Here is a 56,383-nt window from a genome sequence, read left to right on the forward strand (position 1 = left end):
GACCCCACCTTCACCGGCCGGGTGGTCCCCACGTTCCGCGCGGACGCCGTGTTCGACCCGTCGGGGTCGGACTGGAGGCACGTGGTCGCGTCGATCGGTGAGGCCGCCGGCATCGACACGGGAACCCACGACGGGCTGTTGGCGGCTCTGCGCGCACGTCGCCAGTACTTCGTCCAGCACGGTGCCACCGCCACGGACACCGGGGTCCTCGACGCCGGGTCCACGCCGCTGTCGGCCTCGGAGCGCTCGCGGATCCACACGGCCGCGATGCAGGGTCCGTCCGCTGTGACCGCGTCGGAGGCCGTCGCGTACCGGCACGACATGCTCTACCGGTGGGCCGAGATGAGCGTCGAGGACGGTCTCGTCATGCAGCTCCACCCCGGTGTGCTGCGGAACCACCACGCCCCCACGCTCGAGCGCTTCGGGCCGGACACCGGGCACGACCTGCCCGCGGTCGGGTCCTTCACCGAACCGCTGCGGCCGCTGCTCGAGTCGTTCGGGACCGCGCCGGGGTTCCACCTCGTGCTCTTCACCGTCGACGAGACCGTGTTCTCCCGCGAGATCGGCCCGCTCGCTGGCTTCTACCCCGCCGTGTACGCCGGCGCTCCCTGGTGGTTCATCGACACCCCCGCGGCGATCGGCCGGTACCGGGCGGCCATCACCGACTCGGCGTCGTTCACGAAGACCTCGGGGTTCATCGACGACACCCGGGCGTACTGCTCGATCCCGGCGCGGCACGACATGGCTCGTCGAGCGGACGCGGCCTACCTGGCGTCGCTCGTGGTGACGCACGAGCTGTCCGAGGAGGACGCGGTACGGACGGCGCGTCGGATCGTGTCGGACATCCCGAGGGCGACGTTCAAGCTCTGAGGCGCTTGCGCACGAGCACGCGGGGGAAACCGTTCAGGACGGACGTCGTGTCCGCCGCGTGCTCGAACCCGGCGTGCTCGAACAGTGCGCGGGTCCCGACGTACGCCATCGTCAGGTCGACCCGCTCGCCGCGGTTGTCGACGGGGTACCCCTCCACCGTGCGGGCGCCGTGCTCGCGGGCGAAGTCGACCGCGCCCGCCAGGAGCGCGTGCGAGATGCCCTCGCCCCGGTGGCCCGGCCGCACCCGGATGCACCAGACGCTCCACACGCTCCGGTCGCCCGGGTCGTCGAGGTGCGGGATCTTCCGGTTCCGCGCGAACGTGGTGTCCGGACGGGGGTGCACCGCGGCCCACCCGACGACCTCGTCGCCGTCGTACGCCAGGACCCCGGGCGGCAGGTCCTCGTCGAGGAGCACCCGGACGCGATCTCCACGGGCCGTGCCGCTGAGGGCCTGGTTCTCCTTCGCCGGGATCCGGTAGCTCAGGCACCAGCACACGTTCGCGTCCGGACGCTTCGGACCGACCATGGTGCGGACGTCGTCGAAGGACGTCGCGGGACGCACCTCGATCGTCATGCCACGAGCATGGCACCCGATCGTCGGAGGAGTTCGAGCGATCGGCCGATCTCCTGTTCGGCGGTCGCGCTGTCCGGCGACCAGTTGCACTCGAGTGAGACCGGACCGCGGTAGCCGCCGTCGTGCACGGCCGCGAGGAAGTCGCGCCAGACGTCGTCGCCGCCCTCGGCACCGAGCGGGCGACGGTCGCGATCGCTGACGTGCACGTGGCCGATGCGGGCGCCGTGCTCCCGGAGGACGTCGAGCGACTCCCCCTCGTTCCGGATGTGGAACAGGTCGGCGACGACGTCCACCCCGTCGACGGCCGCGTCGTCCAGGAACCGGACGGTCTCGGCGACGGAGTGCAGGACGTTCGTCTCCGAGCGGCTCAGCGGCTCGAGCACGATGCGGAGGTCGTTCGCCGCGGCGGTGTCCCGGGCCGTGCGGAGCACCTCGGCGAAGCTGCGGTGCGCCTCGGCCGCGGGCATGCCGTCGGGTGCCGTGCGGGCGGTGCCCGAGCCGAACACGATCTTCGCGCCCGGGTCGGCGACGGAGTGGACGATCGGGAGGACGGCCTCGAAGTAGTCCCGGACCGCGTCGGGATCGGCGGTCAGCAGCGGGAGGTCACCGGGGACGAGGATCGCGAAGGACGGGAAGCGGTCGCCGGCGTAGCCGTCGTCGAGCACCCAGCCGCCGCCGTGGTCGTGGCCGCCGCCGTGGTCGTTCGGCCGGATCGCCAGGTTGCCGGCGATCGTCGGCTCCACGTGGTCGGCGCCCGCGCGACGGACGGCCTCGGTCAGTGCTGCTCCGGCGACGACGCCGAATCCGGTGAACGACATGGGGTCCATGCAACTCGGGGTGCGGCGGTCCGGCAGTCGTTGCCGTCCGTTGCCACGGGTCCGGTCAGTGCCGTTCGGCGTCGAGGAGGTCGTCGAGCTGCACGGTCTTCGAAGTCACGGTGGCAGCGGAGCGGGCGGTCACGGGCGCCAGCCCGGGGTCACGAGGCCGGTCTCGTAGGCGAAGACGACGAGCTGGGCACGGTCGCGGGCGCCGAGCTTGATCATCGCCCGGGAGACGTGGGTCTTCGTGGTCATCGGGCTCACGAAGAGGTGCTGGGCGATCTCGGCGTTCGTCATGCCGACGGCGACGAGCTGCATGACCTGACGCTCGCGGTCGGTCAGGACGCCCAGCTCCGGCGCGAGGGACGACGGCTTCGCGTGGGTGGCGTACGCCTCGACCAGGGAACGGGTCGCCCGGGGCGAGAGCAGGGACTCCCCCGCGACGACGGTCCGGATCGCCCGGAGGAGTTCGGCCGGTTCGGTGTCCTTCACGAGGAATCCGGCAGCCCCACCGCGGATCGCCTCGAACACGTAGTCGTCTTCCTCGAACGTGGTGAGGATGACCACGTGCACGCCCCCGAGTTCGGGGTCGGCCGAGATCCGTTGCGTCGCCGCGAGCCCGTCGGTGCCCGGCATCCGGATGTCCATGAGGACGACGTCGGGGCGTTCCCGCCGTGCGACGTCCACCGCGGCGTCGCCGTCACCCGCCTCGCCGACGACGGTCATGCCGGGTTCGGCGTCGACGAGTGCGCGGAGCCCGGCGCGGACGAGCACCTGGTCGTCGACGAGGAGCACGCGGATCGGGTCCGGGGCGATGCTGTCCGTGGTCATCGGGCGTCCTCGGGGTCGGTGCCGACCACCGGGAGGCGTGCTGCCACCCGCCAGCCGCCGTCGGTCGTCGGTCCGGCGGACAGGGTGCCGTCGACGGCGTTCGCACGTTCGCGCATCCCGATGATCCCGTTGCCGGTCGGGGCGAGCGGCTCGGTGGAGCCGACGTCGGCCACCCGCGGCTGGGACGGGCGGTCGGCGACGACGAGGTCCACGACGTCCGGGCCGATCGAGATCGTCACGTCGGCTCGGTGTCCGGGGGCGTGCTTCATGACGTTGGTCACCGACTCTTGCACGATGCGGAACGCGTTCCGGTCCGTGATGCCGTGCACGGCCGAACGGTCGCCGTCGACGGCCAGGGTGACGTCGACGCCTGCGGCACGCGCTCGTTCCACCAGGTCGGCGACGCGGTCGAGACCGGCGGTCGGGGCGCGCTCGGACCCCTCACGGTCGGGCGCTCCGTCGACCGAGCGGAGCACGCCGAGGATCGTGCGGAGTTCGACGAGGGCCTCGCGGCTGGAGTCGCGGATGTTCGCGAGGGAGTCCCGCGTCTGGTCCGGGAGGTCGGCGCCGAGGTGGAGGGCGACCCCTGCCTGGAGGTTGATGAGGGACATGCTGTGGGCGACCGAGTCGTGGAGCTCGCGGGCGATCCGCACCCGCTCGTCGGCGGCACGGCGCCGGTCGGCCTCGGCGCGCTGACGACGGCGTTCCGCGACCCGTTCGAGCCGGACCCGGACGAGTTCGGACACGGCGATGGTCACGGTGGCCCAGGCGATGCAGAGCAGCACGGCGCTGAGGTCGAGCACGGACGAGCGGCCGAGGACGGCATCGGCGGTCGGGAGCACGACGACGGCGAGCCCCGCTGAGGCGACGACCCACCAACGGTGTCCGCGGAGCCACGCGTTGGCGAGCGCCATCGTCAGCGCGGCGACGAACGGCCCGCGCGGACTCACGACGAGGGCGTACCCGATCGTGGTCGCGAGGGTCAGGAGCAGCACCGACCGTGGCCACCGCCAGCGCCACGGGAGCACCACGACGCCGGCCACGAGGAACCCGATTGCGAGCGGGCCGAGGTGCACCGGGTCGACCGCACCGGTGAACGCGTGCCGTGCCCAGGGTGGGCCGGCCGAGCCCGTCCCGACACCGGGTCCGACCAGCACGCGCGATGCGAGCAGCGTCCCGACGATCTGCAGGAACGCCACCGGCAGGACCCGACCGACCCGGGCGAAGCGACGGCGCCCGGCCCAGCGGGTGCCGTCGCTCGCCGGGTCGGCGAGGGTCGGGGTGGTGTCCATGGCTCGAGCCTAGGGTCGGCTCCCGCCCGCGGCATCGGGCGTGCGCACGACCTGTGGACTACTCCCGCGGGAGTAGTCGGGTGTGGAGGAGGACGTGCACTACGACTGCGGGAGCAGGCGGAAGTGGGGCTGCGCGACGGACGCGCGCCGCGCCTCCTGGACCGAGTCTTGGACGGTCGTGACAGCGACGCCGAACCGACCACAGGAGGTCACCATGCTCACCACCATCGCCGCCACCGCGCCCTACTGGCACGGCGTCGGGTTCCCGTTCCCCGTCTTCCCCGCGTTCTTCTTCGTCGCGTTCCTCGTCGTGTTCCTCGTGTTCGGCGTGCTCCGACGCGGCAGCTGGCGGGCGCGGTCGGACGCCCGCTCGGTGCTCGCCGACCGGTTCGCCCGCGGCGACATCGACGCCGAGGAGTACCGGTCGCGGCTGTCCGAGCTCAGCCGGAAGTGACCGAGAGCGCGGAGAGGATCGCCGTCACCGTCTCGTCGACCGAGCCCTCGATCGACACGGTGACGGCGGCCTCGTCCGGCTGCGGTCGCTCGAGCGTCGCGAACTGCGAGTCGAGCAAGGAGCTCGGCATGTACTCGTGGTGACGGTGCGCCTGGCGGTCGGCGATCAGGTCGTGCGAGCCGTCGAGGAAGGCGATCACGAGGGTCGGCGCCGAGGCGCGGAGACGGTCGCGGTAGACACGCTTGAGCGCCGAGTTCGCCATCACGCAGCGGTGGCCGGAGTCCTCGACCTCGGCGATCCGCGCGGCGCAGGCGTCCAGCCAGGGCCAGCGGTCCTCGTCCGTGAGCGGGATCCCCTGCCGCATCTTCTCCTTGTTCGCGGCGGGGTGCAGGTCGTCCGCGTCCACGAAGACCGTGGGCTGCCCCTCGGCGGCGAGGGCGTCGGCGAGGGCCTGCCCGATCGTCGACTTGCCGGAACCGGAGACCCCCATCACGAGCAGGGGCGGGAGGACAGCGCGCTCGGTCATTCCTCCACCGTATTGGGCCGGTGAACAGTCGTCCCCAGTTGCCGTAACACCCGGGCGGTCCCAGGCTGCGGACCGTAGGTTGGTGCCGAACGTCAGGACGAAGGAGACCTCGTGGCAGAGAACAACGGACAGGCGAACATCGGCGTGGTCGGTCTGGCGGTGATGGGTTCGAACCTCGCTCGGAACCTCGCCTCGCGGGAGGGCAACACCGTCGCGGTCTACAACCGCACGTACGCCCGCACCGAGGAACTGCTGAACGAGCACGCGGACGCCGGCTTCATCGCGTCCGAGTCGATCGACGACTTCGTGGCCTCGCTGTCCAAGCCGCGCACGGCCATCATCATGGTGCAGGCGGGCAAGGGCACCGACGCGGTCATCGAGCAGCTCGCGGAACGGTTCGAGGACGGCGACATCATCGTCGACGGCGGCAACGCCAACTTCCACGACACCATCCGCCGCGAGCACGACCTGCGCGACAAGGGTCTCAACTTCGTCGGGACCGGCATCTCCGGCGGTGAAGAGGGTGCCCTGAAGGGGCCGTCGATCATGCCCGGCGGTTCGAAGGAGGCATGGGAGACCCTCGGACCGATCCTCAAGTCGATCGCCGCCGTCGCCGAGGGAGAGCCCTGCGTCACCCACATCGGGACCGACGGTGCCGGCCACTTCGTGAAGATGGTGCACAACGGCATCGAGTACGCCGACATGCAGCTCATCGCCGAGTCGTACGACCTGCTCCGCCGCGTCGGCGGACTGTCCGTCGAAGACCTGGTGAAGGTGTTCGACGAGTGGAACGGCGGCGACCTCGAGTCCTACCTGATCGAGATCACCGTCGAGGTCCTCAAGCAGCAGGACGCCGACACGGGCAAGGCCCTTGTCGACGTCATCCGCGACGAGGCCGGGTCGAAGGGCACCGGCGTCTGGACCGTGCAGAACGCGGTCGGTCTCGGCATCCCCGTCTCCGGCATCGGCGAAGCGGTGTTCGCCCGCGCGGTGTCGTCCAAGCCGGTCCAGCGCGCTGCGGTGCAGAAGGCCTTCCCGGACCGTCCCGCCATCGCCGAGGTCCCGGACGGGTTCGAGGACGACGTCCGCGCGGCGCTCTACGCGTCGAAGGTCGTCGCGTACGCGCAGGGCTTCGACCTCATCATCGCCGGGGCCAAGGAGTACGGCTGGGACATCAACCTCGGCAACATCGCGAAGATCTGGCGTGGCGGCTGCATCATCCGCGCGCAGTTCCTCAACCGCATCGTCGAGGCGTACGACAAGAACCCCTCGCTCGAGTCGCTGCTGGTGGACCCGTACTTCGCGAACGCCGTGCAGGAGGGCGAGGCCGCGTGGCGTCGCATCGTCGGCATCGCGGCGGCATCGGGGATCCCGGCGCCGGGGTTCTCGTCCGCGCTGTCGTACTTCGACTCGCTCGCCTCCGACCGCCTGCCCGCCGCGCTCATCCAGGGGCAGCGGGACTTCTTCGGCGCGCACACCTACCAGCGCATCGACAAGGACGGCACCTTCCACACGCTCTGGTCGGACGACGACCGGCGTGAGGTCGAACAGGAACCGTCGACCCACTAGGCAGCGGCGACGACCGCACCACGAGAGGGCCTCGCCGATCGGCGGGGCCCTCCGTGTTCCCCGCGCTACGCGACGATTCGTTCGCGCGCGAGGTCGGCCACGAGCCGCTCCATCCGCGGGCCCCGGCCCAGCACCCGCCGCGAGCCCGGCGCCGCACGGACGAAGAACGTCGCCACCGCTGTCGTGTCGTCGGGCCGGACGTAGTGCATGGCGATCGCCCACGACCGGCCGTCGCCGTGCACGTCCTCGAGGCCGACGTGCACCATCCGGCTCCACCGGATCACGAGCAGCCGGGTCGCACGACGTTCCTCGAGTTCCCACAGCGAGGCCTCGGTCGCACCGAAGGCCCACGTCACCCGGTGCCCGAGCGCGACGTCCGGCCGGACGGACTCCACCGATGCCCGGAGCTCCGGGGTCGGTGCCGCCGGCACGAGCCACACCGTCGGGTCGATCCGGCGGATCGCGAGCGCCAGGGCTTCGTCCTCGTGCCGCCGTCGGAGCGACCAGCCCCGCAGCACGGCACCGGCGATCACGAGGAGACCGACACCGATCACGGCGACCTCGGCGATGCCGAAGAAGGTCAGGTCCGCGTCGGGCGTGGTGGACACCACGATGATGCGTGCCGTGAGCAGGGCCGCCCACACGCCGACGATGATCCAGCGCAGCACCAGGAGACGTCGTGCCTGCGACATCGGGTGGCGGTCCCGTCGCCGGGCGCGACCGAAGCGCGGGACACGGTCGGGACGCCTCAGCACCCCTCGATCCTCGCATGCTCCACCCGCGACCGGCTGGCCGGCACCGGTGAACGCCCGACGAACCAGCGGACCCGCTCGTGCGGGGTACGGGTCGTCCACGGGTGCGGACACCGCCGGCTCTGTCCACCGCATGCACGACTGTCAGCACACACGCGGCACGGTCGACCTACGCTCGGCCCGTGACCACTGACCTCGCGCCCGCCCCCGTGGCGGTCTCGCGCCCCCGCCTGCTCGCGGCCGCGACGGGCATCGTCGCCGCGCTCGCGTTCTTCGCCGCCGCGGAACTCGGTGCCCTCGTCCTCGGTGGTGCCGGCAGCCCCCTCGTCGCGGTCGGTTCGGCGGTCATCGACCTCGCACCCCCGGGCGCGAAGGACCTCATGGTCACGCTTTTCGGCACCGGCGACAAGGTCGCGCTGTTCGTGCTCATGGTGGTCATCGTCGCCGTGGTCAGCGCCGGGGCGGGCATCCTCGAACGCGCCCGCCCGCCGTTCGGGGCCCTGGTCTTCGCCGTGGGCGGTGTCCTCTCGCTCCTGGCCGTCACCACCCGTTCCGGCAGCGGCACGCTGGACGGGGCTCCGTCCGTGCTCGGGGTCGCCGCGGCCGTCATCGTGCTCCGGCTGCTCACCGCCAGGCTCCGCCGGTGGGAGTCGGCAGCCGCCGTGCCCTCCGCCGCACCGCGACCCGCCTCTGCGGAACGTCGCGCCTTCCTGGTCTGGGGTGTGACGGCGGCGGCCGTCGCGGTCGTGGTGGGCGGCGCCTCCCGTCTGGGCACCGCCGCCGCGCAGGCGACCGCTGCCGCACGCCGGGCCGTCCGGCTGCCGGCCCCGGCGACCACCGCCCCCGCGGTCCCGGCCGGGGCGTCGCTCGACGTCGAGGGCATCACGCCCTACGTCACCCCGAACAGCGACTTCTACCGGATCGACACCGCGCTGCGGGTGCCGTCGGTCGACACCGCCGACTGGAAGCTCCGCATCCACGGAGCCGTCGACCACGAGGTCGAGCTCACGTGGGACGACCTGCTCGCCCTCCCGCTCGAGGAACACCACGCGACGCTGAGCTGCGTCTCGAACGAGGTGGGCGGGGACCTCATCGGCACCGCGCTCTGGCTCGGCTACCCGATCCGGAAGCTGCTCGAGCGCGCCGGGCCCCACGCGAGTGCCGACATGGTGCTGTCCCGCAGCATCGACGGGTTCACGGCGGGCACGCCCCTCGACGTCCTGCAGGACGCCGGGACGGCCGCGCTGCTCGCCGTGGGGATGAACGGCGAGCCGCTGCCGCCGGAGCACGGGTTCCCGGTGCGCATGGTGGTCCCGGGGCTCTTCGGCTACGTGTCCGCGACGAAGTGGGTCACCGAGCTCGAGGTCACGCGGTTCGCGGACGCCCAGGGCTACTGGACGCCGCGCGGCTGGTCGGAACGCGGTCCGGTCAAGCTGGAGTCGCGCATCGACACCCCGCGCGCGGGCGCGACGGTCGACGCCGGTTCGACGGTGGCGATCGCCGGGGTCGCGTGGCAGCCGCACACCGGGGTGAAGGGCGTGCAGGTCCGGGTCGGGGACGGCGCGTGGGAAGAGGCGACCCTCGCGGACTCCGTCTCGGCCGACACGTGGCGGCAGTGGGTCTACCGGTGGACGCCGACGAAGGGGTCGCACCGCATCCAGGTCCGCGCAGTGAGCGCCGACGGTGAAGTGCAGACGAGCGTCGAGCGGCCCCCGGCTCCGAACGGGGCGTCGGGATGGCACACGGTCGAGGTCCGCGCGGCCTGAGACGGTGTGGACCGTCCGTCGTCACGGACAGGAGGCGCGGCGCGCCTCGACGACGCGGGTCACCTCGACGACGCGGGTCACCTCGACGACGCGGGTCACCTCGACGACGCGGATCGTCTCAGGCGGGACGCGTCGCCACGACACAGGTCCCGTCGACCTCGTCGTCGGACTCGACGGTCACCGCGAGGCCCGCAGCCTCGAAGACGGCCGCCGACGTCGGCGCCTGCGCAGCCGACACCTCGATCACGACCGCACCCCCGGGTCGGAGCCACTCCCCCGCCCCCGACGCGATCCGCCGGTGCAGGTCGAGCCCGTCCGCCCCGCCGTCGAGCGCGACACGGTGCTCGTGGTCGCGGGCCTCCGACGGCATCATCGGGATGGACCCCGTCGGCACGTAGGGCGCGTTCACGGCGATGACGTCGACGAGCCCGCGGAACCGGTCGGGCAGCGGCGCGAAGAGGTCCCCGGCGACGACGATGCCGCGGTCGCCGATGTTCTCCGCAGCGACGTCGACCGCCGCCGGGTCGATGTCCGCCGCGACGAGGTCGAGGGCACCGACGCGACCGAGCAGGGCGACCGAGATCGCCCCGGCACCGCAGCAGAGGTCCACGACACGGTCGTAGCGGTGCAACCGGCATGCGGCCTGCTCCACGACGACGGTGGTGCGGGCCCGGGGCACGAAGACGCCCGGCGTCACGCGGAGGCGGTGCCCGTCGAACGCCGCCCAGCCGAGCACGTACTCGAGCGGTTCGCCGCCGAGCCGCCGCTGCACGAGCGCCCGCAGGCGAACAGCGTCCCCGTCGCCGGCCTCGAGCAGGAGGTCCGCCTCGTCCTCGGCGAAGACGCTGCCCGCGGCCCGGAGCCGGGCCGCGAGCGCGTCGCGCACGGGTGCGGTCAAGCGGCGCCGTCGAACATCGAGGTGACCGACCCGTCGTCGAAGACCTCGTGGATGGCGCGGGCGATGAGCGGTGCGATCGGCAGGACCTCGAGGCGGTCCCAGCGCTTGTCCTCCGGCAGCGGCAGGGTGTCGGTGACGACGACCCGGTCGATGAACTCGCTCTGGAGCAGCTCCGTCGCGGGGTCGGAGAACACCGCGTGCGTCGCCGCGACGACCACGCCGGTGGCACCGGCGGCCTTGAGCGCCTCTGCTGCCTTGGCGATGGTGCGGCCGGTGTCGATCAGGTCGTCGACGAGCAGGCACACACGACCCGAGACGTCACCGACGATCTCGTGGACGGACACCTGGTTCGGCACGAGCGGGTCGCGGCGCTTGTGGATGATCGCGAGCGGCGCGCCGAGCTTCTCCGACCAGATGTCGGCGACGCGCACGCGGCCCATGTCCGGCGAGACGACCGTCAGCGTCGACGGGTCGAGGGTCTGCTGGAAGCGCTCGAGCAGGACCGGCATGGCGAACAGGTGGTCGACCGGGCCGTCGAAGAAGCCCTGGATCTGTGCGGCGTGCAGGTCGACGCTCATGATGCGGTGCGCACCAGCGGCCTTGAACAGGTCGGCGACGAGTCGCGCCGAGATCGGCTCGCGACCACGGCCCTTCTTGTCCTGCCGCGCGTACGGGTAGAACGGCGCGACGACGGTGATGCGCTTCGCCGACGCGCGCTTCAGGGCGTCGACCATGATGAGCTGCTCCATGAGCCACTCGTTGATCGGCGCGGTGTGGGACTGGATGACGAACGCGTCACAGCCGCGGACCGACTCGTCGAAGCGGGCGTAGAGCTCCCCGTTCGCGAAGGTCCGTGCATCGGTCGGGACGAGGTCCACGCCGAGTTCCTCGGCGATCTCGGCCGAGAGCGCCGGGTGTGCTCGCCCTGAGACGAGGACGAGTCGTTTCTGGCCGGTCGTTTTGATTCCGGACAAGTGCGGTGCTCACTCCCTGACCCCGCGGGGCCGTGTTGATCGGCCCGAGAGCCGTCAGATCTGTTCGCCGTTCGCGCGCCGAGCGGCCTCGGCAGCCGGCGAACCGGGTCGGTGTTCCTCGACCCATCCGTCGGTGTTGCGCTGTGGGGCGTAGCTGATCGCCAGCGACCCGGCAGGGACGTCCTTGCGGACGGTCGTACCCGCGCCGGTGTACGCTCCGTCACCAATCCTAACCGGGGCGACGAACACGTTGTGCGACCCTGTACGGACGTTCGAGCCGACCTCGGTCCGGTGCTTGTGCACCCCGTCGTAGTTCGCCGTGATCGTGTTCGCGCCGATGTTCGAGTCCTCGCCCACCTCGGCGTCGCCGATGTACGACAGGTGCGGCACCTTGCTGCCCCGGCCGATCGTCGCGTTCTTCGTCTCGACGAAGGTGCCGATCTTGCCCCCGTCGCCGAGGATCGTGCCCGGTCGCAGGTAGGCGAACGGTCCGACGGAGGCGCCGTCACCGATCACCGCGAGGGTCGCGTCGACGCGGTTCACCACGGCGTCGACGCCGACCTCGGTGTCCCGCAGGGTGGTGTCCGGCCCGACGACCGCGCCCGAGGCGATCGCGGTGGCGCCGATGAGCTGGGTGCCCGGGAGGACCTCGGCGTCGGGTTCGATCGAGACGTCGAGGTCGATCCACGTCGTCGCCGGGTCCTGCACCGTGACGCCGGCGAGCTGGTGCCGACGGACGATGCGCGCGTTCAGCACCCGCGCGGCGTCGGAGAGTTGCGCCCGGTCGTTGATGCCGGCGACCAGCCACGGGTCGGTCAGCGTGACGACGTCGATGCGCGCGCCCCGCGCTCCGATGAGTGCCGGCGCGTCGGTGATGTACTTCTCGCCCTGCGCGTTCGCCGTGGTGAGCGACGGCAGGACCGCACGGAGGTGCGTGACGTCGAAGGCGTAGATGCCCGCGTTGGCCTCGGTGATCGTCAGCTGCTCGGCGGTCGCGTCCTTGTGCTCGACGACCCCGACGAACGCCCCGTCGGCGTCGCGGACGATGCGGCCGAGGCCGGTCGGGTCCGGTGCGATCGCGCTCACGAAGGTGGCGCCGTTGCCGCCGCCGACGTGGGCGTCCACGAGTGCTCGGAGCGACGCCGCGTCGAGCAGCGGCACGTCGCCGGACAGCACGACGACGGCGCCGTCGAAGTCCGCCGGCAGCGCCTCGACCGCGACCTCGACCGCACGGCCGGTGCCGGGGACGTCGTCCTGGTCGACCACGATGGCGTCGGGGGCACGCTCGGTGACCTCGGCCGCGACGAGCTCCCGTTCGTGCCGCACGACGACGGCGACGTGCTCGGGCTCGAGGGACGACGCCGTCCGGAGCACGTGCGCGATGAGCGGCAGCCCGGCGAGGCGGTGCAGGACCTTCGGGGTGGACGACTTCATGCGCGTGCCCTGCCCGGCGGCGAGGACGACGACGGCGATGCGCTGGTCGGTCATGGCTCCATCCTGGCGCACGCTCGCTGCGGAGTCCGGCGGAACCGCGCCAGGGGCGCAACCGTGCGCGGAACCGCAGCCTGCAGGCGGGCCGGCACCGCGCCTCCTGGCACCGCCCGACGGGAGGCGTCAGCCGAGGTCCGCCGCGTCACCCGTGCCACACTTCGACACGCCGCTCATGGTGGTCTTGGTCGTCGCCGCGCCGAACTGGATGCGCTCGACGGCGCCGCCGCCGCCGTTCACCAGGTACCGCTTCGCACCCGACGTCATCTCGTCCGTCGAGTACTCCACCTTCAGTCCGTCCGCCACCCAGGCCGTGCCCACCGCCTTCGTCACGGCCTCCGGGTCGTCGACGCCCGCACCGGTCCGGACGATGTTGTAGAGCGCGCCCGCCGAGCCGTCGGCGAGCACGCAGTCCTGCGCGTACTCGTCGGACTGGTCCGCGTCCCAGTCGACCCCCGAACGGCGCATCGTCTCCTCGACGGAGTCTGCCGCCTGTCGGCGCTGGTGCTCTGCGGTCGGTGCAGCCTGCACGGTGTCCTCCTTGGTCGGGGTGCCCGCCGCGCAGCCCGCGAGCAGGATCGCGGCGAGCAGCACCGTCCCGATCACCGTCGGTCGCCTGGAGGAGATCGGCGTCGAACGCCGCCCCCACACGCTCACCCGAGCTCCGATGCCACGACGACCGCAGGGGCGCGCACGGACGCCCGCACCTCAGCCGAGGTCCGCTGCGTCACCCGTCCCGCAGCGGGAGACCGCGGCGAGCGAGCTTCGAACGGTCGCCGCCCCGAACTGGATGCGCTCGACGGCACCACCCGCCCCGTTGACGACGAACTGCCGGCTGCCGTCGTTGAGCGACGACTCCGAGTACTTGACGGTCAACCCGTCCGCAGCCCACGACCGGCCGACGGTCCGCACCGCAGCCTCGGGGTCGGGAACTCCCGCGCCGATGCGGGCGAGGTTGTAGAGCGCTCCGGACGTGCCGTCACCGAGGAGGCACTCCTGGGCGTACTCGTTCGCCTGCGAGTCGTCCCACGTGACGCCCGACGTCCGCATGGTCGCGTCGACGTAGGCGGCGGCGAGATCACGCTGGTGCTGGACGGTCGGTGTGCTCGGTGTGGTCTCCACGGAGGTGCCTCCTGTCGGCGGACCCGAACACGCGGCGAGCGCCAGTGTCAGGGCGAGGGTCAGGGCGAGTGCGGGCCCGGCTGCCGTGCCTCGGGGGCGTCCGATCACAGTGTCGGTCCCATCAGGTTGTCGAAGTAGTCCTGCTGCAGGGCGCTCACCCCGGCGTCGTCCGCGGGAGTGAGGTCCTTGCCTCCCACGAACGTAGCCTGCGCGACGTTGTCGAGCGACTCGGTCCCGAGGTTGAAGTACCCCTGGCTGCCGCCGTAGCCGATCGGGTCGTGTGTGGTCACGCCGGCACCCTCGCCGGGGTCCCCACCGTTCGTCCCGAAGGTCGTCGCGCCGAACGAGGCGTCCATCGGGTCCTGGCGACCGCTGCCTGCTCGGCCGACCCAGGCCCACTGGTCTCGCGGGTCGTCCGTGAACGGGATACCGGGGCTCCCCTGGCCGGCGTAGACGTGGTCGGCCGCGATACCAGACGCACCTCCGACGTCCTGCTCGATGCCTGCCGAGGCGACGCTGACGAAGGAATCGACGTGCACACCGTGATCGTGGAGCGCCTCCGATGCCACCGTGGTCCCGTAGGAGTGCCCGACCACGTTGAGTGTCGGCGAATCGGGACGCGCCGCCCCGAAGCCGAGGAGGTCGGCACTGAGCCGGTCCGCCCCGGCCCGGGCCGCGTCGCCGTGCAGGACACCCATCGTGGTGAGGCCGCTCGGTACCGGCGGCGCCTCGTAGTTCATCCACGCGACGACCGCGTGCTCGGCGCCGGTCGCGTTCTTGCCCTCCTGCGCCGTCCAGAGGTTCTGGGCCGCGGTGGTCCACCCGGTCGTGTCCTTGGTCGTCGTGCCCATCCCCGGCACCATGTACGAGACGTTCGTGGCCGTGTCGAGGTCGCCGACCGCCACCGCAGCGAGCGGCGGCTGGTGGTCGGTGGCGAGGGTGAGCAGCGCGCGACCGGGCTTCGCCGTCGACGCCAGGGTCTTCTCGATGTTCCGGTACGCGTCGAGGTTCGCCTGCGCCGCCTCGATCGACTGGTCCGCCGCCTGCGACGCCGGCCACCCGAGCCCCACGCGCCGCTTCTTCGCGTCCGCGAGGTCCTGCTCGGCCTGGGCCACGGCCGACACGAGCGTCATCCGGTTCGCCCGGTCCCGCGCCCAGGCCGGCAGCCCCGCGAGGTTGCCGACGACCGCGGGCAGCGATGCGATGAGCGCGTCCTGGGCGGCGGTGTGCTCGGCGCCGGTCGTGTCGTTCCCACCGCCCAGGGTCTTCCAGAGCGCGGCGACCTCGTCGGGCGACATGTCGGCGATGCGGTCGGCGAGGTTGCGGTCGAGCATCAGGAGCGCGCCGAGTTCGGTCGGCGACAGGCCCGCGAGCATCGACGCGAGGTCCTCGTCGGACGCGCCGACACCACGTCCCTCGATGCTGCCGAGGCGTCCGAGCGTCTCGGGGCCGGTGATCACCCGGAGCAGCGCCTGGTCGGCCGTCGTGCGGTCCTGCACGAGCTGCTCCCACTGGGCGTCGAGCGCCGCGGATCGGTCGCCGGCGTCGGCGATCGCCCGCTCCGCGTTCGCGAGGCTCGTGGCGTCCGCCTCGGTCGCGCCGTCGGCCTTCGCAGCGGAGCGGAGGGTCGGCAGCGTGAGCTGCTGTCCGGCGAGCTCGGCCGCGACGGTCCCGCGCTGCAGGCGGATCGCGTCCGCGTCGTCCTTGATGCGCTGGACGTCCTTCGCGTACTGGTCGAAGGCGTCCCCGGCGGCGTCGAAGAGCGCCACGAGGCCGGACGCGCTCGGCCGCATCTCGTCGAGCAGCGCCGCGAAGCGGGTCTGCGCGTCGCCCTTCCACGTCGGCGACGCGGTGACGTCGGACGCCGAGGCGATCTTCGCCAGGGCGTCCTGCACGGCGTCGGCCCGGTCGTGCCAGTGCTTCCCCAGGGCGGTGATGCCGGCGGGGTCGCCGACGTCCGGCTCCTCGCCGCTCACTTGCCGTCCGCCTGCTTCGCGAGGGCGGCTTCCTGCGCGTCGACCTGCGCACCGAGGTCGTGCGGGAAGGTCGCGGCCTGCTCGAGGGCCGCGTCGACGGCGTCGATCATGCCCTGGTGGGCGAGCGACAGGCCGGCGGTGCGGCTGACCACCTCGGTCACGCCGAGGCAACCGGTGTCGAGGCCCGTGAACCGGGCGGTGTCCGCACCGAGTGCGGTCCGGGCGTCGGTCAGCGCGGTCGCGACCGCCGCGAGCGTCTCCGACTCGATCCGCAGTTCTGCGGCCCCCATGTGTTCCCCCCGTCGTTCCCCCGTGGACGTCGGAGACGATAGCACCACGGTCTCCGACACGCTCGGACTCAGCGCCCGTCCACCGGCTCCCGCCGCACGAACGCCATGAGCACCAGCCCCGCCACCAGCACCACGACGACCCCGAGGATCCCGTACCGCGTCGATCCGCCGACCGTCACCGCCACCCCGAAGAGCGCCGGCGCGAGGAACGACGCCGCGCGCCCGGTCGTGGCGTACAGGCCGAAGAGCTCGCCCTCGCGGCCGGGCGTCGCCAACCGCGCCAGGTACGCCCGCGAGGACGACTGGACCGGCCCGACGAACAGCGCCAGCGTCAGGCCGAGGACCCAGAAGCCCGCGGTGACGTTCCCCACCGCGAACACGCCGATCCCGCACACCGCGAGCCCGACGAGCGACACCGTGATGATCGCGCGTGAACCGAACCGGTCGTCGAGCCTGCCGGACAGGAACGTGGCGATGCCCGCGACGATGTTGGCCGCGATGGCGAAGAGGATCACCTGCGACGGGCTGAAGCCGAACACCTGCGCGGCGACGATCCCGCCGAAGGTGAACACGGCGCCGACGCCGTCGCGGAACACCGCGCTCGCCAGCAGGAACGCGAGGACGTTCCGGCGCTCGCGCCAGAGCCGGGCGATGTCCCGCCCGAGGTCCCGGTACGCCCCGAGCAGGGTGCCGGCGCGCGAACGGTCCGGCGCGGCCTCGGGGACGGTGACGAACAGCGGGATCGAGCTCACGGCGAGCCACACGGCGGCGATGCCGATCGCGACGCGGACGTCCCACTGCCCGGAGGCCACGGTCGCGGGCAGCTGCAGGAGCCCCGCGACGTCGCCTCCGCCGAAGTCCTGGATGCAGAGCACGAGCAGGACGACGAGCAGCACGATGCCGCCGAAGTACCCGGCCGCCCAGCCGATCGCCGAGACGCGTCCGGTCTGCTCCCCCGACGCGACCTGTCCGAGCATCGCGTTGTAGCCGACGCTCGCGATCTCGTAGGCGACGGTCCCGATGCCGAGCAGGGCCGCCCCGAGCAGCAGGTACGGCTGACTCGGCGCGACGAACACCATGCCGCCGATCGAGAGCGCGATGCCGATCGTGGCGATGAGCACCGACCGGCGTCGGTGCCCGGACGTGTCCGCCAGGCGTCCGACCGCCGGGGCCACGAGCGCGACGACGATGCCGGCGATCGTCAGTGCCGTCGAGACGACGGCCGCGTTGTGCGCGAGCTCCCGCTCGACGAGCGCCTTCCCGGCGGCGGACGTGTCGGCGACGAGCGCCGGGTCGACGAACGCGCGGCTCGCCAGGTACGTGCTGAAGACGAAGGTCGTCACGACCGCGTTGAACGCCGCGGATCCCCAGTCCCACAGGGCCCAGGACACGAGGGCACGGCGGTCGGTGCGCTGCGGCACGGCAGCCGCGGGTGAAGCCGTCATGCGCGAACCGTAGCGCGTCCGGGTGTCGCGGCGGTGGCCCCAGTGGGGGCGTCCCGACGCGGGTCGCGTGCCTTGGTGGCGACTCCGGGACGGACGGGAGGGACGGTGCGGGCCCGACCCGTCCCTCCCGTCCGCCGTCCGGTCACGTCGCGGACGGCACGCCGCCCGGGTAGACGACCGACTTGAGCGACTCGGGGTCGGTGTCGCTCTCGAGGGCCTCGCGGACGTCGTCGAGGCCGAAGCGGCCCGTGACGAGCGAGTCCAGGTCCACCTGCCCCGACGCGACGAGCTCGATCGCGACCGGCCACGTGCCGGTGTACCGGAAGATGCCGGTGACGGTGACCTCGAGGTTCTGGATGTGCTCGACCGGCAGCGTCATCTCGGAGTTGCCGAGCCCGACGAGGACGGCGGCCCCGGCCGGTCCCACGGCCTTGATGCCGTCGGAGACGGCCCGCGGTGCACCACTGGCGTCGATGAAGGCGTCGAACGGCGGCAGGTCGGACGCCACGGAGACCACGGTGGGGTCGACGGTCTCGGTCGCGCCGAAGGAGAGCGCACGCTCGCGGCGCTCCGGCACGAGGTCGCTGATGACGATCCGCGAGGCACCGAACGCCCGCGCGGCCTGCGCGCAGATGATGCCGATCGGACCGGCCCCGGCGATGAGCACGCTCGACCCGGGGACGATCCCGGCCTTGCGGACCGCGGCGATGCCGACGGAAAGGGGTTCGAGCAGGGCTCCGGCCTCGAACGACACCGAGTCGGGCAGCGTGTGCGCGAACTCGGACTCGATCGTGACGAACTCGGCGAACGCCCCGTCCACCGGGGGCGTCGCGTAGAAGCGCATGTGCGGGCAGAGGTTGTACCGCCCGGCGAGGCACTGAGCGCAGCGGTGGCACGGTCGCTGCGGCTCGATCGCCACGCGCTCCCCGACGCGGGACGGGTCGACGCCCTCGCCGACCGCGGTGATCGTGCCGGAGAGCTCGTGGCCGAGCACGAGGGGCTCCTCGACGACGAAGTCCCCGATCCGGCCGTGGCGGTAGTAGTGCACGTCGGAGCCGCACACGCCGACCGCGGCGACCCGGACGAGGACGTCGCCGGGGTCGACCGCGGGGACGGGGCGGTCCTCGACGGTGAGGTCCTGGGTGCCGAGCAGCACGCTGACGCGCTGGGTGGAGGTCATGCGGATCTCGCTTCCTCGGCCGCGTCGTCGCGGCCGGACGGATGGGTGGTCGTGGGGGTGGGTGTGGCGGTGGTCGGCACCGCGTCGGTGATCCGGTCCGGGTCGCGCAGCAGGGCGCCGAACGCGATCTCGGCGGCCCCGTGCACGAGCACGTCGGACCCGAGCGCGGCCGGCACGATGCGGAGCCGGTCGGCGGTCCCGGTCATCGACTGCGCTCGGACGTCGTCGAGGATCCGGTCGCCGACGTGGTCGAGCAGCACGCCGAGGAAGCCGCCGAGCACGACGACCGACGGGTTCACGGTGTGGATCGCGTTGCGGAGGGCCGTGGCGAGGGCGGTCACCTGGCGGTCCACGACCCGTTCGACCTCGGGTCGGCCCTCGGCGAGCGCCGCGGCGAGGGCGACCAGGTCGTCCGGAACGGTCCCGGCCGCGGTCGCCAGGGCGTCACGGGAGGCCTCGGTCTCGAGGCAGCCGACGGCACCGCAGTGGCACCGGATGCCGTTCGCCGCGACGAAGGTGTGTCCGAGCTCGCCCGCGTACCCGTCGGCACCGCTCAGCGGTCGGCCGGCCGTGATGACCCCGCCGCCGATGCCGCTCGCGCCGCCGTTGAGGTACACGAGGTCGTCGACGCCCCGGCCGCTGCCGGCGAGCCGTTCCGCCCAGGCACCGACGTTGGCGTCGTTCGCGGCCCGAACCGGCAGCCCGGTCCGTTCGGCGAGGGGCCCGGCGAAGGGCGCGTCGTGCCAGCCGAGGTGCGGTGCGTACTGGACGGTCCCGTCCTCCACCCGGACCGTCCCGGGCACGGCGACCCCGATCCCGACGAGCCGGAGCGTCGCGGTGCCGGCCGACCCCGGACGGATCCGGTCGAGCAGCCCTGCGACGGTCTCGACGGCTTCGCCGGGCGTGGGCGGACGGTGCTGCGGCTCGACGAGGCGGCTCCGCACCGTGCCGTCGAGCCCGACGAGGGCGACCGAGACGGCGTCGACCTCGACCGTGACCGCGGCGGCCACGACGTCCGGCGCGGCCCGGACGACCGGACTCGGCCGCCCGACGCCGGTCCCCGGTGCACCGGCGGCGGGGAGGTCCTCGTGCAGGAGGCCGCGGTCGACGAGTTCGCCGACGAGCGCGAGGGTCGTCGAGCGGTTCAGGCCGGTGCGCCGGGTGATCTCGGCGCGGGTGATCGGGCCCTCCTCGTGGACGAGCCGGAGGACGCGCGCCGCGTTGCCCGGCGCGGGCGCAGGCGCAGGCGTCGCGGCGGTCGTGCTCGTCATCGGTCCCTCGTCGTGGTCGGTGGGCGGGTGGTGGCGGCGCGCTACCGCGACCGCGAGAACGCCGCGTCGAACGCGGCCTCGGGCGGCGCGATCGTGCCCAGCTTCCGGACGAACGCCAGTGCCTCCGGCCCGCCGACGAGCCGGTCCATGCCGGCGTCCTCCCACTCGACGCTCGTCGGTCCGGTGTAGCCGATGTGGTTCAGCACGCGGAACACCCGCTCCCACGGCACGTCCCCGTGCCCGGCGGTGACGAAGTCCCACCCGCGCCGGGGGTCGCCCCACGGCAGGTGCGACGACAGTCGTCCGTTGCGCCCGTCGAGCTGCTTCACCGACTCCTTGCAGTGCACGTGGTACACCCGGTCGGCGAAGTCGAGCAGGAACGCGGCGGGGTCGAGGTCCTGCCAGACGAAGTGCGACGGGTCGAAGTTGAACCCGAACGCGGGGCGGTCGGCGAACACCTCGAGCGTCCGCTTCGCCGTCCAGTAGTCGTAGGCGATCTCGGAGGGGTGCACCTCGAGCGCGAAGCGGACGCCGACCTCCTCGAACACGTCGAGGATCGGCGACCACCGGTCGTGGAAGTCCTGGTACCCGGCGTCGATCATCGACGCGGGCACGGGTGGGAAGCCCGCGACGGTCTTCCAGATCGAGGATCCGGAGAACCCGGTGACGGTGTCGACGCCGAGCGCCGCGGCGGCACGCGCGGTCCACTGCAGTTCCTCGGCGGCACGCTGCCGGACGCCCTCGGGGTCGCCGTCGCCCCACACGTGCGGCGCGAGGATGTCCTCGTGCCGCTGGTCGATCGGGTCGTCGCACACGGCCTGGCCGGTGAGGTGGTTCGCGATCGTCCAGACCTGCAGCCCGTTGCGCTCCAGGATCGCCGTGCGGTCCGCGACGTACGCGGGGTCCGTCGCGGCGCGGCGGACGTCGAGGTGGTCGCCCCAGCAGGCGATCTCGAGGCCGTCGTACCCCCAGTCGCCGGCGAGACGTGCGACCTCCTCGAAGGGCAGGTCGGCCCACTGGCCGGTGAAGAGGGTGACCGGCCTGGAGGCGCGGGTCGTCCCCGCCTCGTCGGTTCCGTCCGTCGTCGTCATCGTCGTCGTCCTTCCTCGCTGCGTGTGCTGGTCACCATGATCCCGGGGTCGCGCCGGCGGGGACCGTCTCCGGCCGGTCGACGCGGGACGCCACCGTGACGACGGTGTGCTCCCGCGAGGCGGTCTGGACGGCCTCCATGACCTCGAGCACGTGGAACGCGAGGTCCCCCGACGCCCGGTGCGGTCGGTCGGTCGCGATCGCGTGCGCCATGTCCGCGAGTCCGTACCCGCGGCCGGCGTCGGCGTACCCGGCCGACACGGGCAGCTCGCGCCACTCGCGGTCGTCGGCCGTCGCGATCGACACCGGGTCCGAGAAGCGGTTCGGGTCCGGGACGGCGAGACTGCCCGCGGTGCCGTGCACCTCGAACAGCGGCGCCCGGGTCGCCCACACCTCGAACGAGACGGTGACCGTGGAGACGACTCCGCTGGCGTGTTCGAGCACGGCGACGACGTGGGTGTCGACGTCGACGGGGATCGGTGCGCCGGCGAACGGCCCGGTCGCGATGGTCCGCTCACGGGTCGACCGGGTGGCGCTCCCGCTGACCCGGGCGACGGGGCCGAAGAACTGCACGAGGCTCGTCAGGTAGTACGGCCCCATGTCGAGCAGCGGGCCGCCGCCGGGCTGGTAGTAGAACGCCGGCGCCGGGTGCCAGAGTTCGTGCCCCGGGGCGCTCCACGACACCGCGGCACCGACCGGGTCGCCGATCAGCCCGTCGTCGAGTGCTGCGCGCGCGGTCTGGATCCCCGTCCCGAGCACGGTGTCCGGCGCGCTGCCGACCCGCAGGCCCGAGCGTGCGGCCAGCTCGAGCACCGGTGCGGCCTCGGCCGTCGCGAGTGCGAGCGGCTTCTCGCCGTAGACGTGCTTGCCAGCGGTCAGGGCCCGGGTGGCCACCTCGGCGTGCGCGGCCGGGATCGTCAGGTTGAGCACGACGTCGACGTCGTCCGCGGCGAGGAGCTCGTCGACGCTCGTGCCCCGGACACCCTGGGCGTCGCCGACCGACCGGGCACGGTCGACGTCGAGGTCCGCCACGGCCGTGAGCGCCAGGCCGGGCAGCGCCGGGAAGTGCTCGAAGTACTGCTGGCTGATGTTGCCGACACCGACGACACCGACCCGCAGTGCCGGACCGTTCACCGGGCTGCCCACAGGAGTCCCCTCTCGATGATCGTGCGGAGCGGCTGCGACTCGACGACCTCGAGCCGGTGCCCGGGTGCCGAGACGAACACGCGTCCCTCGCCCCACTGCCGGGTCCAGATCGCCGGCGCCGTGACCGGCCGGTTCCAGGCGTCGAAGTCCCGCGCCTCCTGCGTGGTCGTCGCCAGCACGTCGTTGTACTCGTCGGAGAGCACCCAGTACTGCTCGGTCACGAGGTCGAAGTCCTCGATGCCCCGCGTGATCGGGTGCTCGTGCCCGAGGTCGGTGATGTGCACCGTGTACGGGATGTAGTTGTCGGACTGCTCGCCGGTGCGCTCCGACGGGTGCTTCCCCGCGTGGTGCGCGAACTGGCCGCCGATCATGTGCAGGTAGTCGGCGGTGTTGCGGAACGCGTCCGCGATCCCGCCGTGCCAGCCCGCGAGGCCGGCGCCGCCGAGGACGGCTCGCTGCAGCCCGGCGAACTCGTCGTCGGCGATGGTGGACATCGTGACGACCTGCACGATCAGGTCGACGTCCGCCATGACCGACTGGTCGGCGTACACCGCGGTCGAGTCCGACACCTGCACGTCGAACCCGTTGTCCCGCAGGAACGGCACGAACGCGTCGGTGGTCTCGACCGGCATGTGCCCGTCCCACCCGCCGCGGACGACGAGGGCGTGCTTCGTCGGAGCCACTCAGATCACCGTCCAGGCGCTGCCGTCGGCGGCGCTCCGCTCGACCGCGTCGAGGACCCGCTGCACGTGCAGCCCGTCCTCGAACGACGGCGACGGGTCGGTGCCCGCGACGATCGCCTCGACGAAGTCCTTCACCTCGTGGCTGAACGTGTGCTCGTACCCGATGAGGTGCCCGGTCGGCCACCACGCGGCCATGTACGGGTGCTCGGGCTCGGTGACGAGGATCCGCTGGAAGCCCTGCTCGCCCGCGGGTGCGGTGGCGTCGTAGAAGCCCAGCTCGTTCATCGACTCGAGGTCGAACTGGATCGCGCCCGCCGACCCGCTGATCTCGAGCGTGAGGCCGTTCTTCCGGCCGGTCGCGTAGCGCGTCGCCTCGAACGTGCCGATCGCCCCGTCGGCAGCGCCACCGGCGAGCCGTCCGAGGAAGAAGGCGGCGTCGTCGACGGTGACCTGCCCGCGTTCGGTCGAGGCGGTGCCGGACAGCCCGACACCCTCGGCCATCAGCGGACGTTCGGTCACGAAGGTCTCGAGGGTGCCGGACACGGTCGACAGCTGTGCGCCCGTGACGTGCTCGACGAGGTCGATCGCGTGCGCGCCGATGTCGCCCAGCGAGCCGGAGCCGGCGAGCGCCTTGTCGAGCCGCCACGTCATCGGGCCGTCCTCGTCGGCGAGCCAGTCCTGCAGGTAGAGCGCGCGGACCTGTCGGACGGTGCCGAGCCTCCCGTCCTCCACCAGCCGCTTCGCGAACGCGATGGCGGGCACCCGGCGGTAGCTGAAGCCGACCATCGCGCGGACGCCGTCCGCCCGTGCGGCGGCGGCCGCCGCGGTCATCGCCTCGGCCTCGGCGACGGTGTTGGCGAGGGGCTTCTCGCACAGGACGTGCTTGCCGGCCTCGAGCGCCGCGATCGCGACCTCGACGTGGGACGAGCCGGGCGAGCAGATGTCGACGACGTCGATGTCCGGGTCGGTGACCACGGCGCGCCAGTCGGTGGACGCGGCCTGCCAGCCGTACTGCTGCCGCGCCGCCTCGGTCCGTTCCGGGTCACGGCCGACGATGACGGCCATCTCCGGTTCGACCCCGAGGTCGAAGAACCTCGGTGCGGTGCGCCACCCCTGTGAGTGCGCGGCTCCCATGAAGCCGTGGCCCACCATGGCCACTCGAAGTCGGTCCTGTGCCATCCGCTCGCTCCCTTGCGATCACGTCCTTGCCAGAGTCAACACTACCGCTTATGTTGGGCGCGGCAACATTTTGTTTCGACGACGAACGGTGACCACCATGGCAACGACGCCCACCCGTGCAGACAAGTTCTCCTTCGGTCTCTGGACCATCGGCTACAACGGATCCGACCCCTTCGGCGGCCCGACCCGCCCCGCCCTCGACGTGGTCGAGGCCGTCGAGAAGCTCGACGAGCTCGGCGCCTACGGCCTGACCTTCCACGACGACGACCTCTTCGCGTTCGGCTCGACCGACGCCGAGCGCCAGACGCAGATCGACCGCCTGAAGGGTGCTCTCGACGCCACCGGCATCGTCGTGCCGATGGTCACGACGAACCTCTTCTCCGCCCCGGTGTTCAAGGACGGCGGCTTCACCTCGAACGACCGCCAGGTGCGCCGGTTCGCGCTCCGCAAGGTCCTGCGCAACATCGACCTCGCCGCCGAGCTCGGCGCGTCGACGTTCGTGATGTGGGGCGGCCGCGAGGGTGCCGAGTACGACAGCGCGAAGGACGTGCAGGCCGCGCTCGAGCGCTACCGCGAGGCCGTGAACCTCCTCGCCCAGTACGTCACCGACAAGGGCTACGGCATCCGGTTCGCCATCGAGCCGAAGCCGAACGAGCCCCGCGGCGACATCCTGCTGCCGACCCTCGGCCACGCCATCGCGTTCACCGAGACGCTCGAGCGCCCGGAACTCTTCGGCATCAACCCCGAGGTCGGCCACGAGCAGATGGCCGGGCTGAACTTCACGGCCGGCATCGCCCAGGCGCTCTACCAGGGCAAGCTCTTCCACATCGACCTCAACGGTCAGCGCGGCATCAAGTACGACCAGGACCTCGTCTTCGGGCACGGCGACCTGCAGAACGCGTTCTCGCTCGTCGACCTGCTCGAACACGGTGCACCCCAGGGCGGCCCGGCGTACGACGGCCCCCGCCACTTCGACTACAAGCCGAGCCGCACCGAGGACATCACGGGCGTCTGGGACTCCGCGGCCGCGAACATGCGCATGTACCTCCTGCTCAAGGAGCGCGCGCAGGCGTTCCGCGCCGACCCCGAGGTGCAGGCAGCGCTCGAGGCGTCGAAGGTCGGCGAGCTGTCGACGCCGACGCTCAACGACGGCGAGTCGTACGACGCGTTCCTCGCCGACCGCTCCGCGTACGAGGACTTCGACGCCGACGCGTACTTCGGCGGCAAGGGCTTCGGCTTCGTGAAGCTGCAGCAGCTCGCCATCGAGCACCTCATGGGCGCTCGTGGCTGACCTGGTCGCAGGGGTCGACTCGTCGACCCAGTCCTGCAAGGTCACGATCCGTGACGCCGCGACCGGCGCCGTCGTCCGGGAGGGACGCGCGTCCCACCCGGACGGCACGTCCGTCGACCCCCGCCACTGGTGGGACGCGCTCGGCACCGCCGTCGCGGACGCCGGCGGGCTCGCCGACGTCGGTGCCGTCGCGATCGCCGGGCAGCAGCACGGCATGGTCGCGGTGGACGCGGACGGCCGCGTGGTCCGCGACGCGCTGCTGTGGAACGACGTCCGCAGTGCCGACGCGGCCGCGCAGATGGTCGCGGAGCTGGGCCAGGAGGCATGGGTCGCCCGCACGGGTCTGGTGCCGGTGGCGTCGTTCACCGGTACCAAGCTGCGGTGGCTTCGCGACGCGGAGCCCGAGAACGCCGGCCGGGTCGCGGCCGTCGCCCTCCCCCACGACTGGTTGTCGTGGCGGCTGCGCGGGTACGGTCCGGCCGACGAGAGTCCGCTCGGCCCCGACCTCGACGCCCTCGCCACCGACGGCTCCGACGCCAGTGGCACGGCCTACTGGGACCCGGTGCGGCGCGAGTACGACGCGGAGCTGTTCGAGTCGGCGCTCGGACGACCGATGCGCGTCGCCGGTGCCACGGGTTCCGCGGACTCCGTCGTCGTGCCGCGGGTCGTCCTGCCCGACGAGGCGATGGGCACGCTCACCGCGGACGTCCAGCTGCCGAACGACGCCGTGGCGCCCTCGGGGCTCCTCGTCGGCGCCGGACTCGGCGACAACGCCGGGGCAGCGCTCGGCCTCGGACTCGGCCCGGGTGACGTCGCGGTGTCCCTCGGCACGAGCGGCACGGTCTTCGGGGTCACCGACGCCGAGGTGCGCGACCCGAGCGGGACCGTGGCGGGCTTCGCCGACGGGAGCGGGTCGCGCCTCCCGATCGTCACGACGCTCAACGCGGCGCGCGTGCTCGAGGTGATCGGCGGCCTGCTCGGCGTGGACCACGACGCGCTCGGCGAGCTGGCGCTGCAGGCGCCGGCGGGTGCCGACGGGCTCGTGCTCGTGCCGTACTTCGTCGGCGAGCGCACGCCGAACCGACCGGACGCGACGGCGTCGCTGCTCGGCATGACGCCGGGGACGACGGACCGGGCGCACCTCGCCCGGGCCGCGGTCGAGGGGATGCTGTGCGCGCTCGCGGACGGCCTCGCGGCGGTCGAGGGCACCGGTGTCACCGTCGAGCGGCTGCTGCTCATCGGCGGTGCCGCACGCAACGAGGCCGTCCGGGTCGTCGCTGCGCAGGTGTTCGGTCGTGACGTCCTCGTGCCGGAGCCGGGCGAGTACGTGGCGGCCGGCGCGGCGAAGCAGGCGGCGTGGGTGCTCACCGGGAGCCTGCCGGCGTGGGAGACGGCGACCACGGTCGTGGCCGGCGACCCGCACCCCGAGGTGCTCGAGCAGTACCGGGCCGCCGCGCGCTGAGCGGCTGCCCGTCCGTTCGTTCGTCCGTCCGTCCGTTCGTGCGTTCGTCCGTCCGTCCGTCCGTTCGTCCGTCCGTTCGTTCGCGGACACACCAGCCCTCGACGCCGTCCAACACGGCGTCGGGGGCATCATCGTCCCCGGAGGAGACCACATGCCGTTCACCGACCTGCCCCTCGACGCCCTGCGCGCCTACCGACCCGAGGTCCGCCGCCCCGACGACTTCGACGCCTTCTGGGCCGAGACCGTCGCCGACGCCCGGGCCGCCGGGTCGGGCACCGACCCCGTCCTCGCCGCCGCCGACACCCCGGTGACCGGACTCGTCATCGAGGACCTCACCTTCCCGGGCTTCGCCGGTGACCCCGTCCGGGCCTGGGTGTCACGACCGGTCGACGCCGCCGGGCCGCTGCCGGTCGTCGTCGAGTTCCTCGGCTACAACGGCGGTCGCGGGCTGCCGGGCGAGCGGGTCTCGTGGGCCCTCGCCGGGTACGTGCACGTCGTGATGGACACCCGCGGCCAGGGCAGCGGGTGGGGATCCGGCGGCGACACCCCGGACCCGCACGGCTCCGGCCCGCACATCGGCGGCTGGATGACGAGCGGGATCGGGTCCCCCGCCGACCACTACTACCGGCGCGTGTACACCGACGCCGTCCGACTCGTCGACGCCGTCCGCTCGCTGCCGGGCGTCGACCCGGACCGCATCGCGCTGACCGGCGGGAGCCAGGGCGGCGGGATCACCATCGCCGCGGCCGCGCTGGTCGAGGCGCACGTCGGACCGATCACGGCGCTCCTGCCGGACGTCGCGTTCCTCAGCGACTGGGAGAACGGCACCGCCGTCGCCGTGGGTGGTCCGTACCTCGAGCTCGCGCGGTACCTGTCTGTGCACCGCGATGCGATCGACACCGTGTGGGACACGGCCGCGTACTTCGACGGGGTGCACTTCGCGGCGGGGATCACCGCGCCGGCGCTGTTCTCCGTCGCGCTCATGGACGACGTGGTCCCGCCGCGGACGACCTTCGCGGCGTACAACGCGCTCGGCTCGGTGGACAAGGCGATCGAGGTGTACCCGTACAACGGGCACGAGGGCGGTGGGTTCGCGCACTGGGAGCGGCAGGTGGCGTTCCTGCGCGAGCGGGGCTGAGCTGGGCGCGATCGCAGTGTGCCAGCGGCAGATTTTCTGAGATAATGGCTCATCACAGAAAATCTGAGGTCCGACTCATGACGTTGCTTCCCGAAGCGTGGCCGTCGCTCGATTTCGAGGATCTGCAGTGGCAGAGCCGGTACGCGGAGCACGGCCCACGAGCCGCTCGCCGGGAAACGATCACCGAGCCGTACCGAGCAGCGGTTCCGCCCCGCATCGCGCACCGTTCCATGCGGCTGTCCGACGCCGTGTCGGTCCTCGCAGACGAGGCGTCGACAGCACTCACGCGCTTCGATGAGTCCCTCGGGAGCGAGGTCGCGCCGTTCGCCCCGCTGCTGCTCCGCTCGGAAGCGGCTGCCTCGTCGCAGATCGAACACCTGACAGCGAGCGCGCGGCAGATCTTCACCGCGGAACTCGGCGGCGTCGGGAAGCGCAACGCGGGCGAGATCGTGTCGAACACCCGCGCGATGCGCACCGCGATCGAGTTGTCCGACCGGTTGACGACGGAGACCGTGCTGGCCATGCACGAAGTGCTGCTCCGCGGCGACCGCCGGCACGAGGCCGGGCGGTTCCGCGAAGAGGCCGTGTGGATCGGCACCAGCGGGCGAACGCCGGTCGGCGCTGACTACGTGGCGCCGGCCTGGGAACGCGTCCCGTCGCTGGTCGACGACGTGATGGAGTTCGCGCGTCGACTCGACCTGCCCAGACTCGCGCAGGTCGCGGTGACGCACGCCCAGTTCGAGACGGTCCACCCGTTCACCGACGGCAACGGACGCACCGGCCGGGCGCTCCTCCAGGCGATGCTCCGGTCGAACGAACTCACCCAGAACGTGACGGTGCCGGTCTCCGCCGGCCTCCTCACCGACACCGTGGGGTACGTCCGAGCGCTCACCGACTACCGCCGGGGAGACATCGAGCCGATCATCCGTCTGGTCGCCGAAGCCTCCTTCGAAGCGATCGGCAACGCCCGCGAGCTCGTGGACGAGATCTCGTCGATCCGAGCGCGCTGGCGAACGGCCGTCACGGCCCGTCGCGACTCCGGCATCTGGCAGGCGCTCGATGTGGTCGCCCGGCAGCCCGTCCTCAACGCATCGACCCTCGCAGCCGAGATGGGTGTCGAGGCGAAGAACGTGTACCCCCACCTCGACCGACTCGTCGCCGCTGGCATCCTGACGAAGAAGAACGAGTACCAGCAGGGCATCCTCTTCCGGAACGACGAGGTGCTCGGGGCGCTCGATGCGTTCGCCGCACGCGCCGGACGACGCGGCTGAGCCGGGCGCGCGGGTCAGTACCAGCGGCGGACGAACTGCTCCAGGACGTTCTTCACGACCTGGACGGGGCCCGGCGCGGGCTCCCCGCTGTCGCGGCCGATCCGGCGCAGCAGGGCAGCCTGGGCGTCCTCGTACTCGGCCACCTCGTCGGCGGAGTAGTCCGACGGCGGGACGGTCCGGATGGCGCTCACCGCTTCGAGCCGCTCCAGCCCCCACCGGAACCCGACCGGGTCCGGCGCCGCTTCGACGAGCGCCACGAGGGCTGCGTCGGAGTAGGTGCCCCGGGGATCGGCTGCGGCGGAGATGAAGTCCGTCAGCCCGCGGAGCGCCGGCCCCGACCCGCCGGCTCGCATGTGCACGCGCCGCGCTCGGCTGCAGAGGTCGTAGAGGAGTCCGTCGTCCACGGACCGAGCGTGGCACACCGGAGTGCCTCCACGCCACCAGGACTGGGTACTCCCCCGTCGGTCGTCGCACTCGTAGGCTCGGTCGCCGTGACCGACATCGCTCCCGGAGCCAACGTGCCCGCCACCCGACCCGACGCCGCGCCGACCGCTGGCGCCCCGACCGCGGTCGCTCCGCTGAGCCTCATCGCGGTCGTGGCCATCGCGCTCGCCTTCGTCGCGCCGATCGGCGGGGTCGTCGTCGGGCTCATCGCCCGCCGTGAGGTCCGGCGCACCGGCGAGCGCGGCGACGGCCTCGCCTTCGCGGCGGTGCTCATCGGCGCGACGCTGACGCTCGTCACGGTCGTGCTCCCGGCCGCCGTCGCCGCGTCCGGCTTCCTCGGGTTGGGCGTGCCGTTCGGCCTCGGCCTCGGCCTGCCGTTCGGAGCGGGGTCCTGACCGTCAGCTGCCGACGAGTGACGTGACCGCGTCGACGACGATCTGCCGTCGCCGCGCCGGCACCACCGCGCGCGTCAGGGCCTCGGACTCCGCGGAGGCCTCGCTCCAGAACGCCGCGAGGTGCAGCACGAGACCGAGCAGCACCGCGGGTCGGTAGCTGCGCGGCAGGACACCGGCCCGCTGCGCCCGCTCGACCTCGGCGACCATCGTGGTCCGGCGTTCGACGATCGCCTCGAGCGGAGCGGCCGACGCGCGCTCGAGCCGGTGCCAGGTCGCCAGCCGCTGGGCCCAGGGCCGCTCGGTCCACGAGTCGTGCAACCGGCCGGCGAACCCGGGCAGGTCGTCGGTGTCGAGCGGGACGAGGTCGAAGGTCTCGGCGACGGTCTGCTCGACGAGCGCGTCGAACAGCCCCTCCTTGCTGCCGAAGTAGTGGAAGACCTGCGCCTTGTTGCTCGACGCGGCGGCGGCGATCCGCTCGACCTTGCCGCCGACGAGCCCCGCCGCGGCGAACTCGTCGCGCGCGGCGAGCAGGAGGCGTGCGCGGACGGCGTCGGCGGCTGGGGGCGTGAATCGTGCCATGCCGACCACCGTACCGATCCGGACGGTCGTCCCGGGGCGTCAGGGACCACCGTCCCCGCGGATCAGGACGAGGCCACCGTGACGAACAGGTACACGGCGAGCGCGACCGAGCAGCACGCGATCGCGACCCGGAGGACCCCGTGCGGCACCCGCCGGGCGACGGTCGGTCCGACGAGCCCGCCGACCACCGCCCCCGCGCCGAGGGCCACGGCGGCGGACCACACGACGTGCCCGGACACCGCGAACACGACCGCCGGCAACAGGTCCGCGGCGAGGAGCAGCACGTTCTTCACGGCGTTCGCACGGTGCAGGGACGGCTCCCCGGTGAGCAGCAGCACGGCGATCATGAGCACACCGGACCCGGCGCCGAAGTACCCGTTGTAGACGCCGACCCCGACGATCCCGGCCGAGGCGGCGGCGCCGTGCCCACCCGCGGCGTCACCGGCGGCCCGTGCACGACGACGGTCGATGAACGGCTGCAGCAGCAGGAGCAGTCCCCCAGCGAGCACGAGGAACGGGACGATGCGGTCGAAGAGGTGCGCCGGTGTGACGACCAGGAGCACCGCGCCCGCGAGCGAGGCGGCGACGGTCGTCGGCATCCAGCGACGCAGGACCGCGGGTTCGGCGCGCACCTCGTGCCGCGCGCGGAACGCGGAGCTCGCACCGCTGCCGATGAGCGCGACGGAGTTCGTGACGTTCGCGGCGAGCGGTGGGACCCCGACGGCGAGCAGCGCCGGGTAGGCCACGAGCGAGGTGATCCCGCCGGCGGTGCCGATCACCCCGGCCACCACGCCCGCGACGACGAGGATCCCGACGGTCAGCACGCTCCATGCTGACACGGCGCCGTGGCCGGGGGTGCGATCAGTTGATGCAGGTGCCCTGCTTGCCGTACGCGTTGCCGACCGGGGTGGACGACGGGGTGGCCGCGGGCGCGGACGACCCGGCACCGGACGACCCGGAGGCGCCGGACGCGGACGACCCGGAGCGAGCGCCCGCGCCGGAAACGGACCCGGCCGAACCCGAACCCGAGCCGGAGCCGGTAGAGCCCGAGCCGGAGCCGGCCGAACCCGAGCCCGAACCGGCAGCCCCCGCGGCCCCGACCGTGTGCCCGTCGGTCCCGAGCACGAGCGTCACTCCCGACACCGTGGCCGACAGGACCGCCGTGGCTCCGGGGACCGCCGCGACGACGGCCTTCGCTGCGGCCTCGGCGCCCTTCGGGTACTCGACGACCGTGGCCGCCGTGGTGGTGGTGTCGCTCGGCGCCCCGACCACGAACCCCTTCGCCGTGAGCGCTGCCGAGGCGGCCGTCGCACCGCCCGGCGTGGAGCCGCCGTTCTGCACGGACACGTGCACGCTCGACGGAGACGCCGCCTTCGCCGCCGTGTACGCCGCGGGCGCGCCCACGATGCCCTGGATGAACGCCGGCACCGCGCCGAAGTCCACCGCCACCGTCGAGTAGCCGTCGATGGTAGGGGTCCCCGCGGTGGGGATGGTCGTCGACCGGATGCTCGACAGGTCGATGCTGCGGAACGTGTTGACGAGGCTGGGGATGCTCAGGCCGTCGTCGATCTGCACGGCGTCCCCGACACCGTGCAGCAGGTCCGACACCTTCACCGGGTTGAGGAGGGTGCCGGCGGAGAGGACCTTGCGGGCCTCCTGCGAGAGGAAGTACTGCTGGCGGACCTCGCGGTCGAGGTCACCGCGCGGGAGCCCGTCGCGCTGCCGGACGAAGGAGAGCGCCTGCGAGGCGTTCAGCGTCGAGTTCCCCGCCGGGAGGTCGACGTTCGAGTTCGGGTCGTGGGCGGGTTCGTTCAGACAGACCTGGATCGGCCCGAGCGCCTTCACGAGCTGGTAGAAGCCGAGCAGCGAGACGCGCACGAAGTGGTCGATCTGCAGGCCGCTGATGTTCTCGATGGTCTGGATGAGCAGGCGCATGCCACCGGCGTCGCCGCCGCCGTTCGCAGCACCGTCCGAGAACGCGCTGTTCAGCTTGAACGTGCCGTGGCCGGGGATCGGCACCCACGAGTCGCGCGGGAACGAGATCATCGTCGCGCTGCCCCCGCCCGCGGGGATGTGCAGCACGATCATCGTGTCGGTGTTCGTCGCCCCGTCGTCGAGCTGCGTGCCGAGCTCGGCGAGCTCCTGCGGGGTGGCGTCGGCCGGACGGTGGTCGTCCCCCACGAGCAGGATGTTCTCGGCCGACCCGTCGACGTCGGCGGACGCCGAGGGGTGCGGGAGCGCGACGTGCACCTTCGTCACGGCGCTGTCGAGCTGCGCGTACGACCAGGCCGCGTACCCGCCCGTGAGCACGAGTGCCATCGCGAGGACGCCGCCGATCGCCGGGAAGAGGGTGCGGGCTGCGCGCCGCTGGCGACCGTGGCGCACGGCACCGCGCTCGGTCGGCACGATCGGGTGCTGGCCCCCGTCAGGTTCGTCATGCATGGCGTCACCCTAGGGACGGTCGCTGCACGCGTGCGGAATCCGCCTGCGGAGCGGTTCAGCGTCCGACGCGCGAGAGCGACTCCGACAGGGCGTCCCTGGTCGCGAGGAGCCGCTGCGCCCGCGCGTCCATGTCGTCCCGGATCGCGACGACCTGGTCGATGATGCCCGGGCACTGGTCCTCGACCTTCCGGCCGCGGGTGCACGGCAGCACCTGTTCGATGAGCGCCGTCGGCAGCCCGAGGTCGAGGAGCATCTTGATCGTGCCGACGGTCTCGACGTCGGACTCGTCGTACTCGCGGTAGCCGTTGGCCCGGCGCTCCGGTCGGATGAACCCGAGCTGCTCGTAGTAGCGCAGCGACCGGGCACTCGCCCCGCTCGCCCGGCTCAGATCGCCGATCTGCATCGTCGCTGCTCCTCGCTTGACCTTGACACTGATGTCAGAGTTTAGCGTGCCGTCCATGCAGATCTTCGTCATCGGCGGCACCGGCTACTTCGGCTCGGTCCTCGTCGAACACCTCCGTTCCGCCGGCCACTCCGTCACCGCGCTCGCCCGTTCCGAGCAGAGCGCCGCCCGCCTGCGCGCGGCCGGCGCAGTGCCCGTCGCCGGCTCGATCACCGACACCGAGGTGCTCCGCACCGCAGCCGCGGCGGCCGACGCGGTGGTGTACGCCGCCTCGGACTACGCACCGACCGCGCAGTCGACCGAGGACGAGCTCGCGGCCGTCCGCGCCGTCACCGCCGGAGCAGCAGAAGCCGCCGGAACGAACGGAACGCCCGGAACGCCCGGAACGAACGGAACGCCCGGAACCACCGGGACCTCCCCGAAGCCCGTCGTCTACACCTCCACCGGACTCGTCTACGGCTTCGACCCGACGGACGTCACCGAGTACGCGGTCCTCCCCGAGGTCAGCGCCCAGCCGGTCAAGGCGCAGGCCGAACGCATCGTGCTCGGCGCGCCGGGCATCACCGGGATCGCCGTCCGCGCCGGGCTCGTCTTCGGCCGCGGCGGGACCGGGCTCGTCACCGGCCTCATCGACGCCGCCGTCGCGAACGGCGCCGCGACGTACATCGGCGACGGTGCGAACGCCTGGTACCCCGTGCACGTCGACGACCTCGCCGACCTGTACGTCCGGGCGATCGAGCACCCGGTCGTCGGCGTCGTCAACGCGGTCGGTTCGGTGCCGTTCACCTTCCGGGAACTCGCGGAGGCGATCGGCGACCTCACCGGTACCCCGAGCGTCTCCGTCCCGCTCGAGGTCGCCGAGGCGCAGATGGGCCCGGCGGTCCGGACGCTGACGACGTCCACGCACCTCCTCGCGACGAAGGCACGTGCCACCTACGGCTGGGACCCGTCGGAGCGGTCACTCGTCGAGGACGTTCGGAACGGGTCCTACACGGCTCCACCGCGCCCCTGACTCACCGCGTCGGCGGGGACCAGACCGGTGTCCCGCCGACGGCCTCGGCGATGCGTCGACTGACCGCGCCGAGCTGCCGCACCTGGGCCGGCGTGAGCGCGTCGAAGACCACCTGCCGGACGAGCGCCTGGTGCGCCGGCGTGGACGCCACGACCCGCTCGTGCCCGCTGTCGGTGAGCACCGCGAGGGTGAACCGCCCGTCGGTCGGGTCGACCACGCGGTGGACCCACCCCTTCTGCTCCAGCCGCGTCACCGCGCGGGACAGCCGCGACAGGGTGCAGCTCGCGGCGGCGGCGAGCACGCTCATCCGCAGCGTCCGGTCGGGTTCGCTGTCGAGGGCGAACAGGACGCCGTGCTCGAAGTGCGTCAGGCCGCTGTCACGCTGCAGCTGCGCGTCGAGCGCGGTCGGCAGTCGTTCGAGCACGGTCGCGAGGGCGACCCAGACCCCGAGCTCCTCAGCGGTGAGCCCGGTGGTGGTGGCGTCGTCCGGCATGGGGAGAGCGTACCAGCATGACTTGCTCAGGCAAGTGAACCTGCGTACATTGACTTGCCCAAGCAAGTGAACCGACACGACAGGAGTACGACGTGGATCTCGACATCAGGGGCCGGACGGCGTTCGTCAGCGGCTCGACGCAGGGCATCGGGTACGCCGTCGCAGCAGCCCTCGCGGCGGAGGGAGCCCGCGTCGTGCTGAACGGACGGGAACGCACGGGGGTCGACGCCGCCGTCGCCCGGTTGCGAGCGGCGCTCCCCGGCGCCGAGGTGTCCGGGATCCCGGCGGACTTCGCCGACCCGGCGCAGGTGGACGCGCTGCTCGAGCAGCTCCCGGAGGTCGACGTGCTCGTGAACAACGTCGGACTGTTCGGCCTGGCCGACTTCGGATCGGTCGACGACGACGAGTGGCAGCGGTACCTCGACGTCAACCTGATGAGCGGCGTCCGACTGTCCCGGGCACTGCTCGACCCGATGCTCGAGCGCGGCTGGGGCCGGATCGTGTTCGTCAGCAGCGAGTCCGGCGTGAACGTGCCCGTCGACATGGTGCACTACGGCGTCACGAAGGCCGCGGTGATCGCGCTCGGCAACGGCCTGGCGAAGCTGACCCGCGGGACGGGCGTCACCGTGAACACGGTCCTCGGCGGCCCGACCTGGTCCGACGGGGTCGCGGCCACGATCGAGACGATCGCGGCCGCGCAGGACGCTCCGGTCGAGGCCGTGCAGGCCGCGGTGATCGGGCAGAACCGCACGACCCTGCTCGAACGGTTCATCCGGCCCGACGAGATCGCGGACCTCGTCGCCTACCTCGCCAGCCCGCGGGCGTCCGCCACGAACGGTGCGGCGGTCCGCGCCGACGGCGGGGTGCTGACCGGGATGCTCTGACCCGGATGCCCGCCACGGACGCGACGGGAGGCGCGGTGCGAGCCCGCACCGCGCCTCCCGTCCGTCCCGTCGTCGGTCCGGTCAGACCCGCTCCCAGGTGACCGTGCGCCGGTCGGACGGCTCGACCTCGCGCACCGGCCCGGTGACGCGGACGACCGCACGCGCCGTGGCGGACCCGGGGACGGGCGCGGGGCCGGTCCCGCCGCCCACCGCGACGATCCCGTCGGCGCGCACCCCACCGGTCGGTCCGGACGCTGCAGCGTGGGACGCGACCCACACCTCCACGTCCCCGGGCTCGACCACCTTCCGCAGGGCACGGTCGGTGAACGCGAACCGCTGGACGGGCACGCTGAACCGCAGGCGCACGGACTCCCCCGGGCCGAGCGCGACCCGGGCGTAGCCGAGCAGCTGGGCGACCGGCCGGGTGACGCTCCCCTGCACGTCGTGCCCGTACAGCTGCACCACGTCCTCGCCCGCACGCTCCCCGGTGTTCCGGACGGTCACCCACGCGTCGAAGGCCCCCGCGCTGGACACGGTCGGGTCGACGACGAGCTCCTCGTACGCGAAGGAGGTGTACGAGAGCCCGAACCCGAACGGCCGGACGGGCGTCGAGTCGGTCGCGGTCACGTCGGACGGCCCGCCGAGGCGCGGGTGCAGGTACGTGTACGGCTGCGCGCCGGCGGCCCGCGGGAGCGAGACCGGCAGGCGACCGGACGGTGCGGCGGCGCCGGTGAGGAGGTCCGCGATCGCGAGACCACCGCCCTCGCCGGGGAAGAACGCCTGCACCACCGCGGCCGGACGGGGAGCGTCGCCGTCGAGCGCCCACCCGATGGCGTACGGTCGTCCGGTCAGGAGCACGACGACGGTCGGCGTGCCGGTGGCGACCACCGCCTCGACGAGCTCGCGCTGGACGCCCGGCAGGTCGAGGGACTCGGTGTCGTTCCCCTCGCCGACGGTCCCGCGGCCGAACAGTCCGGCCTGGTCGCCGACGACGACCACCGCGACGTCGGAGCGCTCCGCGACCGCGACCGCGTCGTCGAACCCGGAGCGGTCGTCGCCGGTCACGGCGCAGCCCGCGGCGAACCGGACGGTGTCGGCCCCGAGCGACTCCGTCAGCGCCTCGCGCACGGTCGGGATGGCGAAGCCGAGCGGCAGGTCCGGGTGCGCGGCGAGCACGTGGTTGGCGAAGGAGTAGCAGCCCTGCAGGGCCTCGGCGCGATCGGCGTTCGGACCGATCAGTGCCACCGACGCACCCGGGGCCAGCGGCAGGACCGGGGCCTCGGGCCCGTTCGACAGCAGCACGAGCGACCGCGCCGCGAGCTCCTTCGCGAGCGTCCGGTGCCGAGGGGTGTCGAGGTCGATCCCGGTCGGCGGCTCGTCCTCGAACGCGTCCGGGTCGAGCAGCCCGAGCCGCTCCTTCTGCCGGAGCACGCGGAGCACCGCACGGTCGACGAGCGACTCGTCGACGTCACCGGAGCGGACACGGTCGACGAGCGGCCCGAGGTAGGCGTCCCCGGTGGGCAGCTCGACGTCGATGCCCGCGGTGAGGGCGAGTGCGGCCGCTTCGCCACGGTCGGCGGCGACGCCGTGCATGACCTCGAGGAACGCGACCGAGAAGTAGTCGGCGACCACCGTGCCGTCGAACCCGAGCCGGCCACGGAGCAGGTCGGTCAGCAGGTCACCGTTCGCCGCGACCGGCACGCCGTCGACCTCGGCGTACGAGTTCATGACGCTCCGGGCGCCGCCGTCGCGCAGCGCCATCTCGAACGGCGGCAGGAAGACGTCCGCGACCTCGCGCGGCCCGGCGTGCACGGGAGCGTGGTTCCGCCCCGCCTGCGACGCGGAGTACCCGAGGAAGTGCTTGAGCGTCGCGTCCACCCCGGCGCGCTGCAGGCCCCGGACGTAGGCGGTGCCGATCGTCCCGACGAGGTACGGGTCCTCGCCGATGCACTCGTCCACCCGCCCCCACCGTGGGTCGCGGACGACGTCGAGCACCGGGGCGAGGCCCTGGTGCACGCCGAGCTGCCGCATCGAGTCGCCGATCGCCTCGCCGACCCGCTCGACGAGCTCCGGGTCGAAGGCGGCGCCCCACGCCAGCGGCGTCGGGAACGTGGCGGCCTTCCAGGCGGCGAGCCCGGTGAGGCACTCCTCGTGCACGAGTGCGGGGATCCCGAGTCGCGTCTCGCGCTTGAGTCGTCGCTGCTCCGACCACAGCCACGCCGCGCGCTCGTCCGGTTCGACGGGGCGGGTGCCGTAGACGCGGGTGAACTGGCCGAGGCCGTGGCGCGTGACGTCGGCCAGGGTGCGGCCGTCGGCGTCGTCGTGGGCCGCCATCTCCCCCTGCATCGGGGCGACCACGCCGTTCTGGTCGAGCCAGTAGCCGACGAGCTGCGCGGTCTTCTCCTCGAGCGTCATGGCGGCGAGCAGGGCGGTCGCGCGGTCGGCGCCGGTCGCGTCCTCGACACGGCCCGGGTCGGACTGGAGGCGCGGCTCGCGTCCGACGGTCCGTGTCGCGTCCGTCGCCGTCACCCCTTCACCGCCCCGGTCAGGCCGCCGACGATGCGCTTCTGGAAGATCGCGAAGAACACGAGCGCCGGGATCATCGAGAGCGAGGTGAACGCGAGCACCCGGGCGGTGTCGACCGAGTACTGGGACGCGAACGCCTGGACCCCGAGCGGCAGCGTGTAGGTCGACGCGTCGTTCAGGATGAACAGCGGCAGGAGGTAGCTGTTCCAGCTGCCGATGAACGCGAGGATGCCGACCGTCACGACGCCGGGGAGCGACAGCGGGACGACCATCCGGAAGAAGAACCCGAGCTTGCTCGCGCCGTCGATGGCGGCCGCCTCCTCGAGCTCGTCCGGGATCGCCCGGAGGAACGGCACCAGGATGATGACCGTCGTCGGCAGGGCGAACGCGATCTGCGGGAGGATCACACCAGCCAGGTTGTTCGTCAGGCCGAGGTCCTTCACGAGGATGTAGAGCGGCGTGATGGCGACCGTGATCGGGAACATCAGGCCGGCCGCGAACAGCGAGTAGAGCGCGCCGCTCCCCCGGAACCGGTACCGGGCGAGCACGAAGCTCACCATGAGGCCGAGCACGACCACGCCGAGGGTGGTGGTGACGCCGGCGATCACCGAGTTGCCGAGCTGCTGCCAGAACACGCCGCTCGTCAGGACGGTGACGTAGTTGCCGATCTGCCACGGGTTCGGCAGTCCAGCCGGGCTCGCGGTGATCTGCGAGTTCGTGCGGAACCCGCCGAGCACGATGTACGCGACCGGGCCGATGCACACGGCGATGAACAGCAGCGCGATGAAGTACGTGCCGAGGTTGCGCTCACGCCGGACGGGTCCGGTGTCACGCTGGCGGCGCTTCGGCGCGACGATGGAGGCGGTGGCGGTCATCGGTCGCTCTTCTCGGTCAGGGCGCCGGCGGTGTCGCGGCGCAGGACGAACCGCTGGTAGACGAGGGCGACGACCAGCGAGATGAGGAAGATCACCACGGCGACGGCGTTGCCGTACCCGTAGTTGCCGGACAGGCGGCCGTTGCCGACCATGTAGGTCGCCATCGTCGAGGTCCCGGCGGTCGAGGCGATGTACTGCCCCCAGATGATGTAGACGAGGTCGAACAGCTGCAGTGACCCGATGATCGACAGGAACGCCCAGATGCGGAGCGTCGGTCCGAGGAGGGGCAGCGTGATGCGTCGCTGGATCTGCCAGTAGCTCGCACCGTCGAGCTGCGCGGCCTCGAACAGATCCTCGGGGATGCTCTGCAGGCCGGCGAGGAAGAGGATCACCGCGAAGCCGATGTACTTCCACGAGATGATCCCGAGCAGGGTCCAGAGCGCGATGTCGGGGTTCGACAGCCAGTCGTTCCGCAGGCCGCCCAGGCCGATGCTCTGCAGCAGGTCGTTGAGCGCACCGCTCGACTGGAGCATGAGGCTCCACCCGGTGCCGACGATGACCTCGGAGATGACGTACGGCAGGAAGATGAGGACGCGGATGAGCCCGCGGCCGCGGATCCGCTGGTTGAGCAGCAGCGCGAGGACGATCGCGATCGGGCCCTGCACGACGAGCGAGCCGATCACGATGAACAGGTTGTGCCAGAGCACCGCCCGGAAGTCGGGGTCGGTGAAGATCACGGTGTAGTTCTGCAGGCCGACGAAGTCGACCGGGGCGCCGTAGCCCTGCCACTTGTAGAAGCCGTAGTAGGCGGCGAGTGCGACGGGCAGGATGACGAACCCGACGAACATGATCACCGCCGGACCGGCGAGGACGGCGATCTCGACCCGGGTGCGGACGTCGGTGCCCTTGCGGACCCGGCGGGCCGGGGCCGACGGCGAACCGTCGGCCCCGCCCGTGCGACGCCCCGTCCCGGCCGGTGCTTCGTTCGAGCGCGGTGCGACGGAGGTGGTCATGTGTCTCAGCCCTTCGCCGCGGCCTGGTTGACGGTCGACACGATGTCCGAGACGGACCCCTTGCCGGCGAGCAGGTTGACGACGCTGGTGTTGAGCGCGTTGCCGACGTTCTGGCCGTAGAGCGTGTCGAGGTAGTTCGAGACGAACGGGGCGTCGTTGTACGCCTTGAGCACCGTGGTCAGGTACGGCTCGGTCACGACCGACTGCGCGTCCTTGTTCGCGGGGATCGAGTTGAACGCCTTGTAGTAGTTCTCCTGCACGCTCTTCGTGGTGACGAAGTTGAGGAAGTCGGTGCAGGCCTTCTTCGGGGCCTTCGCCGAGCAGGAGAGCCCGCCCACGGCGCCCATCATCGAGCCGGGCGCACCCTTGCCGCCGGAGACCTCCGGGAACGGGAAGAAGCCGAGGTCCTGCAGCGGCTTGCCGTCCGGGGTGAGCGAGGAGATCACGCCCGGGTCCCAGGCACCCATGAGCTCCATCGCGGCCTTGTGGTTCGCGACGAGACCGGCGGAGCTGCCGGCACCCTGCTGGGCCGAGGTCGTCAGGAAGCCGTCGTTGAAGGGCTTCGTGTCGAAGAAGGCCTTGGTGTCCTCACCGGCCTGCTTCCAGCACTTGTTGTCGAACTTCAGGTCCTGCGCGGTCTTGTTGAGCACGTTCGACGAGCAGGCCCGCAGCGCGAAGTTGTAGTACCAGTGCGCCGCCGGCCAGGCGTCCTTCGCACCGACGGCGACCGGCTGGATGCCCTTGTCCTTGAGCTTCTGGATGTCGGCGTTCAGCTCGTCCATCGTGGTCGGCGTGCCCTCGATGCCGGCCTCCTCGAAGAGGTCCTGGCTGTACCAGATGCCCTCGGGGTCGACGTTCGTCGGCATCGCCCACGTCTTGCCGTTCAGTTCGAAGGCCTTGAACGATCCGTCGCTGATCCCGCTCTTGGCACCGGAGCCGATCGAGTCGGAGATGTCCAGCAGCTGGCCGGCGTTGACCATCGCGGCCATCTTGCCGCCGCCGCGCTGCGAGAACACGTCCGGGGCGGAGTTCGAGTTGAGGGCGGTCTGGAGCTTGCCGTCCAGGTCCTCGTTCTGGATCGCCTGGATCGTGATGGTGACGTTCGGGTTCTTCGCCTCGAACGCCTTGACGGTGTCCTGCCAGAAGGCCTTGCCCGGCCCGGTCGTCGAGTTGTTCCAGAAGGTCATCGAGACCTTCCCGTCGCCGCTGTCGCCCCCGGCGGCGTCGCTGCCGGCCGAGCAGCCTGCGGCCACCAGTGCTGTCGCCCCGATCAGCGCGATGGCTGCCGTGGCACGGATCTTCCTCGTCATCGTGGATCTCCTGAAGTGTCGTCGTTGACAATCAGCGACATCGACTGCCGCTGCGGAGAGCGTGCCAGGTGCCATCGAGCCGTGTCAATCGATATCGATAACGTTTTCTTTACCAATTCGGGCGTCAGCTCAGCGGTACGGTGTGCACATGGACACGGCTCTCGGCATGCGTCCCGGAGCCGGCCGGGTCACCATCGCGGACGTCGCACGCGCCGCCGGAGTCTCGATCCCCACGGTGTCGAAGGTGATCAACCAACGCGACGGCGTCGCCCCCGCGACGATCCTGCGCGTGCAGGAGGTCGTCGAGCAGCTCGGCTACGAGACCTCGCTCGTCGCACGCAGCCTCCGCAGCTCGCGGACGAACGTCATCGGCATCCTCGTCACCGAGTTCGAGCCGTTCTCGACCGAGCTCCTGCGCGGAGTGTCCGGCGCCACCACCGGCACCGGGTACGAACTGCTCGCGTACGCCGGGCTCGTGACCGGTGCCGAGCAGAAGGGGTGGGAACGCCGGTCGCTCTCGCGGTTGTCCGGCACGCTCATCGACGGCGCGATCGTGGTGACCCCGAGCACGGCGCTCTCGAGTTCGTCGATCCCGGTCGTGGCGATCGACCCGCACACCGGCCCCGAGGGGCACGCCACCGTCGACTCGGACAACGAGGCCGGGGCCGTCCAGGCCGTCGAGCACCTCGTCGCGCTCGGGCACACCCGGATCGCGCACCTCCGGGGTCGTCCGGACCTGGCGTCGGCACAGCTGCGCGAGGCCGGCTACCGACGCGCACTGGCGGCAGCGGGCCTGTCGGTGGACGAGTCACTCGTCCGCGACGGCGGCTACCAGGAGGACCGCTCGGCCGAGGTGGCCCGCGACCTGCTCGCCGGACCGGACCGTCCGACCGCGGTGTTCGCGGCGAACGACTCGTCGGCGGTGGGTGTGCTCCGCGCCGCAGCCGAACTCGGACTCCACGTGCCCGGGGACCTGTCGGTGGTCGGGTTCGACGACGTGCCCCAGGCCGCGACCACCACGCCGCCGCTGACCACCGTCGCACAGCCCCTCGTCGAGCTCGGCTCGCGGGCGGTCGAGATGCTCCTCACGATGCTGCGCGGCGAGCCGACGTCGGACCACGTCCGGCTGCCGACGACCCTGCGCGTGCGCCGGAGCACCGGACCGGCGCCCGCGGACCGCTGACACCGCGCGGCGGACCCCACCGTCAGCGCCGCACCGCGCGGCGGACCGCACCGTCAGCGCCGCACCGCGCGGCGGACCGCACCGTCAGCGCCGCACCGCGACCGTCAGCGCCGCAGTGTCTGCTTCGGGTACTCCCCGAACCGCTCCGCGTACGCCGCCGAGAACCGCCCGAGGTGCGCGAACCCCCACCGGCGCGCGACGTCCCCGACCGCCCCGGCGAGCGGATCGGCGTCGAGCAGCTCGGCGCGCACCCGGTCGAGGCGCACCTGCCGCAGGTACGTCAGCGGGGACACGTCGAACACCCGACGGAACGACTCCTGCACCGAGCGCACGCTCAACCCCGACGCCGCCGACAGGTCGCCGATCGTGACGGGCTCCGCGGCGTGGTCGTGGACGTACTCGACCGCCGCACGGAGACGGGCGTTGCGCGGTTGCCCGAGCACCCCGGGCAGATCGTCGAGCTTCGGCGGGAACATGTCGAGGAAGACCTCGGCGGCGGTGACCTTGGCGGTCTGCCAGGCGACGGAGTCCGTGCCGCCGACGCGCAGCGACCGTGCGAGCGCCGTCAACGCCCCCTGCCAGCGCCGCGCCGTCTCGGACCCCGGCACGTGCCGGTCGTCGAAGCGCAGCGCGTGGTCGCCGACGTCGGTGCGCGTCACGGCGACCCGGCGGACGAACGCTCGGTCGAGGTGCACGACCCGCTGGTCGTAGTCCGCGGTGCGGAAGGCGTAGTCGTGGTCCGGCGGGAAGAGTGCCGGGGCGTCGAGCGGCAGGGCGTACCGCTCCCCCAGCCGTTCGATCTCGGCGGTGCCGGAGCTGATCCACGTCACGACGTAGTCGCCACCGGCCGGCACCACACCGGAGAGGGCGCCGCGCAACTGCGACCGGCGGATGGTCACCTCGGCGTCGCCGATCGCCGTGTACCGGTAGTCGAACGGCGCGTCGGTCAGCCGCGCGACCCACTGCGTGCCGCCGTAGACCGCGCCGAGGTCCCGCACGGCGTCGTCCGGATGGCCGCCGGACACCTCGAACCGGACCGTCGCCGGCGTCGTGGTCTGTCCCTCGGCGAAGTCGTCGGTCAGTGGGTCGGCCATGCGCACCCCCACGGCTCAGATGTCCAGATCCCGCGGTCCCCCTCGTTATCTGGATACGCTGTCCCGGTGAGCGCGGCGTATCGTTGCGCGGAACCGATGCGCACCGAAGGGGCGACCGCGTGAGTGAGATCGACCTGACGGCCGCCATCACCCGGCTCGAAGCCGCGATGGGAGCGCTGCGGGGACGACTCCGCGAGCGGATGGACGTCTCCGGCTCGGACCTGACGGTGCTGCAGTTCGTCGCCCGCGCCGAGGCCGCCGAACGCAAGGTGCGGGTCAAGGACCTCGCGTCGCACCTCGGCCTGAGCGGCCCGGCCGTCACCGGCACCGTCGACCGACTGGAGCGTGCCGGGCACCTGTGCCGTGTGCCGAACCCGGACGACGGGCGGAGTCGCTACATCGAGCTGACCCCCGAGACCGAGCGTGCCTACGCGACGGCGATGGACAGCACGAACGAGCATCTGCACGAGCTGTTGTCCTCCTTCACGGAACGGGAGCGGGCGAAGTACGTCCGGGTCATCGACCGGGTCATCGAGGCGCTCGAGTTCGGCGCCCCGTCCCCTTGACGGCAGAGTACGGGCGCGGGCGGACGCACCTCGAACGTTTGTCCACCAAGCGCAGTTAGGTAACTTCCCTACCTATCTTGCCGGACGGACGGGCCACGCACCCGTACCGTCACGATCGGATGCCCCCGATCGGGGGTACGACCACGAGCGGGGAGGAACCATGGGCAAGTACGAATCCCAGCAGGGCGTCGACCCGGTGCGCATCGAGACGTTCCGTCGGATGCGCAAGCGGTGGAAGTACGGCGAGCTGCAGGACGGTGCCGGCCTCTACGAGGACTTCTTCACGGACACCGCCCGCGACCCGCGTCGCCGCTGACGACGGGTCGCGATCGGACGGGAGGCGCGTGGCGGGTCCGCCACGCGCCTCCCGTCCCGTTCCGGGCCCGGCTCAGCCCTTCACCGCACCCGACGTCAGGCCGGACACGATGGACCGGCGGAACACCAGCACGAGGATGACGATCGGCACCGTCGCCGCCACGCTCGCCGCGAAGATCTGGGCGAACGGCACGGTGAACTGCGTCCCGAACAGGGCGATCCCGACCGGGATCGTCCGGAACGAGTTCTCGCTGTTGAACGTCAGCGCCATCAGGAACTCGCTCCACGATGCCGTGAACGTGAACACACCGACCGTGAAGAGCCCCGGCTTCGCCATCGGCAGGATCACGGAGAGCACCGTGCGCCAGGCTCCGGCACCGTCGATCTCGGAGGCCTCCTCGATCGTCGAGGGGATCCCGACCAGGTAGTTCCGCATGATCCAGATCGCGAAGGGCAGGTTGAACGCCACGTACGGCACGATCAGCCCCGGGTAGGAGTTGAGCAGCCCGAGGTTCCGCTCGAGCAGGTACAGCGGGGTCAGCACGGCGATCGCCGGGAACACCGAGAGCATGAGCAACGAGGTCATGATCGCCGTCCGCCCGCGGATCCACCGCCCGGCGAGCGCGTAGCCGGCGAGGAACGACAGCGCGAGCACGATCACCGTCGTCGACACCGACACGATGACGCTGTTCACCATGTACTGGCCGAGCGCGTTGTCGCGGAAGGCCACCACGAAGTTGTCGAGGGTGAACGACTGCGGGAAGGCGGTGGGCGGCGACTGCCCGATCTCGGACGCCGGCTTGAGCGACGTCGACACGAGCCAGTACAGCGGCAGCGCGGTGAGCACCGCGATGACGACACCACTGACGTTGACGGTGTTGACCCACTTCCGCCAGCCCTTGCGGACGCGTTGACGGGGCATCAGGCATCCCCTCCCTTCGCCTGGTTCCGGAACGCCCGGAGGAACAGCAGACACCCCGCCGCGACGATGATCGCCGTGGACGTCGCGATCGCCGCACCGGGGCCGATGTTGATGTCCTGGAAGAGCACCTTGTAGCCCATGATCGCGAGCGACTGGGTGGCGGTGCCCGGACCGCCGTTCGTCAGCACGAACGGCAGGTCGAACACGCCGAACGCCTGCAGGATGCGGAACAGCACCGCGATCGTCAGGGTCGGCGTGAGCTGCGGGAGCACCACCCGCCAGAACGTCTGCCAGGTGCTCGCGCCGTCGAGCTCGGCCGCCTCGTAGTGGTCCTCGGAGATCTGCACGAGCCCCGCGAGCAGGATGATCGCCACGAACGGCGTCGTCTTCCAGATGTCCGCGACCATCAGCCCGGTGATCGCGGGCACCGGTTCGCCGAGGATCACCGGGGCCTCGCCGAAGAGCCCGAAGAACCAGGTCGCGACGCCGTACGTCGAGTCGTAGATGTACTTCCAGAGCTGCGCGTTCACGATCGTGACGAGCGACCACGGGATGAGCATCAGCGCCAGCATCCATCCCCGGGTCGCCCCGAGCCGCTCGAGCACGAGGGCCACGAGCATGCCGAGCACGAGCTCGACGAACACCGTCACGACCGTGTACAGCACGGTGAACCCGAGCGCTCGGTACCAGTCCGCGCTCTGCAGCAGGGCCGCGTAGTTGCCGAGGCCGAACGACCGGATCGTGAACCCCTCGTAGCCGACCTCGACGTCCGCGAAGCTCAGGACGATCGAGTAGACCACCGGGAAGATCGTCACCGCCGCGACGACCAGGAGCGCCGGGGCCGCGAAGCCCCACGCACCCCGCGCACGGATGCGGTCGAGACGCGACCGCCCGCTGAGGCGGGGCGGCGGGTCGAGGCGACCCGCGCCTCCTGGACGGGTCGACGACCGCGTCACGGTGCCGGCGCTCACAGTGCCTCACCCTTCAGGGCCAGCGCGATGGCCGACGCCATCGTGCTCGTGCCGCCGTCGACGGACGCCTGGCCGCCGAGGATGCTGTTGCCGTTCTGGTAGACGCCCTGCGAGACCTTCGGGTAGTAGGCCGTCGACGTCGGACGGGGCACGAGCGTGATGCCCGCGGCGGTGTCGTACGTCGGTCGCTGCTGGCGCTTCGCGTCCTGGCTCGTGAGCGACTCGCTCCGGGCCGGCAGGACCCCGCCCTCGCGGGTGAGGAACTGCTGCGCCGTCTCGCTCGACATCCAGCTCGCGAACGTCAGCGCTGCTGCCGGCTGCTGCGTGTGCGGGTTGATGTAGTTGCCCCACCCGCCGATGGTCGAGTGGTGCTCGTCCTGCCCGTCGAAGGTCGGCCGCGCCGCGAGTCCGACCTTGCCGGCGACCTGGCTGTCCGGCCCGTTCGCGATGCCCCACGCGTACGACCAGTTGCGGAGGAACGCCGCTCGGCCGCCCGAGAACGCGTCGTTCGTGTCCTGCTCCTGGTACGTCAGGGTGGCGCGTGGGCTGGCGCCGTCGGTGATGAGGGACCGCATGAACTCGAACGCGCGCTTCGTCTCCGAGCTCGTGGTCTCGGGTCTCGTCAGGTCGTCGTTCAGCAGCGAGCCGCCGGCGTCCGCGACGAACTCGGTGACGTTGCAGGTGAGTCCCTCGTACACGTCGCCCTGGAACGCGAACCCGTAGCTGACGTCGCCGGTGTCGACGAGCTTCGCCGCGGTCTCGCGCACTTCCTCCCACGACCTCGGGACCTGCAGGGAGTGCTTGGCGAGCAGGTCCTTCCGGTACAGGAAGAACGACTCGTCGATGTAGAGCGGGAACATGTAGTACGTGCCGTCGACGCTCGCGGCCTGCCGGAGCCCCTCGGGGAACTGGTCGAAGAAGTCCGCGCCGACGAGCTCGTTCACCGGGGTCGCGAGCTTGTTCTTCGCGAACTGCCCGGGCCACGCGACGTCCCCGAGGTAGACGTCCGGGGTGCTGCTGCCCGCGGCGATCTGGGTCGTCAGGCTGGTGCGGTTCGTGTCGGTGTCGCTCGGGGCGCTCACGATGCGCACCCTGATGTTCGGGTGCTCCTTCTGGAACTCGGCGATGAGCCGACGCCGCAGGTCGCCGCCGTCCTTCGAGGCCACCTGCCCCGCCCACCAGCTGATCGTGACGTCACCTTCGGGAGGGTCGGTCGGCCACTCCTGGACCGTGGTGCGCTCGGGTCGGGTGGAGCAGCCGGCGAGCAGCAGCACCCCCGCTCCCCCGAGCAGGAACATCCTGCGGTCGATCGCCATCCCGTCCTCCTCGACGTCCCCTGGTGCGAACCTGTACGTCCACACAACCAACGCACCCTGGGTGCCCGGTGGGTGCGGTGCGGTGCCGCTGGTGCGGCGGACGGGAGGCGCGGTGCGGGGCCGACCCGCGCCTCCCGTCCGTCGGGTGGTCGCGTCCGCGCGCGGCGAGGCGACCCTTCGCGCTGGGCGACAGTTCACGGGTTCCGCCGCGCGTGAACTGTCGTCCAGCGCGAAACCTCACCCGCCGGGCGGCGGGCCGCGCCGGTCAGGCGGGCGCGGGTGCCGTCGACTCGGCCGTGCGGAGGGTGCACGGCAGCAGGAAGTGCGGCAGCTCGTCGGACTTCCCGTCGAGCTGGTCGATGAGCGCGTCCGCCGCACGGGTCCCGAGCTCGCGCCCCGGAGCCACCATCGTCGACAGCCGCGGGTAGTGCTGGTCGGCGTTGGCCTCGGACGAGGCGATGCTGAGCACCGAGACGTCCTCCGGTACCCGGCGCCCGGCCGCGTACAGGCCGACGAGCAGCCCGGCGGAGGAGTCGTCCTTCATCACGAGCACGGCGGTCACGCCGGGGTCGAGCGCGAGCATCTCGCTCGCCGCGGCACGTCCGCCGTCGCTCCCCGGACCCGCGGTGACCACGGTGCCGCCGAGTCCCCGCGTGGCCGTCACCTGCCGGAAGGTGGCCTCGGCGCGGAGGTGCGGCGCGTAGCCGGCCATCGGCGTGCCCTCGAGGTCCTCGAGCACGAGCGCGAACCGCCGGTGCCCGAGCGACTGCAGGTGGTCGATGCTCGACTCGATCGTGGTCTCGAAGTCGATGTCGACGAACGGCAGACCACTGCTGTCCCGGGTGCGGCCGATGAGCGTGAACGGGACGTCGAGCGCGGTGAGGACGGCGACGCGGGGGTCGTCCATCCGCACCTCCATGAGGATCACACCGTCGACGAGCCCCCCGGAGACGAGGTCGTCGAGGTCGTCGCCGGCGGGGTCGACCGGCCAGAGCACGAGGTGGTACCCGCGCTCGGACGCCCGCTCGGCAGCGCTCATGAAGAACTGCGAGGTGGTCGGGCTGAAGCGGTTGCCGGTGGTCGGGAACAGCAGCGCGATGATCCGGGTGCGGCGGCTCGCGAGCGCCCGGGCGACGACGTTGCCGCGGAACTTCAGCTCGCGCATCGCCGCCTGCACGCGGGCGGTCGTCGCGGGGGTGACGTACTTCGTGCCGTTCACGACGAAGGACACGGTGGCGATCGACACACCCGCCCGATCGGCGACCTGCTGCATCGTGGCCATGCCGCTCAGCCTACCGTCCGGGATGCGAAAAAAGCGCTTTACAGGTGAAGCGCTTTTCTGTTAGCTTCTCGCCCCAAGGAACACAGCGACGATGACGTCAGCGGATTCGTGGTTGCGCGCCTGCCCCCTGCATCCGTCAAGAGAAGAGCTCTGCAATGAAGCAAAGATTCCCCTCCCCGTCGCGCCGGACCCGCGCCCTCGTCGGCGCGGTCGCCGTGCTCGCCACGATCCCCCTGGTCCTCACCGGGTGCTCCGGTTCCGGATCGGCCTCGTCCGGTGGGAGCAAGGCCCTGACGATCGAGGACTACTACGACGCGACCTACAACCCCGTGTACAAGCAGTGCGCGAAGGAGGTCGACGCGACGGTCACGATCAACCACGTCGCCGGTGCCGGTCTGATCTCGAAGGTGCTGCAGCAGGCATCCTCGCGGACCCTGCCCGACGTGCTCATGCTCGACAACCCCGACGTGCAGCAGATCGCGGCCTCCGGGGCACTCTCCGACCTCAGCGACTACGGCCTCAGCGCCGAGGGCGACGTCCCCGGCGTGAAGGCGGCGAGCACCTACAAGGGCAAGCTCTACGGCCTGCAGTCGAACACGAACTCCATCGCGCTCTACTACAACAAGAAGCTGCTGGCGGACGCCGGTGTGCAGCCGCCCAAGACCTGGGACGAGCTGAAGGCCGCCGCGAAGAAGCTCACCTCCGGGTCCACGTACGGCTTCGCGATGAGCAACATCAACACCTACGAGGGTACCTGGCAGTTCCTGCCGTTCTTCTGGTCGAACGGCGGTGACGAGAAGGACATCGCGACGCCCGAGGCCGCGCAGGCCCTGCAGCTCGTCGAGGACCTGCAGAACGACGGCTCGATGTCGAAGAGCTCGATCAACTGGGCCCAGGCCGACGTGAACAGCCAGTTCCTCGCCGGCAAGGCCGCGATGATGATCAACGGCCCGTGGCAGCTGCCCGCCCTGAACGCGAAGAAGGGCCTCGAGTTCGACAGCGTCCCGATCCCGACCCGCACCGGCTCGGAGACCGTCGCACCGCTCGGCGGCGAGGCGTTCACCGTCCCGCAGACCGGCGACAAGGACAAGATGCAGCTCGCCGCCAAGTTCGTCGGCTGCCTCCACTCGGAGAAGACGCAGAAGGCCCTCGCCGAGGTGAGCGGCAACGTGCCGACGAACCTCGAGGCCGGCGCCGCATGGGCGTCCGACCACCCGCAGGTGGCCTCGTTCGTCACGACCGTGAAGACCGCCCGGGCCCGCACCGGTGAGCTCGGACCGGACTGGCCCAAGGCCGCGACGAAGATCTACACCGCCGTCCAGCTCGCCCTGACGGGCAAGGCCGACCCCGAGGCAGCGCTCAAGCAGGCGCAGTCCCAGAGCCAGTAGTGCACGAGGGAGCCGGCCACCCGGCCGGCTCCCTCCCCACCCTCGGAAGGAGCGGTTCCGGCATGAGCGCCACGACACAGACCCGACCACGGACCCAGGCGTCCGTCCCACCACCACGACCCGGCCAGCGCCGCGCACGCATGCGGATCGGGATCACCCGATGGCTCTTCGTCATCCCGGCCGCACTCTTCGTGGCCGTGTTCTTCGGCTACCCGGTCGTGAAGAACATCATCATGTCCTTCCAGGACTACACGACCAAGACCTTCTTCACGGGCGAGGCCCCGTGGGTCGGGCTCGGCAACTACATCCAGGTGTTCCAGAGCTCGGTCTTCGCGACGAGCGTCGTGAACACCGCGCTGTTCACCGCCGGCTCGATCATCCTGCAGTTCGTGATCGGCCTCGCCCTCGCACTGTTCTTCCGGCGGCACTTCCCGCTGTCGGGGTTCCTGCGCGGACTCCTCCTCCTGCCGTGGCTGCTCCCGCTGATCGCGTCCAGCGCGGTCTGGAAGTGGCTCCTCGACCAGGACAGCGGCGCGCTCAACCAGCTCCTCGGCGTGGTCGGCATCGCCCCGGTGCCGTGGCTGGTCAGCCCGAGCCTCGCCCTCATCGCCGTCATCGGCGTGAACGTCTGGCTCGGCATCCCCTTCAACACGACGATCCTCTACAGCGGGCTGCAGTCCGTGCCGCCGGAGCTGTACGAGGCCGGCGCGCTCGACGGCGCCACGGGCTTCAAGGCGTTCTGGTACATCACCTGGCCGAGCATCCGGAGCGTGGTGAGCGTCGTGATCGTGCTCGGGGTCGTCTACACGCTGAAGGTCGTGGACATCATCCTCGGCCTCACCGGTGGCGGCCCGGCGAACTCCACGCAGACCCTGGCCACGAACGCCTACCACCAGTCCTTCATCAACTTCCAGTTCGGCATCGGAGCCGCCGTGAGCAACGTGCTCATCGTCGTCTCGTTCGTCTTCGCGATGGTCTACATCGCGATCTCCAGGAAGGCGGTCGACGAATGAGCGTCGGACTCGCGAACCAGACCGTCACCGCCACCCGGGCGATCACCACGAAGCGCAGTGCACGGGTCCCCGGACCGAAGCGCGGCGTCAAGGGCATCCCGCTCACGATCCTCGGCTGCGTGTTCCTCGCGATCATGGTGTTCCCCGTCTACTGGATGGTGAACACGAGCCTGCAGGCCACGTCCGGGGCCGCCACCGCGACCTGGTTCCCGTTCTCCCCCACCTTCCGCGGGTACGAGACGGCGTTCGCCCAGCAGGGGCAGAACTTCCTGTCGAGCATGATCATCGGCCTCGGCACCGTCGTGCTGACCCTGGCGATCGCGACCCCGGCCGCCTACGGGCTGGCTCGGTTCAAGATGCGCGGCACCCGGGTGTTCCTGCTCGTGCTGCTCATCACGCAGATGATCCCGGCGATCGTCATCGCGAACGCGCTCTACACGCTGTTCAACAACGTCGGGCTGCTGAACAGCTACATCGGGCTGATCCTGGCCGACAGCGCCGTCCAGGTGCCGTTCGCCGTGCTGCTCATGCGTGCGTTCATGGAGTCGATCCCGCCGAGCCTGGTCGAGGCCGCGCTCGTCGACGGCGCGAACGACTTCCGGGCGTTCGTCTCGATCGTCCTGCCCATCAGCCGGAACGCCATCGTCACGGCGGCGCTCTTCACGTTCCTCGGCGCCTGGGGCGACTTCCTCATCGCGCTCACCCTGACGTCGACGACCGCGGTCCGGCCGATCACGCTCGGCATCTACAACTACATCGGTTCGAACGTCACCGACTGGGGGCCCGTCATGGCGACGTCGGTCCTCGCGTCGCTGCCGGCGGCCGTGCTGCTCATCGTCGCCCAGCGGTACATCTCCGCCGGCGCACTCGGCGGCGCCGTCAAGTGACGGCAGCCCACGCCGGGCGGCCGGCGACGACCACGAACCCCAGCCAGAAAGGCACACCATGACCACCACCCCGCTGCGCATCACCGTCTGGGGCGAGAACGTCCACGAGCAGGTCGAGCAGCACGTCGCCGAGCGGTACCCCGACGGCATGCACGGCGCCATCGCCGACGGCATCCGCGAGAACCTCCCGGACGCCGTCGTCCGCACCGCCACGATGCAGGAGCCCGAGCACGGCCTCACCGACGAGGTCCTCGCCCAGACCGACGTCCTCACCTGGTGGGGCCACGCCGCGCACCAGGACGTGGACGACGCCGTCGTCGACCGCGTGCACAAGCACGTCCTGTCCGGCATGGGCCTCGTCGTGCTGCACTCCGGCCACTGGTCGAAGATCTTCGGGAAGCTGATGGGCACGACCTGCACGCTCCGGTGGCGCAGCGAGCACGACCAGGAGCTCGTCTGGACCGTGAACCCGCAGCACCCCATCACGCGCGGCGTCCCGAACCCGATCGTCATCCCCGAACAGGAGATGTACGGCGAGTACTTCGACGTCCCGACCCCCGACGAGCTCGTGTTCATCTCGGGCTTCACCGGCGGCGAGGTGTTCCGGAGCGGCATGACCTACCGCCGTGGCCTCGGGAAGATCTTCTACTTCTCCCCCGGCGACCAGGACTTCCCCGTGTACCACCACAAGGACGTCCGACGCGTGATCGCGAACGCCACCGAGTGGGCGCGGCCGGAGCGTGAGCGGGAGATCCCGACGCTGCGCCGGTACGACCTCGGCGAGTACTTCGACGGCCAGCACTACCGCGGCCCGTTCGACGACGCACCGGTCGATGAGCACGAAGGGGCACAGGCATGACCCTCCGCGTCGTGCAGGTCGGCGCCGGCGGCATGGGCCGCGCCTGGCTCGCCACCGTCGCGGCCGACCCGGACGTCGAGCTGGTCGGCATCGTCGACCTCGACCTCGACGCCGCCCGGGCCGGCGCCGCGGTCGCCGGCGACCCGACGATCCCCGTCGGCACCGACCTCACCGCCCTCGCCACCGAGACCGGTGCCGAGGCCGTCCTCGACATCACCGTCCCGGTCGCGCACCACCCCGTCACGCTCGAGGCCCTCCGCGCCGGACTCCCCGTCCTGGGCGAGAAGCCCGCGGCGCAGACGGTCGCCGAGGCGCTGTCGCTCGCGGCCGCCGCCGAGGCCACCGGCAAGCTGTTCATGGTGTCGCAGTCCCGGCGGTACAACGACCACCTCGTCGCCTTCCGGCAGCACGTCCGTGGGCTCGGGGGCGTCGGCGGGTTGAGCACGCGCTTCGCCAAGGCCCCGCACTTCGGCGGCTTCCGCGAGGAGATGGACGACGTCCTCCTGCTCGACATGGCGATCCACGCGTTCGACTCCGCACGCTACGTGCTCGAGCGGGACCCGGTGTCGGTGTACTGCGAGTCGTGGAACCCGTCGTGGTCCTGGTACCGGGGCGACGCCGCGGCCGCCGCGGTCTTCACGTTCGAGGACGACGTCCGCTACGTGTACGACGGCTCGTGGTGCGCACTGGGTGCCGAGACCTCGTGGAACGGCGACTGGCGCGCCTCCGGACCCGCGGGCACGGCGCTGTGGGACGGCGACCACGACCCGTGGAGCGACCTCGACGGCACGCCGGGCGCGCCGGACGCGGCCCCGAGTGTCGGCAACGAGATCGCCGGTGCCCTCGCGTCCTTCGTCCGTGCGGTCCGCTCCGGCGAGCGCCCCGACGGCGAGGTGCACGGCAACGTGATGAGCCTCACGATGGTGGACGCCGCGATCGCGTCCGCCCGCACCGGGCGGCGCATCGTCATCGACGAGGTGCTCGAGCAGGCGCACGCCACGGCGCTCGAGGTCGAGCAGGACGAAGCCATCCGCGAGCGACTCGCGTCGTGGGGTTCGGTGCGCAGCGCGCTCGCGACGGGGTCGCCGGACACGGCCGCGCTCGGCTGAGCGACGCCGGCGGTCCAGGAGGCGCGGTGCGGGTCGGACCCGCACCGCGCCTCCCGTCTGCCATCCGTATGTATGCAAACACTTGCCATATCAGTTGGTCGCTGGAAAGATCTTGCCGGTCAGTCGATCCCGACTGGCACGGATCAGCCCCAGGAGCCGCCTTGACCGACACCAACCCGCCCGCGCGGACACGCGCCCGCCTCCGCCGAGCCGCGACCATCGCCGCCGGCGGCGGCATCGTCGTGAGCACCCTCGTCATCGCCCCCGCGGCGATCGCCGACCCGGTCGACCACCTCCGAGCCGACACCTGGACCGTCGACGGCCAGCGCTCGACGACCACCCTGCCCGGGGACCTCGCCGGCCTCGGCGACGTCGTCGCCGTCAACCAGGACCCCGCACAGGCCGTGTCGGTCGCCGGAGCAGGGTCGCTCGCGGCGACGGTCGGCTCGCTGCAGCTCCGGCCCACCGCCGCTGCCGTGGGTGCGGCTGCGAACTGCCTCTCCGGCGCTCCGGACCTCGCCCCGGTCACGTGCGCGACGTACGGCAGCGACATCACGTTCCCGGCCCCGGTCGTCGACCCGGTGCTCCGACTCTCGGCGTCGGGCGGGGCGAACAGCTCCACCGCCGGCCGGTGCACGTTCGACTGGTACGACGTCGCCGTCTCCGCGATCGACGGCGCACCGACCGACGCCGCTCGGCTCAGCCTGCTGACCTCGCCGAACGGCTGGACGCTCGAGGGTGACACCATCACCCGGCCCGCACAGTCCGCCGCGTCCGCCTGCGACCCGCCGATCGGCGGCGCGATGTACCTGCAGGTGCACGGGGTCGTCCGGTCCCTGCACCTCGACAACGCGTTCCGGGCGATGGTGAACTACGGGGGTCCGACCAACGCGCTGTCGACCTTCCAGGGCGTCGCCGTGCAGGTCCTGCTGCCGACGACCGACCTCGTCGCCGAGGCGTCCGCCCCGGCGCTCCTGCCCGCGGCGGGGACCGCCGAGTGGACGTTCTCGGTGCGCAACGACGGCGCGAACGCCTCGCACGGGTACGTGCTGACGGCCGAACTCCCCGCCGGCGTCACGGACATCGTCGCGCCCGAAGGGTGCACCGTCGCCGGGACCACGGTCACCTGCACGGTCGCACCTGCGGGTTCGACCCTCGCCCCCAGCGGCACCGTGCCGACCTTCGCGGCGCTGACCACGCCGAACGGCACCGCCGACGCCGTGCTCGCCGCCGGCGCATCGGCCCAGCCGATCGTGGTGCGTGCGACGACCCCCTCCGACCGCGACGCCGCCCTCACCGCGACCGCGCTCGTCTCCGGAGCCGACCTGGACACGGCACCCGCGTCGAACTCCACCACGGTGACCTCCGCGGCGCAGCGCCCGTCGCTCGCCATGACGAAGCACGCCGATCGTGCGTCGGTGACCGGCGCCGGGCAGACCCTCGTCTACTCGTTCGACGTCGAGAACACCGGCGACGCGGCGCTGTCCGGCGTCACGATCGACGAGGGCCGCTTCTCCGGCACGGGCCCGCTTGGACCCGTCCAGTGCGCGGCGACCGAACTGCGTCCGGCCGAGTCCACCTCGTGCTCGGTCCGCTACACCGTCACGACCGAGGACGCGGCGACGCCCACGATCACCAACGAGGCCACGGCGAGCGCCCTCCCCGCGGGTGAGCCGCAGCGGGTGTCGTCGGCGGCCTCGTCGGTGTCCGTGCCGGTGACCGTCGCCACCGTGCCGGGCGACGTGAC

At 71.9% G+C, this 56,383-nt stretch carries 55 protein-coding genes (2 of these 55 cut by a window edge); 20 read left to right on the forward strand and 35 right to left on the reverse strand.

Annotated features, from left to right (window positions below):
• On the forward strand, positions 1-870 hold the 3' portion of the coding sequence (gene uxaC / locus BM028_RS02400) for a glucuronate isomerase (protein WP_092384915.1). The gene continues 570 nt to the left of window position 1, outside the view; the window shows 870 of its 1,440 coding nt (coding positions 571-1,440); the start codon falls outside the window, past its left edge; it ends in the stop codon at positions 868-870.
• Here the strand turns inward: uxaC and BM028_RS02405 are convergent.
• From BM028_RS02405 to BM028_RS02420, 4 genes are all read right to left on the reverse strand, one after another.
• Complete coding sequence (locus BM028_RS02405) at positions 860-1,444, reverse strand: GNAT family N-acetyltransferase (protein ID WP_092384322.1); 585 nt, start codon at positions 1,442-1,444, stop codon at positions 860-862. The genes uxaC and BM028_RS02405 overlap by 11 nt on opposite strands.
• On the reverse strand, positions 1,441-2,262 hold the full coding sequence (locus BM028_RS02410; RefSeq protein WP_139219727.1) for a sugar phosphate isomerase/epimerase family protein: 822 nt from the start codon (positions 2,260-2,262) through the stop codon (positions 1,441-1,443). The genes BM028_RS02405 and BM028_RS02410 overlap by 4 nt, the downstream gene beginning before the upstream one ends.
• 138 nt (positions 2,263-2,400) lie before the next feature.
• A complete protein-coding gene (locus BM028_RS02415; protein WP_071303144.1) occupies positions 2,401-3,093 on the reverse strand; it encodes a response regulator transcription factor in 693 nt (230 codons plus the stop codon).
• Positions 3,090-4,385 carry a sensor histidine kinase gene (locus BM028_RS02420; protein ID WP_092384326.1) on the reverse strand — a complete coding sequence of 432 codons (1,296 nt, stop codon included), beginning with the start codon at positions 4,383-4,385 and terminating at the stop codon, positions 3,090-3,092. The genes BM028_RS02415 and BM028_RS02420 overlap by 4 nt, the downstream gene beginning before the upstream one ends.
• A 214-nt stretch (positions 4,386-4,599) precedes the next feature.
• On the opposite strand from BM028_RS02420, the gene BM028_RS02425 reads away from it, so the two are divergent.
• Entirely contained in the window at positions 4,600-4,839 is a 240-nt protein-coding gene (locus tag BM028_RS02425) for an SHOCT domain-containing protein (protein ID WP_092384328.1), read from the forward strand.
• Here the strand turns inward: BM028_RS02425 and BM028_RS02430 are convergent.
• Positions 4,826-5,365, reverse strand: coding sequence for a gluconokinase (locus BM028_RS02430; protein ID WP_070416792.1), 540 nt, complete (start codon positions 5,363-5,365; stop codon positions 4,826-4,828). The genes BM028_RS02425 and BM028_RS02430 overlap by 14 nt on opposite strands.
• Positions 5,366-5,476: 111 nt before the next feature.
• Between BM028_RS02430 and gndA the strand changes: the two genes are divergently transcribed.
• Complete coding sequence (gndA, locus tag BM028_RS02435) at positions 5,477-6,934, forward strand: NADP-dependent phosphogluconate dehydrogenase (RefSeq protein ID WP_083403280.1); 1,458 nt, start codon at positions 5,477-5,479, stop codon at positions 6,932-6,934.
• 65 nt (positions 6,935-6,999) lie between these two features.
• On the opposite strand, the gene BM028_RS02440 is transcribed toward gndA, so the two are convergent.
• Positions 7,000-7,626 carry a hypothetical protein gene (locus BM028_RS02440; RefSeq protein WP_139219728.1) on the reverse strand — a complete coding sequence of 209 codons (627 nt, stop codon included), beginning with the start codon at positions 7,624-7,626 and terminating at the stop codon, positions 7,000-7,002.
• 242 nt (positions 7,627-7,868) lie between these two features.
• Here BM028_RS02440 and BM028_RS02445 point away from each other — a divergent pair, with 242 nt between their 5' ends.
• Positions 7,869-9,452, forward strand: a complete 1,584-nt coding sequence (locus tag BM028_RS02445; protein ID WP_092384332.1) for a molybdopterin-dependent oxidoreductase — start codon at positions 7,869-7,871, stop codon at positions 9,450-9,452.
• A 118-nt stretch (positions 9,453-9,570) separates the two neighbouring features.
• On the opposite strand, the gene BM028_RS02450 is transcribed toward BM028_RS02445, so the two are convergent.
• From BM028_RS02450 to BM028_RS02510, 14 genes are all read right to left on the reverse strand, one after another.
• Positions 9,571-10,350: a putative protein N(5)-glutamine methyltransferase gene (locus tag BM028_RS02450; RefSeq protein WP_217647214.1), complete on the reverse strand. Its 780-nt coding sequence runs from the start codon at positions 10,348-10,350 to the stop codon at positions 9,571-9,573.
• On the reverse strand, positions 10,347-11,324 hold the full coding sequence (locus BM028_RS02455) for a ribose-phosphate diphosphokinase (protein WP_022907051.1): 978 nt from the start codon (positions 11,322-11,324) through the stop codon (positions 10,347-10,349). Before BM028_RS02455 ends, BM028_RS02450 begins: the two co-directional genes overlap by 4 nt.
• 54 nt (positions 11,325-11,378) lie before the next feature.
• Positions 11,379-12,812, reverse strand: a complete 1,434-nt coding sequence (glmU, locus tag BM028_RS02460; protein ID WP_071295267.1) for a bifunctional UDP-N-acetylglucosamine diphosphorylase/glucosamine-1-phosphate N-acetyltransferase GlmU — start codon at positions 12,810-12,812, stop codon at positions 11,379-11,381.
• A gap of 126 nt (positions 12,813-12,938) precedes the next feature.
• On the reverse strand, positions 12,939-13,418 hold the full coding sequence (locus BM028_RS02465; RefSeq protein WP_092384336.1) for a hypothetical protein: 480 nt from the start codon (positions 13,416-13,418) through the stop codon (positions 12,939-12,941).
• A gap of 102 nt (positions 13,419-13,520) precedes the next feature.
• Positions 13,521-13,934 carry a hypothetical protein gene (locus BM028_RS02470; RefSeq protein WP_070416798.1) on the reverse strand — a complete coding sequence of 138 codons (414 nt, stop codon included), beginning with the start codon at positions 13,932-13,934 and terminating at the stop codon, positions 13,521-13,523.
• A gap of 104 nt (positions 13,935-14,038) precedes the next feature.
• Positions 14,039-15,910 (reverse strand): alpha/beta hydrolase, encoded by a 1,872-nt coding sequence (locus BM028_RS02475; protein WP_139219729.1) that lies wholly within the window; start codon positions 15,908-15,910, stop codon positions 14,039-14,041.
• The gene (locus BM028_RS18145; RefSeq protein ID WP_070416800.1) at positions 15,907-16,200 is read right to left on the reverse strand and encodes a hypothetical protein; all 294 of its coding nucleotides are present in this window, start codon (positions 16,198-16,200) and stop codon (positions 15,907-15,909) included. The genes BM028_RS02475 and BM028_RS18145 overlap by 4 nt, the downstream gene beginning before the upstream one ends.
• A 68-nt stretch (positions 16,201-16,268) precedes the next feature.
• Positions 16,269-17,645 (reverse strand): MFS transporter, encoded by a 1,377-nt coding sequence (locus BM028_RS02480; protein WP_092384340.1) that lies wholly within the window; start codon positions 17,643-17,645, stop codon positions 16,269-16,271.
• A 142-nt stretch (positions 17,646-17,787) separates the two neighbouring features.
• Positions 17,788-18,825 (reverse strand): NAD(P)-dependent alcohol dehydrogenase, encoded by a 1,038-nt coding sequence (locus BM028_RS02485; RefSeq protein ID WP_071295271.1) that lies wholly within the window; start codon positions 18,823-18,825, stop codon positions 17,788-17,790.
• On the reverse strand, positions 18,822-20,096 hold the full coding sequence (locus BM028_RS02490; protein ID WP_092384342.1) for an ROK family transcriptional regulator: 1,275 nt from the start codon (positions 20,094-20,096) through the stop codon (positions 18,822-18,824). Before BM028_RS02490 ends, BM028_RS02485 begins: the two co-directional genes overlap by 4 nt.
• Before the next feature lie 41 nt (positions 20,097-20,137).
• Positions 20,138-21,187, reverse strand: a complete 1,050-nt coding sequence (locus BM028_RS02495; protein WP_092384344.1) for a sugar phosphate isomerase/epimerase family protein — start codon at positions 21,185-21,187, stop codon at positions 20,138-20,140.
• 31 nt (positions 21,188-21,218) lie between these two features.
• Positions 21,219-22,331: a Gfo/Idh/MocA family protein gene (locus BM028_RS02500; protein ID WP_254789359.1), complete on the reverse strand. Its 1,113-nt coding sequence runs from the start codon at positions 22,329-22,331 to the stop codon at positions 21,219-21,221.
• Entirely contained in the window at positions 22,316-22,963 is a 648-nt protein-coding gene (locus BM028_RS02505; protein ID WP_441294438.1) for a ThuA domain-containing protein, read from the reverse strand. The genes BM028_RS02500 and BM028_RS02505 overlap by 16 nt, the downstream gene beginning before the upstream one ends.
• 51 nt (positions 22,964-23,014) lie before the next feature.
• Positions 23,015-24,193 carry a Gfo/Idh/MocA family protein gene (locus BM028_RS02510; RefSeq protein ID WP_092384348.1) on the reverse strand — a complete coding sequence of 393 codons (1,179 nt, stop codon included), beginning with the start codon at positions 24,191-24,193 and terminating at the stop codon, positions 23,015-23,017.
• Between the two features lie 97 nt (positions 24,194-24,290).
• Between BM028_RS02510 and xylA the strand changes: the two genes are divergently transcribed.
• The 4 genes from xylA (at position 24,291) to BM028_RS02530 (ending at position 29,355) form a co-directional block, all read left to right on the forward strand.
• Positions 24,291-25,484 carry a xylose isomerase gene (xylA, locus tag BM028_RS02515; RefSeq protein ID WP_092384350.1) on the forward strand — a complete coding sequence of 398 codons (1,194 nt, stop codon included), beginning with the start codon at positions 24,291-24,293 and terminating at the stop codon, positions 25,482-25,484.
• A complete protein-coding gene (locus BM028_RS02520; RefSeq protein WP_092384352.1) occupies positions 25,477-26,946 on the forward strand; it encodes a xylulokinase in 1,470 nt (489 codons plus the stop codon). Before xylA ends, BM028_RS02520 begins: the two co-directional genes overlap by 8 nt.
• A 151-nt stretch (positions 26,947-27,097) precedes the next feature.
• Complete coding sequence (locus BM028_RS02525; protein WP_092384354.1) at positions 27,098-28,084, forward strand: acetylxylan esterase; 987 nt, start codon at positions 27,098-27,100, stop codon at positions 28,082-28,084.
• A gap of 230 nt (positions 28,085-28,314) precedes the next feature.
• Positions 28,315-29,355, forward strand: coding sequence for a Fic family protein (locus BM028_RS02530; protein ID WP_217647215.1), 1,041 nt, complete (start codon positions 28,315-28,317; stop codon positions 29,353-29,355).
• 14 nt (positions 29,356-29,369) lie between these two features.
• Here the strand turns inward: BM028_RS02530 and BM028_RS18405 are convergent, their stop codons facing one another.
• Entirely contained in the window at positions 29,370-29,759 is a 390-nt protein-coding gene (locus BM028_RS18405; protein WP_175495961.1) for a hypothetical protein, read from the reverse strand.
• 87 nt (positions 29,760-29,846) lie between these two features.
• On the opposite strand from BM028_RS18405, the gene BM028_RS18410 reads away from it, so the two are divergent.
• A complete protein-coding gene (locus tag BM028_RS18410; RefSeq protein ID WP_175495962.1) occupies positions 29,847-30,194 on the forward strand; it encodes a DUF4190 domain-containing protein in 348 nt (115 codons plus the stop codon).
• Between the two features lie 3 nt (positions 30,195-30,197).
• Here the strand turns inward: BM028_RS18410 and BM028_RS02540 are convergent, their stop codons facing one another.
• From BM028_RS02540 to BM028_RS02555, 4 genes are all read right to left on the reverse strand, one after another.
• Entirely contained in the window at positions 30,198-30,773 is a 576-nt protein-coding gene (locus BM028_RS02540) for a TetR/AcrR family transcriptional regulator (protein ID WP_070419199.1), read from the reverse strand.
• Positions 30,774-30,835: 62 nt separating this feature from the next.
• On the reverse strand, positions 30,836-31,597 hold the full coding sequence (locus BM028_RS02545; protein ID WP_175495963.1) for a sulfite exporter TauE/SafE family protein: 762 nt from the start codon (positions 31,595-31,597) through the stop codon (positions 30,836-30,838).
• 37 nt (positions 31,598-31,634) lie between these two features.
• Positions 31,635-33,215: an LCP family protein gene (locus BM028_RS02550; protein WP_092384360.1), complete on the reverse strand. Its 1,581-nt coding sequence runs from the start codon at positions 33,213-33,215 to the stop codon at positions 31,635-31,637.
• Between the two features lie 55 nt (positions 33,216-33,270).
• Complete coding sequence (locus BM028_RS02555) at positions 33,271-33,618, reverse strand: MerR family transcriptional regulator (RefSeq protein WP_070416814.1); 348 nt, start codon at positions 33,616-33,618, stop codon at positions 33,271-33,273.
• 55 nt (positions 33,619-33,673) lie between these two features.
• On the opposite strand from BM028_RS02555, the gene BM028_RS02560 reads away from it, so the two are divergent.
• Positions 33,674-34,630: an NAD-dependent epimerase/dehydratase family protein gene (locus BM028_RS02560; RefSeq protein WP_175495964.1), complete on the forward strand. Its 957-nt coding sequence runs from the start codon at positions 33,674-33,676 to the stop codon at positions 34,628-34,630.
• Between the two features lies 1 nt (position 34,631).
• On the opposite strand, the gene BM028_RS02565 is transcribed toward BM028_RS02560, so the two are convergent.
• Entirely contained in the window at positions 34,632-35,123 is a 492-nt protein-coding gene (locus tag BM028_RS02565; protein ID WP_092384364.1) for a MarR family winged helix-turn-helix transcriptional regulator, read from the reverse strand.
• Between the two features lie 92 nt (positions 35,124-35,215).
• Between BM028_RS02565 and BM028_RS02570 the strand changes: the two genes are divergently transcribed.
• On the forward strand, positions 35,216-36,007 hold the full coding sequence (locus tag BM028_RS02570) for an SDR family NAD(P)-dependent oxidoreductase (RefSeq protein WP_092384366.1): 792 nt from the start codon (positions 35,216-35,218) through the stop codon (positions 36,005-36,007).
• A gap of 81 nt (positions 36,008-36,088) precedes the next feature.
• Here BM028_RS02570 and BM028_RS02575 read toward each other — a convergent pair whose 3' ends face one another.
• The 4 genes from BM028_RS02575 to BM028_RS02590 form a co-directional block, all read right to left on the reverse strand.
• A complete protein-coding gene (locus BM028_RS02575) occupies positions 36,089-38,422 on the reverse strand; it encodes a beta-xylosidase/alpha-l-arabinosidase (RefSeq protein WP_092384921.1) in 2,334 nt (777 codons plus the stop codon).
• 110 nt (positions 38,423-38,532) lie between these two features.
• Entirely contained in the window at positions 38,533-39,408 is an 876-nt protein-coding gene (locus BM028_RS02580) for a carbohydrate ABC transporter permease (protein ID WP_070416818.1), read from the reverse strand.
• Positions 39,405-40,421: a carbohydrate ABC transporter permease gene (locus BM028_RS02585; RefSeq protein WP_092384368.1), complete on the reverse strand. Its 1,017-nt coding sequence runs from the start codon at positions 40,419-40,421 to the stop codon at positions 39,405-39,407. Before BM028_RS02585 ends, BM028_RS02580 begins: the two co-directional genes overlap by 4 nt.
• 5 nt (positions 40,422-40,426) lie before the next feature.
• Positions 40,427-41,731, reverse strand: a complete 1,305-nt coding sequence (locus BM028_RS02590) for an ABC transporter substrate-binding protein (protein WP_092384370.1) — start codon at positions 41,729-41,731, stop codon at positions 40,427-40,429.
• A gap of 148 nt (positions 41,732-41,879) precedes the next feature.
• Between BM028_RS02590 and BM028_RS02595 the strand changes: the two genes are divergently transcribed.
• Entirely contained in the window at positions 41,880-42,914 is a 1,035-nt protein-coding gene (locus BM028_RS02595) for a LacI family DNA-binding transcriptional regulator (protein ID WP_254789360.1), read from the forward strand.
• Between the two features lie 104 nt (positions 42,915-43,018).
• Here BM028_RS02595 and BM028_RS02600 read toward each other — a convergent pair whose 3' ends face one another.
• Positions 43,019-44,008 (reverse strand): helix-turn-helix transcriptional regulator, encoded by a 990-nt coding sequence (locus BM028_RS02600; protein WP_071295287.1) that lies wholly within the window; start codon positions 44,006-44,008, stop codon positions 43,019-43,021.
• Between the two features lie 119 nt (positions 44,009-44,127).
• Between BM028_RS02600 and BM028_RS02605 the strand changes: the two genes are divergently transcribed.
• Both BM028_RS02605 and BM028_RS18415 read left to right on the forward strand, forming a co-directional pair.
• Positions 44,128-44,574, forward strand: a complete 447-nt coding sequence (locus BM028_RS02605) for a MarR family winged helix-turn-helix transcriptional regulator (protein ID WP_070416822.1) — start codon at positions 44,128-44,130, stop codon at positions 44,572-44,574.
• Positions 44,575-44,734: 160 nt separating this feature from the next.
• Positions 44,735-44,890 (forward strand): hypothetical protein, encoded by a 156-nt coding sequence (locus BM028_RS18415; RefSeq protein ID WP_156794753.1) that lies wholly within the window; start codon positions 44,735-44,737, stop codon positions 44,888-44,890.
• Between the two features lie 72 nt (positions 44,891-44,962).
• Here BM028_RS18415 and BM028_RS02610 read toward each other — a convergent pair whose 3' ends face one another.
• From BM028_RS02610 to BM028_RS02625, 4 genes are all read right to left on the reverse strand, one after another.
• Complete coding sequence (locus BM028_RS02610; RefSeq protein ID WP_083295042.1) at positions 44,963-45,811, reverse strand: carbohydrate ABC transporter permease; 849 nt, start codon at positions 45,809-45,811, stop codon at positions 44,963-44,965.
• Positions 45,811-46,782 (reverse strand): carbohydrate ABC transporter permease, encoded by a 972-nt coding sequence (locus BM028_RS02615; RefSeq protein WP_175495965.1) that lies wholly within the window; start codon positions 46,780-46,782, stop codon positions 45,811-45,813. The genes BM028_RS02610 and BM028_RS02615 overlap by 1 nt, the downstream gene beginning before the upstream one ends.
• Positions 46,779-48,098, reverse strand: a complete 1,320-nt coding sequence (locus tag BM028_RS02620; protein ID WP_071303120.1) for an ABC transporter substrate-binding protein — start codon at positions 48,096-48,098, stop codon at positions 46,779-46,781. The genes BM028_RS02615 and BM028_RS02620 overlap by 4 nt, the downstream gene beginning before the upstream one ends.
• Positions 48,099-48,363: 265 nt before the next feature.
• Positions 48,364-49,380 carry a LacI family DNA-binding transcriptional regulator gene (locus tag BM028_RS02625; RefSeq protein WP_175495966.1) on the reverse strand — a complete coding sequence of 339 codons (1,017 nt, stop codon included), beginning with the start codon at positions 49,378-49,380 and terminating at the stop codon, positions 48,364-48,366.
• Positions 49,381-49,535: 155 nt separating this feature from the next.
• Between BM028_RS02625 and BM028_RS02630 the strand changes: the two genes are divergently transcribed.
• The 6 genes from BM028_RS02630 to BM028_RS02655 all read left to right on the forward strand — a co-directional run.
• Positions 49,536-50,768, forward strand: a complete 1,233-nt coding sequence (locus BM028_RS02630) for a sugar ABC transporter substrate-binding protein (RefSeq protein ID WP_071303119.1) — start codon at positions 49,536-49,538, stop codon at positions 50,766-50,768.
• Positions 50,769-50,830: 62 nt separating this feature from the next.
• Positions 50,831-51,781 (forward strand): carbohydrate ABC transporter permease, encoded by a 951-nt coding sequence (locus BM028_RS02635; protein ID WP_374115124.1) that lies wholly within the window; start codon positions 50,831-50,833, stop codon positions 51,779-51,781.
• Positions 51,778-52,668, forward strand: a complete 891-nt coding sequence (locus BM028_RS02640) for a carbohydrate ABC transporter permease (RefSeq protein ID WP_071295289.1) — start codon at positions 51,778-51,780, stop codon at positions 52,666-52,668. The genes BM028_RS02635 and BM028_RS02640 overlap by 4 nt, the downstream gene beginning before the upstream one ends.
• 58 nt (positions 52,669-52,726) lie before the next feature.
• On the forward strand, positions 52,727-53,527 hold the full coding sequence (locus BM028_RS02645; protein WP_092384375.1) for a ThuA domain-containing protein: 801 nt from the start codon (positions 52,727-52,729) through the stop codon (positions 53,525-53,527).
• The gene (locus BM028_RS02650; protein WP_092384377.1) at positions 53,524-54,636 is read left to right on the forward strand and encodes a Gfo/Idh/MocA family protein; all 1,113 of its coding nucleotides are present in this window, start codon (positions 53,524-53,526) and stop codon (positions 54,634-54,636) included. Before BM028_RS02645 ends, BM028_RS02650 begins: the two co-directional genes overlap by 4 nt.
• Before the next feature lie 161 nt (positions 54,637-54,797).
• Positions 54,798-56,383 carry the 5' portion of a DUF7507 domain-containing protein gene (locus BM028_RS02655; RefSeq protein ID WP_092384379.1) on the forward strand. It continues 265 nt past the right edge of the window, so the window shows 1,586 of its 1,851 coding nt (coding positions 1-1,586); its start codon is at positions 54,798-54,800; its stop codon lies beyond the right edge, outside the window.

Source organism: Curtobacterium sp. YR515 (assembly GCF_900113095.1).
Classification (GTDB): Bacteria; Actinomycetota; Actinomycetes; order Actinomycetales; family Microbacteriaceae; genus Curtobacterium.

Excerpts from the sequence above, each read along its gene's own strand:
- BM028_RS02405 (WP_092384322.1), bottom strand. The coding sequence starts at position 1,444 with ATGACGATCGAGGTGCGTCCCGCGACGTCCTTCGACGACGTCCGCACC.
- BM028_RS02410 (WP_139219727.1), bottom strand. The coding sequence starts at position 2,262 with ATGTCGTTCACCGGATTCGGCGTCGTCGCCGGAGCAGCACTGACCGAG.
- BM028_RS02415 (WP_071303144.1), bottom strand. The coding sequence starts at position 3,093 with ATGACCACGGACAGCATCGCCCCGGACCCGATCCGCGTGCTCCTCGTC.
- BM028_RS02420 (WP_092384326.1), bottom strand. The coding sequence starts at position 4,385 with ATGGACACCACCCCGACCCTCGCCGACCCGGCGAGCGACGGCACCCGC.
- BM028_RS02425 (WP_092384328.1), top strand. The coding sequence starts at position 4,600 with ATGCTCACCACCATCGCCGCCACCGCGCCCTACTGGCACGGCGTCGGG.
- BM028_RS02430 (WP_070416792.1), bottom strand. The coding sequence starts at position 5,365 with ATGACCGAGCGCGCTGTCCTCCCGCCCCTGCTCGTGATGGGGGTCTCC.
- BM028_RS02440 (WP_139219728.1), bottom strand. The coding sequence starts at position 7,626 with ATGTCGCAGGCACGACGTCTCCTGGTGCTGCGCTGGATCATCGTCGGC.
- glmU (WP_071295267.1), bottom strand. The coding sequence starts at position 12,812 with ATGACCGACCAGCGCATCGCCGTCGTCGTCCTCGCCGCCGGGCAGGGC.
- BM028_RS18145 (WP_070416800.1), bottom strand. The coding sequence starts at position 16,200 with ATGGGGGCCGCAGAACTGCGGATCGAGTCGGAGACGCTCGCGGCGGTC.
- BM028_RS02480 (WP_092384340.1), bottom strand. The coding sequence starts at position 17,645 with ATGACGGCTTCACCCGCGGCTGCCGTGCCGCAGCGCACCGACCGCCGT.
- BM028_RS02485 (WP_071295271.1), bottom strand. The coding sequence starts at position 18,825 with ATGACCTCCACCCAGCGCGTCAGCGTGCTGCTCGGCACCCAGGACCTC.
- BM028_RS02490 (WP_092384342.1), bottom strand. The coding sequence starts at position 20,096 with ATGACGAGCACGACCGCCGCGACGCCTGCGCCTGCGCCCGCGCCGGGC.
- BM028_RS02495 (WP_092384344.1), bottom strand. The coding sequence starts at position 21,187 with ATGACGACGACGGACGGAACCGACGAGGCGGGGACGACCCGCGCCTCC.
- BM028_RS02505 (WP_441294438.1), bottom strand. The coding sequence starts at position 22,963 with ATGCCGGTCGAGACCACCGACGCGTTCGTGCCGTTCCTGCGGGACAAC.
- BM028_RS02510 (WP_092384348.1), bottom strand. The coding sequence starts at position 24,193 with ATGGCACAGGACCGACTTCGAGTGGCCATGGTGGGCCACGGCTTCATG.
- xylA (WP_092384350.1), top strand. The coding sequence starts at position 24,291 with ATGGCAACGACGCCCACCCGTGCAGACAAGTTCTCCTTCGGTCTCTGG.
- BM028_RS02525 (WP_092384354.1), top strand. The coding sequence starts at position 27,098 with ATGCCGTTCACCGACCTGCCCCTCGACGCCCTGCGCGCCTACCGACCC.
- BM028_RS02530 (WP_217647215.1), top strand. The coding sequence starts at position 28,315 with ATGCGGCTGTCCGACGCCGTGTCGGTCCTCGCAGACGAGGCGTCGACA.
- BM028_RS02540 (WP_070419199.1), bottom strand. The coding sequence starts at position 30,773 with ATGGCACGATTCACGCCCCCAGCCGCCGACGCCGTCCGCGCACGCCTC.
- BM028_RS02550 (WP_092384360.1), bottom strand. The coding sequence starts at position 33,215 with ATGCATGACGAACCTGACGGGGGCCAGCACCCGATCGTGCCGACCGAG.
- BM028_RS02555 (WP_070416814.1), bottom strand. The coding sequence starts at position 33,618 with ATGCAGATCGGCGATCTGAGCCGGGCGAGCGGGGCGAGTGCCCGGTCG.
- BM028_RS02560 (WP_175495964.1), top strand. The coding sequence starts at position 33,674 with ATGCAGATCTTCGTCATCGGCGGCACCGGCTACTTCGGCTCGGTCCTC.
- BM028_RS02565 (WP_092384364.1), bottom strand. The coding sequence starts at position 35,123 with ATGCCGGACGACGCCACCACCACCGGGCTCACCGCTGAGGAGCTCGGG.
- BM028_RS02575 (WP_092384921.1), bottom strand. The coding sequence starts at position 38,422 with ATGACGCTCGAGGAGAAGACCGCGCAGCTCGTCGGCTACTGGCTCGAC.
- BM028_RS02580 (WP_070416818.1), bottom strand. The coding sequence starts at position 39,408 with ATGACCGCCACCGCCTCCATCGTCGCGCCGAAGCGCCGCCAGCGTGAC.
- BM028_RS02585 (WP_092384368.1), bottom strand. The coding sequence starts at position 40,421 with ATGACCACCTCCGTCGCACCGCGCTCGAACGAAGCACCGGCCGGGACG.
- BM028_RS02590 (WP_092384370.1), bottom strand. The coding sequence starts at position 41,731 with ATGACGAGGAAGATCCGTGCCACGGCAGCCATCGCGCTGATCGGGGCG.
- BM028_RS02595 (WP_254789360.1), top strand. The coding sequence starts at position 41,880 with ATGGACACGGCTCTCGGCATGCGTCCCGGAGCCGGCCGGGTCACCATC.
- BM028_RS02600 (WP_071295287.1), bottom strand. The coding sequence starts at position 44,008 with ATGGCCGACCCACTGACCGACGACTTCGCCGAGGGACAGACCACGACG.
- BM028_RS18415 (WP_156794753.1), top strand. The coding sequence starts at position 44,735 with ATGGGCAAGTACGAATCCCAGCAGGGCGTCGACCCGGTGCGCATCGAG.
- BM028_RS02610 (WP_083295042.1), bottom strand. The coding sequence starts at position 45,811 with ATGCCCCGTCAACGCGTCCGCAAGGGCTGGCGGAAGTGGGTCAACACC.
- BM028_RS02620 (WP_071303120.1), bottom strand. The coding sequence starts at position 48,098 with ATGGCGATCGACCGCAGGATGTTCCTGCTCGGGGGAGCGGGGGTGCTG.
- BM028_RS02625 (WP_175495966.1), bottom strand. The coding sequence starts at position 49,380 with ATGGCCACGATGCAGCAGGTCGCCGATCGGGCGGGTGTGTCGATCGCC.
- BM028_RS02630 (WP_071303119.1), top strand. The coding sequence starts at position 49,536 with ATGAAGCAAAGATTCCCCTCCCCGTCGCGCCGGACCCGCGCCCTCGTC.
- BM028_RS02635 (WP_374115124.1), top strand. The coding sequence starts at position 50,831 with ATGAGCGCCACGACACAGACCCGACCACGGACCCAGGCGTCCGTCCCA.
- BM028_RS02640 (WP_071295289.1), top strand. The coding sequence starts at position 51,778 with ATGAGCGTCGGACTCGCGAACCAGACCGTCACCGCCACCCGGGCGATC.
- BM028_RS02645 (WP_092384375.1), top strand. The coding sequence starts at position 52,727 with ATGACCACCACCCCGCTGCGCATCACCGTCTGGGGCGAGAACGTCCAC.
- BM028_RS02650 (WP_092384377.1), top strand. The coding sequence starts at position 53,524 with ATGACCCTCCGCGTCGTGCAGGTCGGCGCCGGCGGCATGGGCCGCGCC.